Source organism: Sutcliffiella cohnii (assembly GCF_002250055.1).
In the GTDB taxonomy this organism is placed as follows: Bacteria; Bacillota; Bacilli; order Bacillales; family Bacillaceae_I; genus Sutcliffiella; species Sutcliffiella cohnii.
On sequence record NZ_CP018866.1, the window covers coordinates 1,246,888 to 1,304,558 of the forward strand.

At 37.7% G+C, this 57,671-nt stretch carries 54 protein-coding genes and 2 pseudogenes (2 of these 56 only partly in view); 46 read left to right on the forward strand and 10 right to left on the reverse strand.

The genetic code is table 11. From position 1 onward, the window contains the following. The 10 genes from BC6307_RS05980 to BC6307_RS06025 form a co-directional block, all read left to right on the forward strand. Window positions 1-782, forward strand: partial view of a DUF4127 family protein gene (locus BC6307_RS05980; protein WP_066410779.1) — the 3' end only. 790 nt of this gene lie to the left of the window's left edge; 782 of the gene's 1,572 nt are visible here — the last part of the coding sequence; its start codon lies beyond the left edge, outside the window; its stop codon occupies window positions 780-782. 19 nt (window positions 783-801) lie between these two features. Then, the gene (gene nagZ / locus BC6307_RS05985; protein ID WP_066410777.1) at window positions 802-2,415 is read left to right on the forward strand and encodes a beta-N-acetylhexosaminidase; all 1,614 of its coding nucleotides are present in this window, start codon (window positions 802-804) and stop codon (window positions 2,413-2,415) included. Next, a complete protein-coding gene (locus BC6307_RS05990) occupies window positions 2,396-3,325 on the forward strand; it encodes a GNAT family N-acetyltransferase (protein WP_066410776.1) in 930 nt (309 codons plus the stop codon). The genes nagZ and BC6307_RS05990 overlap by 20 nt, the downstream gene beginning before the upstream one ends. 13 nt (window positions 3,326-3,338) lie before the next feature. Continuing rightward, window positions 3,339-4,310 (forward strand): ROK family protein, encoded by a 972-nt coding sequence (locus BC6307_RS05995; protein WP_066410774.1) that lies wholly within the window; start codon window positions 3,339-3,341, stop codon window positions 4,308-4,310. Window positions 4,311-4,864: 554 nt separating this feature from the next. Then, window positions 4,865-5,149, forward strand: a complete 285-nt coding sequence (locus tag BC6307_RS06000; RefSeq protein WP_066410773.1) for a YhdT family protein — start codon at window positions 4,865-4,867, stop codon at window positions 5,147-5,149. After that, window positions 5,146-6,600 carry a sodium/pantothenate symporter gene (gene panF / locus BC6307_RS06005; protein WP_066410766.1) on the forward strand — a complete coding sequence of 485 codons (1,455 nt, stop codon included), beginning with the start codon at window positions 5,146-5,148 and terminating at the stop codon, window positions 6,598-6,600. Before BC6307_RS06000 ends, panF begins: the two co-directional genes overlap by 4 nt. 115 nt (window positions 6,601-6,715) lie before the next feature. Continuing rightward, window positions 6,716-7,951 carry a M20 family metallopeptidase gene (locus BC6307_RS06010; RefSeq protein WP_066410763.1) on the forward strand — a complete coding sequence of 412 codons (1,236 nt, stop codon included), beginning with the start codon at window positions 6,716-6,718 and terminating at the stop codon, window positions 7,949-7,951. An 11-nt stretch (window positions 7,952-7,962) separates the two neighbouring features. After that, the gene (locus BC6307_RS06015) at window positions 7,963-9,042 is read left to right on the forward strand and encodes a tartrate dehydrogenase (protein ID WP_066410871.1); all 1,080 of its coding nucleotides are present in this window, start codon (window positions 7,963-7,965) and stop codon (window positions 9,040-9,042) included. Window positions 9,043-9,124: 82 nt separating this feature from the next. Next, complete coding sequence (locus BC6307_RS06020; protein WP_066410870.1) at window positions 9,125-9,865, forward strand: SDR family NAD(P)-dependent oxidoreductase; 741 nt, start codon at window positions 9,125-9,127, stop codon at window positions 9,863-9,865. A 27-nt stretch (window positions 9,866-9,892) separates the two neighbouring features. Then, window positions 9,893-11,344, forward strand: a complete 1,452-nt coding sequence (locus BC6307_RS06025) for an aldehyde dehydrogenase family protein (protein WP_066410869.1) — start codon at window positions 9,893-9,895, stop codon at window positions 11,342-11,344. Between the two features lie 251 nt (window positions 11,345-11,595). Here BC6307_RS06025 and BC6307_RS06030 read toward each other — a convergent pair whose 3' ends face one another. Then, window positions 11,596-12,357 carry an MBL fold metallo-hydrolase gene (locus BC6307_RS06030; RefSeq protein ID WP_066410761.1) on the reverse strand — a complete coding sequence of 254 codons (762 nt, stop codon included), beginning with the start codon at window positions 12,355-12,357 and terminating at the stop codon, window positions 11,596-11,598. Window positions 12,358-12,490: 133 nt separating this feature from the next. On the opposite strand from BC6307_RS06030, the gene BC6307_RS06035 reads away from it, so the two are divergent. From BC6307_RS06035 to BC6307_RS06090, 13 genes and pseudogenes are all read left to right on the forward strand, one after another. Further along, window positions 12,491-12,901, forward strand: a complete 411-nt coding sequence (locus tag BC6307_RS06035; RefSeq protein ID WP_066410759.1) for an Lrp/AsnC family transcriptional regulator — start codon at window positions 12,491-12,493, stop codon at window positions 12,899-12,901. Between the two features lie 12 nt (window positions 12,902-12,913). Then, window positions 12,914-13,567, forward strand: a complete 654-nt coding sequence (locus BC6307_RS06040) for a DUF429 domain-containing protein (RefSeq protein ID WP_066410757.1) — start codon at window positions 12,914-12,916, stop codon at window positions 13,565-13,567. A gap of 197 nt (window positions 13,568-13,764) precedes the next feature. Beyond that, window positions 13,765-15,033 carry a threonine ammonia-lyase IlvA gene (gene ilvA, locus BC6307_RS06045; protein ID WP_066410756.1) on the forward strand — a complete coding sequence of 423 codons (1,269 nt, stop codon included), beginning with the start codon at window positions 13,765-13,767 and terminating at the stop codon, window positions 15,031-15,033. A gap of 229 nt (window positions 15,034-15,262) precedes the next feature. Next, window positions 15,263-16,498 (forward strand): beta-ketoacyl-ACP synthase II, encoded by a 1,236-nt coding sequence (fabF, locus tag BC6307_RS06050; protein WP_066410754.1) that lies wholly within the window; start codon window positions 15,263-15,265, stop codon window positions 16,496-16,498. 362 nt (window positions 16,499-16,860) lie between these two features. Continuing rightward, window positions 16,861-17,550 carry a response regulator transcription factor gene (locus BC6307_RS06055; protein ID WP_066410750.1) on the forward strand — a complete coding sequence of 230 codons (690 nt, stop codon included), beginning with the start codon at window positions 16,861-16,863 and terminating at the stop codon, window positions 17,548-17,550. Between the two features lie 334 nt (window positions 17,551-17,884). Beyond that, window positions 17,885-18,076: pseudogene (locus tag BC6307_RS25685) on the forward strand (histidine kinase dimerization/phospho-acceptor domain-containing protein); the annotation flags it as partial. 162 nt (window positions 18,077-18,238) lie between these two features. Continuing rightward, window positions 18,239-18,556, forward strand: a pseudogene (locus tag BC6307_RS25690) (sensor histidine kinase); the annotation flags it as partial. Window positions 18,557-18,655: 99 nt separating this feature from the next. Continuing rightward, a complete protein-coding gene (locus tag BC6307_RS06065) occupies window positions 18,656-19,339 on the forward strand; it encodes an ABC transporter ATP-binding protein (RefSeq protein WP_066410746.1) in 684 nt (227 codons plus the stop codon). Next, window positions 19,336-21,921: an ABC transporter permease gene (locus tag BC6307_RS06070; RefSeq protein ID WP_066410744.1), complete on the forward strand. Its 2,586-nt coding sequence runs from the start codon at window positions 19,336-19,338 to the stop codon at window positions 21,919-21,921. The genes BC6307_RS06065 and BC6307_RS06070 overlap by 4 nt, the downstream gene beginning before the upstream one ends. 151 nt (window positions 21,922-22,072) lie before the next feature. Then, window positions 22,073-22,777 (forward strand): response regulator transcription factor, encoded by a 705-nt coding sequence (locus tag BC6307_RS06075; protein ID WP_066410740.1) that lies wholly within the window; start codon window positions 22,073-22,075, stop codon window positions 22,775-22,777. Then, on the forward strand, window positions 22,774-23,775 hold the full coding sequence (locus BC6307_RS06080) for a sensor histidine kinase (RefSeq protein ID WP_066410738.1): 1,002 nt from the start codon (window positions 22,774-22,776) through the stop codon (window positions 23,773-23,775). Before BC6307_RS06075 ends, BC6307_RS06080 begins: the two co-directional genes overlap by 4 nt. Window positions 23,776-23,859: 84 nt before the next feature. Beyond that, a complete protein-coding gene (locus BC6307_RS06085; protein WP_066410737.1) occupies window positions 23,860-24,624 on the forward strand; it encodes an ABC transporter ATP-binding protein in 765 nt (254 codons plus the stop codon). Then, window positions 24,599-26,488 carry an FtsX-like permease family protein gene (locus BC6307_RS06090; RefSeq protein ID WP_066410735.1) on the forward strand — a complete coding sequence of 630 codons (1,890 nt, stop codon included), beginning with the start codon at window positions 24,599-24,601 and terminating at the stop codon, window positions 26,486-26,488. Before BC6307_RS06085 ends, BC6307_RS06090 begins: the two co-directional genes overlap by 26 nt. Before the next feature lie 67 nt (window positions 26,489-26,555). On the opposite strand, the gene BC6307_RS06095 is transcribed toward BC6307_RS06090, so the two are convergent. Then, window positions 26,556-27,077 (reverse strand): DUF6199 family natural product biosynthesis protein, encoded by a 522-nt coding sequence (locus BC6307_RS06095; protein WP_066410734.1) that lies wholly within the window; start codon window positions 27,075-27,077, stop codon window positions 26,556-26,558. Between the two features lie 107 nt (window positions 27,078-27,184). Further along, window positions 27,185-27,556, reverse strand: a complete 372-nt coding sequence (locus BC6307_RS06100) for a VOC family protein (RefSeq protein ID WP_066410732.1) — start codon at window positions 27,554-27,556, stop codon at window positions 27,185-27,187. Window positions 27,557-27,973: 417 nt separating this feature from the next. Here BC6307_RS06100 and nhaC point away from each other — a divergent pair, with 417 nt between their 5' ends. Continuing rightward, on the forward strand, window positions 27,974-29,392 hold the full coding sequence (gene nhaC, locus BC6307_RS06105; protein WP_066410731.1) for a Na+/H+ antiporter NhaC: 1,419 nt from the start codon (window positions 27,974-27,976) through the stop codon (window positions 29,390-29,392). Next, window positions 29,392-30,258 carry an MBL fold metallo-hydrolase gene (locus BC6307_RS06110; RefSeq protein ID WP_066410730.1) on the forward strand — a complete coding sequence of 289 codons (867 nt, stop codon included), beginning with the start codon at window positions 29,392-29,394 and terminating at the stop codon, window positions 30,256-30,258. The genes nhaC and BC6307_RS06110 overlap by 1 nt, the downstream gene beginning before the upstream one ends. Window positions 30,259-30,385: 127 nt before the next feature. Here the strand turns inward: BC6307_RS06110 and ehuA are convergent, their stop codons facing one another. From ehuA to ehuB, 4 genes are all read right to left on the reverse strand, one after another. Next, window positions 30,386-31,183, reverse strand: coding sequence for an ectoine/hydroxyectoine ABC transporter ATP-binding protein EhuA (gene ehuA, locus BC6307_RS06115; RefSeq protein WP_084380059.1), 798 nt, complete (start codon window positions 31,181-31,183; stop codon window positions 30,386-30,388). Window positions 31,184-31,201: 18 nt separating this feature from the next. Further along, the gene (gene ehuD, locus BC6307_RS06120; protein WP_066410727.1) at window positions 31,202-31,870 is read right to left on the reverse strand and encodes an ectoine/hydroxyectoine ABC transporter permease subunit EhuD; all 669 of its coding nucleotides are present in this window, start codon (window positions 31,868-31,870) and stop codon (window positions 31,202-31,204) included. Next, window positions 31,870-32,526 (reverse strand): ectoine/hydroxyectoine ABC transporter permease subunit EhuC, encoded by a 657-nt coding sequence (gene ehuC, locus BC6307_RS06125; protein WP_066410864.1) that lies wholly within the window; start codon window positions 32,524-32,526, stop codon window positions 31,870-31,872. The genes ehuD and ehuC overlap by 1 nt, the downstream gene beginning before the upstream one ends. Before the next feature lie 115 nt (window positions 32,527-32,641). After that, complete coding sequence (gene ehuB / locus BC6307_RS06130; protein ID WP_066410726.1) at window positions 32,642-33,508, reverse strand: ectoine/hydroxyectoine ABC transporter substrate-binding protein EhuB; 867 nt, start codon at window positions 33,506-33,508, stop codon at window positions 32,642-32,644. 725 nt (window positions 33,509-34,233) lie between these two features. Between ehuB and BC6307_RS06135 the strand changes: the two genes are divergently transcribed. The 11 genes from BC6307_RS06135 (at window position 34,234) to BC6307_RS06185 (ending at window position 46,055) form a co-directional block, all read left to right on the forward strand. After that, entirely contained in the window at window positions 34,234-35,784 is a 1,551-nt protein-coding gene (locus BC6307_RS06135; RefSeq protein WP_066410724.1) for a glycine betaine uptake BCCT transporter, read from the forward strand. Window positions 35,785-35,986: 202 nt separating this feature from the next. Then, window positions 35,987-36,610 carry a TetR/AcrR family transcriptional regulator gene (locus tag BC6307_RS06140; RefSeq protein ID WP_066410722.1) on the forward strand — a complete coding sequence of 208 codons (624 nt, stop codon included), beginning with the start codon at window positions 35,987-35,989 and terminating at the stop codon, window positions 36,608-36,610. A 12-nt stretch (window positions 36,611-36,622) separates the two neighbouring features. Beyond that, window positions 36,623-38,119: an o-succinylbenzoate--CoA ligase gene (locus tag BC6307_RS06145; protein ID WP_066410720.1), complete on the forward strand. Its 1,497-nt coding sequence runs from the start codon at window positions 36,623-36,625 to the stop codon at window positions 38,117-38,119. A 1-nt stretch (window position 38,120) separates the two neighbouring features. Continuing rightward, a complete protein-coding gene (locus BC6307_RS06150) occupies window positions 38,121-38,537 on the forward strand; it encodes a MaoC family dehydratase (protein WP_066410719.1) in 417 nt (138 codons plus the stop codon). Window positions 38,538-38,539: 2 nt separating this feature from the next. After that, complete coding sequence (locus BC6307_RS06155; protein ID WP_084380071.1) at window positions 38,540-39,541, forward strand: 3-oxoacyl-ACP synthase; 1,002 nt, start codon at window positions 38,540-38,542, stop codon at window positions 39,539-39,541. Window positions 39,542-39,581: 40 nt separating this feature from the next. After that, window positions 39,582-41,384, forward strand: a complete 1,803-nt coding sequence (locus tag BC6307_RS06160) for a 6-bladed beta-propeller (RefSeq protein ID WP_066410862.1) — start codon at window positions 39,582-39,584, stop codon at window positions 41,382-41,384. 28 nt (window positions 41,385-41,412) lie between these two features. Continuing rightward, entirely contained in the window at window positions 41,413-42,627 is a 1,215-nt protein-coding gene (locus BC6307_RS06165; protein WP_066410716.1) for a substrate-binding domain-containing protein, read from the forward strand. 94 nt (window positions 42,628-42,721) lie between these two features. After that, a complete protein-coding gene (locus BC6307_RS06170) occupies window positions 42,722-43,489 on the forward strand; it encodes an ABC transporter ATP-binding protein (protein ID WP_066410714.1) in 768 nt (255 codons plus the stop codon). After that, complete coding sequence (locus BC6307_RS06175; RefSeq protein ID WP_066410712.1) at window positions 43,473-44,171, forward strand: ABC transporter ATP-binding protein; 699 nt, start codon at window positions 43,473-43,475, stop codon at window positions 44,169-44,171. The genes BC6307_RS06170 and BC6307_RS06175 overlap by 17 nt, the downstream gene beginning before the upstream one ends. Window positions 44,172-44,191: 20 nt before the next feature. Further along, window positions 44,192-45,058, forward strand: a complete 867-nt coding sequence (locus BC6307_RS06180) for a branched-chain amino acid ABC transporter permease (RefSeq protein WP_066410710.1) — start codon at window positions 44,192-44,194, stop codon at window positions 45,056-45,058. Between the two features lie 55 nt (window positions 45,059-45,113). Then, a complete protein-coding gene (locus BC6307_RS06185) occupies window positions 45,114-46,055 on the forward strand; it encodes a branched-chain amino acid ABC transporter permease (RefSeq protein WP_066410859.1) in 942 nt (313 codons plus the stop codon). Between the two features lie 85 nt (window positions 46,056-46,140). On the opposite strand, the gene BC6307_RS06190 is transcribed toward BC6307_RS06185, so the two are convergent. After that, complete coding sequence (locus BC6307_RS06190) at window positions 46,141-46,770, reverse strand: lysozyme inhibitor LprI family protein (protein ID WP_066410708.1); 630 nt, start codon at window positions 46,768-46,770, stop codon at window positions 46,141-46,143. Between the two features lie 349 nt (window positions 46,771-47,119). On the opposite strand from BC6307_RS06190, the gene BC6307_RS06195 reads away from it, so the two are divergent. The 4 genes from BC6307_RS06195 to BC6307_RS06210 all read left to right on the forward strand — a co-directional run bounded on the left by BC6307_RS06195 (window position 47,120) and on the right by BC6307_RS06210 (window position 50,072). Next, window positions 47,120-47,506: a DUF302 domain-containing protein gene (locus tag BC6307_RS06195; RefSeq protein ID WP_066410707.1), complete on the forward strand. Its 387-nt coding sequence runs from the start codon at window positions 47,120-47,122 to the stop codon at window positions 47,504-47,506. A 56-nt stretch (window positions 47,507-47,562) separates the two neighbouring features. Beyond that, window positions 47,563-47,799: a glutaredoxin family protein gene (locus BC6307_RS06200; protein ID WP_094366082.1), complete on the forward strand. Its 237-nt coding sequence runs from the start codon at window positions 47,563-47,565 to the stop codon at window positions 47,797-47,799. 140 nt (window positions 47,800-47,939) lie between these two features. Beyond that, window positions 47,940-49,634, forward strand: coding sequence for an FAD-dependent oxidoreductase (locus BC6307_RS06205; RefSeq protein WP_066410704.1), 1,695 nt, complete (start codon window positions 47,940-47,942; stop codon window positions 49,632-49,634). A 75-nt stretch (window positions 49,635-49,709) separates the two neighbouring features. Continuing rightward, the gene (locus tag BC6307_RS06210) at window positions 49,710-50,072 is read left to right on the forward strand and encodes a rhodanese-like domain-containing protein (protein WP_066410699.1); all 363 of its coding nucleotides are present in this window, start codon (window positions 49,710-49,712) and stop codon (window positions 50,070-50,072) included. Window positions 50,073-50,212: 140 nt separating this feature from the next. On the opposite strand, the gene BC6307_RS06215 is transcribed toward BC6307_RS06210, so the two are convergent. Both BC6307_RS06215 and BC6307_RS06220 read right to left on the reverse strand, forming a co-directional pair. After that, entirely contained in the window at window positions 50,213-51,421 is a 1,209-nt protein-coding gene (locus tag BC6307_RS06215; RefSeq protein WP_066410697.1) for an MFS transporter, read from the reverse strand. A gap of 325 nt (window positions 51,422-51,746) precedes the next feature. Next, window positions 51,747-52,706, reverse strand: a complete 960-nt coding sequence (locus BC6307_RS06220) for an NAD(P)-dependent alcohol dehydrogenase (RefSeq protein WP_066410694.1) — start codon at window positions 52,704-52,706, stop codon at window positions 51,747-51,749. Window positions 52,707-52,953: 247 nt separating this feature from the next. Between BC6307_RS06220 and BC6307_RS06225 the strand changes: the two genes are divergently transcribed. From BC6307_RS06225 to BC6307_RS06250, 6 genes are all read left to right on the forward strand, one after another. Continuing rightward, entirely contained in the window at window positions 52,954-53,988 is a 1,035-nt protein-coding gene (locus BC6307_RS06225; RefSeq protein ID WP_066410693.1) for an ABC transporter permease, read from the forward strand. A 1-nt stretch (window position 53,989) separates the two neighbouring features. Continuing rightward, window positions 53,990-54,700: an ABC transporter ATP-binding protein gene (locus BC6307_RS06230; protein ID WP_066410691.1), complete on the forward strand. Its 711-nt coding sequence runs from the start codon at window positions 53,990-53,992 to the stop codon at window positions 54,698-54,700. Window positions 54,701-54,776: 76 nt separating this feature from the next. Beyond that, on the forward strand, window positions 54,777-55,457 hold the full coding sequence (locus tag BC6307_RS06235; protein ID WP_066410689.1) for a response regulator transcription factor: 681 nt from the start codon (window positions 54,777-54,779) through the stop codon (window positions 55,455-55,457). Then, window positions 55,454-56,833 (forward strand): HAMP domain-containing sensor histidine kinase, encoded by a 1,380-nt coding sequence (locus BC6307_RS06240; RefSeq protein ID WP_066410687.1) that lies wholly within the window; start codon window positions 55,454-55,456, stop codon window positions 56,831-56,833. Before BC6307_RS06235 ends, BC6307_RS06240 begins: the two co-directional genes overlap by 4 nt. A gap of 192 nt (window positions 56,834-57,025) precedes the next feature. Continuing rightward, window positions 57,026-57,424, forward strand: a complete 399-nt coding sequence (locus BC6307_RS06245) for a hypothetical protein (RefSeq protein WP_066410685.1) — start codon at window positions 57,026-57,028, stop codon at window positions 57,422-57,424. 220 nt (window positions 57,425-57,644) lie between these two features. After that, window positions 57,645-57,671: the 5' portion of a nuclear transport factor 2 family protein gene (locus BC6307_RS06250; protein WP_066410683.1), read on the forward strand. 348 nt of this gene lie beyond the right edge of the window; only the first 27 of its 375 coding nucleotides appear in the window; it begins with the start codon at window positions 57,645-57,647; the stop codon falls past the right edge of the window.

Here is a 57,671-nt window from a genome sequence, read left to right on the forward strand (position 1 = left end):
TTCGTTATTCTTCTACTAATGGTCCTTTCATTATTCCGAGATATGAAGATAGAAGATTAGGAGAAAGCATAAAGTCTCATATTACTTCTGCAGGTGGCGTTATTGTACACGATGAAAGAGAGAATAATGTACTCCTTATGGTCCATTCTTCTGCAGTCGGTGGTCAAGATGGAATGGCGGAATCAAGCTTTGCAATAGAAACTAGAAATCGTTCTTATTTTTCTGAAGTGAATTATCGTGAGTTTGTCCATGCGATGAAGCACTTTATTTCAAAAGGAAAGAATGTAGCGTTAGCGGATGTTGCCATTTGTAACGGTGCGGATGTTTCTTTAATGCAGTTAGTGAAAAAACAAGGTCTACTAGATGAATTAATTGCTTATGCAGCGTGGAACACAAATGGAAATACGATGGGGACAGTCGTCAGTCACGCAATTATCGCTTCCTACTATCGACAAGATAAGGTAACAAGTCCGCCACGGCATAAAGAAAATAGTAAAGCGTTTTTCTATAGTCGTTTAGTTGAAGATTGGGGCTATCAGGCGGTCGTGCGAAAGCATATATCTTATGAAGTACTACCAACGATAGGTCTAACACCGAGATATTTAGGTTCCCAATTACAAGATGTTACAAAACTAGTGAACGAAAAGCTTAACACTTTTATAGGAAAAGAATTGAAAGAGTTACAATATGATATTCAGTTAGAAAATGTTCATATGCCTTGGAGAAGAATGTTTGAAGTGGGCTTTGATGTCCAATTGCAAGAAGCGAAAGTGAAGCAATAGCTTGAATGGAGGGAAACGTATGGTGGTGAAAGATTGGACTCTAAAAGAAAAGATTGGGCAAATGTTTATTATTGCTTTTGGGGGAGAAGAAGTAACAGCTGAGCTTGAAAAGGCGATTGTGGACTGGAATGTTGGGGGAGTTATTCTTTTCCAAAGAAATTTACGAGATATAAATAAAGTAATTACGTTAATTCGAGATATACAACAAATCGCTGTTAACAACAACCGTCCGCCATTATGGATATCGATTGACCAAGAAGGCGGAGGGATTGCCTATTTATGGGATTCGATGGTTGTATCTCCTGGAAATATGCTGATCGGTGCTACGAAAAGTGAAAAAAATGCGTACGATGCTAGCTTTGTCATGGGGCAACAGTTAAAAAAGATTGGATTTAATATGAACTTTGCGCCGGATATTGATATTAATAATAATCCGAATAACCCAGTAATTGGTGCTCGATCCTTCGGCGAATCACCGGTAGAAGTGAGTCAATTAGGGAAAGCGAGTATACAAGGCTATCATGACGCTGGGGTTTTAGCGGTAGGTAAGCATTTCCCTGGACACGGAGATACGGAGTTTGATTCCCACTTAAGCTTGCCGATGGTAGATAAAACGTTAGAACAGTTAGAGTCGTTTGAACTCGTCCCTTTTATGGATAATATGAACAACAATATGGATGCGATAATGACTGCCCATATTGTTTATCCGCAATTAGATAGTGAATTTCCAGCTACATTAAGTTCGTACTTTTTACAAACGCTGTTACGAGAAAAATACGAATATGATGGATTAATCATCACAGACTCGATGGAAATGGATGCGATTGCGAAATACTTCGGAAGAGAAGAAGGGTCTGTAAAGGCGGTTCAAGCTGGTGCCGATATTATACTTGCTTGTGGGCGAGATGTTGCTTCTCAATATTCCATGGTAGAAGCGGTAGAACGTGCAGTGGTAAATGGAGTGCTACCTTTATCAACAGTCGAAGCTGCAGTTCATCGGATTTTAAATAAGAAGAAACAGTGGATTGACGATGAGAATCTCACGGATAGTTTAAATCCAACTACTATCGTCGAAGAGCAATATCATGAAGTGGTGAATCGCATTGCAGCGGAAGGAATAACGTTACAGTTTAATAGAAGTAATGTTTTACCGTTAGACCGTACAAAGACAATCAAAGTAATCGGGCAATCTTCTTACAATGATATTAGTTATATGGGAGACAGAAAGGCAATTGTCGACGTCGTCTTTGCAGAGGAACCATATGAAGTAACGTATATTAGTGGAGAAAATCCGACATTAATTGAGATAGCTGAAATAGTAACAACGGTTCAACAAGGTGATGTCGTTGTGCTACTAATTAATGAACGGAGAGAATTGCAACGAGGCTGGGTGGAGTTAGTGGACCGATTATCAGCTAAGACGGAAAGCATCATCGTTGTTTCTCTTTGGAATCCACAAATAATCGAGCGTTTACCAAAGACGGTGGGCACATATATTACTACTTTTAGTTACACAGATCATACGATTCATCAATTAAAGAAACTATTAGACGGACAATTAACTTTTCAAGGGAAGTCACCGGTGAAATTGCTAGAGCAAGGGAGCTTTTCCTATGAAAATTCAAATTCGTAGTTGGAAAGACTGGGATGGTTCTTGGCAAGAGTTCATCCCTCTATGGAATCAGAACTTAGCGGAGTCTTTTCCGATAACGGAACTATTATTCGAGCGTAATTTAGTTGCTAATGAGTGGGTGAACGAGGAAGCATCATTCGTTGCACTTGAAAACAGTAGAGTAGTAGGTTTCCTTGTTTCTAAAAGAGATACGGAGCAAGGTGGTTGTTGGATTAGTGCTATATTAGTTGATAAAGAGTTTCGCGGCTTAGGAATTGGTAGTGGCATGCTACGAGAATTTGAACAGCAGATGAGTGGAGCAGACGTACTTGTAGGGATGGACCCTTATCATTTATTTCCAGGCATACCGAGTGAGCGTACGGAAACGATTCGTTTTTTTCAATCGCAAGGCTATCAAGTGGAAGGAAGTGCCTACGATTTACGAACGAGCATTTCCGATTATGCAGGAAAATATCCTCTACAAGAAGGCTATTCGGTTCGAAGGCTTCGAGAGGGGGAACAGTCTACTTTATTGTCGCTAATTCAAGCAAATTTCAGTCAGAGATGGTACGACGATACGTTAGCTTTTTTGCGAAAAGATCGACGTGTCGACGGAACGGTTGGGCTTTTTAAAGAAGATGCATTAATTGGTTTTGCCCATGTTCACACGTTTAACGACGGTTATATTGGTCCGAGTATTTTTTGGAAAGAGCTATTAAAGGAAAAATACGGTGGACTTGGACCGATTGGTGTGGCGAAGGAATATCAAGGAAAAGGTTTAGGAACATCGTACTTTGAACAAATTGTCCTTCTTTTACAGAAGGAAGGTGTTGAAGATATGGTGGTCGATTGGACAATACTATTAAACTATTACGGGAAATTTGGATTTCAGCCTTGGAAGCAATATACTCATGCTTCAAAAAAGCAGTAGGGAGGTAATAATCGTGGACTATAACATTGGGGTAGATATTGGTGGAACGAAAATAGCAGCAGGCATTGTTCAACGGGACGGCACGATCATTCACCAAGTGAAAGTACCTACCCCAAAACTTGGGAGAGAAGCAATACTTCAAGTGTTAAAAGAAGTAATTGTGGAGCTAACACTTTTTGCTAACAAAAAGAGCATCACTTTAGGTGGAATTGGAATTGGTACCGCAGGTCAAGTACATGTACAGGAAGCGAAGATATTATCAGGAACGTCGAACATTCGTAACTGGGGAGACATTCATTTACGTGAAGAGATTAAAGCTTATTCTGAATTACCGGTTTATGTAGATAATGACGTAAACGTGTTGACGCTTGCTGAACAATATTTTGGGGCTGCGAAAGGCTATCAAGAAGTCATTTGTTTAGCACTTGGAACTGGTGTTGGTGGAGGAGTGTTAACGAAAGGTTCCTTAATACACGGTACTTGGGGTGGAGCTACGGAGCTTGGCCATATGTCGGTTGATATGAATGGCGAATTATGTAACTGTGGTCTTCCTGGCTGCTTAGAAACGTTTGCTTCCGGTACATGGATTGCTAGAAGAATGAGCAAACTGTTGACAGAGCATGGCGAGGAACACATCGATGTTGCTTCAATTACAGGGGAAGAAGTTTTTCGTTTTTATAAGGAAGGTCACCCATTAGCAAAAGAAGTTGTTCAACAAATGATTCAAGGATTATCAATAGGTATCATAAATCTTATTCATATGTTTAATCCCCAAATAGTTGTATTAGGTGGAGGTGTAATGGCAAACGAAGATTGGATAATTTACCTTTTACAGGAAAATTTAAAACATAAGGGATTAAGGGCATTAGTTAATGGTGTTGAGCTCAAATCTGCAGAACTACAGAATGAGTCTGGATTAATTGGAGCTAGTATACAACCGTGGCTATATAGTACTAATAAATTTTCGATTGAAAATGTACAATAGGGTTGGGATACAGGAATTCAACCAATATTAAGTAAACAGAATTGGATAAATGGACAGGGATATTATACACTTTTAATGATCGTTTTTCCTTTGCCACTACCCATGTGTTATTAATTATAGTAGAAAACCTTCCATTATTTTTGTATAATTTGATTCTTCGGAGTTTCAAATTTTACAATATGATAGGTAGGTTTTCTATTTTTATTCGTATTTATGTAGGTTCGTAAGATGTTGAATTCCCCATTTTTTCCCTGGATAAGAAACCCGTCCCTCTGTCCACACCTAGACAAAGTGGAAAATGTTTTGGGGTGATGATTGGATATTATGTCTAATGTGCTTGTCATTTATTTTGTTATACTATAAATTTAAAATATTCTGTAAATTGGTTTAACCGTTATCTCAGAAATGAAAGAAAAGGGGGATAGGAGGCAATAGAAAGAGAGCAACCTGCAAGCATGTTTAAAAGATTACGTTTTAAAAAGGGCGGAATAGGTGAGATTTCCTTTTGCACGTGTAAGGAATCAGTTTTTTGAGATGAAGGGAGAGAGAGAGATATGAATCATAATGAGATAGATCATAATGATCCACGATTTAAAATCGCCAATAGGGAAGCATTAATCGGTGTTGGACTCGTTATTTTTAACTTTATATGGTGGTATGGCTTCGCTTACGGGTTAGGATCAACACCTCCAGAAGAATATACGTATGTGTTCGGATTGCCAGCGTGGTTTTTTTATAGCTGTGTTGTAGGAACAATTATAATGATCGTACTCGTTATTATAGTTGTGAAAGGATTCTTAACAGAAGTTAGTTTTGAGGAAGAGGAGGAGACAAAATGAACTGGCAAGTAATATTTCCATTAATAATTTTTGTCATCTCCATTTTTGTTGTTGGCTTTTGGTCGTCTCGTCATCTGAAAAATTCTAGTAACTTCTTGCAGGAATACTTTCTCGGAAGCAGGGAGTTAGGCGGATTCATTTTAGCGATGACAATGGTAGCCACTTACGGAAGTGCGAGTAGTTTCATCGGTGGACCAGGTACTGCCTATACGCAAGGATTGGGCTGGGTACTTCTTGCGATGGCTCAAGTGGCGACAGGTTATTTTACATTACTTATTTTAGGGAAAAAATTTGCGATATACGCCCGCAAATATAAAGCAATTACCCTCATTGATTTTTTACGTAGTCGTTACAATAACAGTAAGTCTGTATCCCTTGTAGCTGCTTTCAGTATTATTATCTTTATCTTTTCCGCAATGGCAGCTCAATGGGTAGGCGGAGCAAGATTAATAGAATCATTAACAGGTCTTTCTTATACATCTGCCCTATTTATATTTGCAGTTTGTGTCATCATTTATGTTATTATCGGCGGATTCCGTGCTGTTGCAGTAACTGACTCCATTCAAGGGGTTGTCATGTTTGTTGGTACATTAATCATTTTAATTGGGACGATTATTGCAGGAGGTGGGATTTCAAATATTATCTCAGATCTTGCTAGGGAAAACCCAAATTTAGTAACACCATTTGGACATGACGGCGGACTTACTCCAGCCTATGTTTCGTCCTTCTGGATATTAGTTGGTGTTGGAGTTGTTGCCCTTCCACAAGTTACCGTTCGTGCGATGTCGTATAAAAGTTCAAAAGCAATGCACCGAGCGTTAATTACTGGAACAATCGTAGTCGGCTTTATTATGCTCGGAATGCATTTAATTGGAGTATTTGCACGTCCAATCCTTCCAGATATTGCAGTGGGAGACTCTGTTATGCCATTAATTACGATGGAAGTATTGCCACCATGGCTAGCTGGAATCGTACTAGCAGCACCGTTAGCTGCCATTATGTCGACGGTTGACTCGCTTCTTTTATTAGTAAGTTCTGCGGTTGTAAAAGATGTGTACTTAAACTTCATTAAACCATCAGCTTCAAGCAAACAAATAAAACAAGTTAGTTTCGGTGTGACGACTGTTCTTGGAATTCTCGTATTTGCGATGGCGTTAAGTCCACCAGACTTATTAATTTGGTTAAACTTATTTGCTTTCGGTGGTTTACAATCCGCTTTTATATGGCCAGTCATTATGGGACTATATTGGCAACGAGGTAATCAGCATGGGGCACTCGCTTCGATGGTTGTCGGTGTATCTTCCTATATTATTGTTCATAATTTCGCACCAAATATGATGGGAGTTCATTCTGTTGTATTTCCAATTATCTTTTCACTACTAGCCTTTGTTATCGTAAGTTTATTAACAAAAGAAACGATTATATCTAATTCAAATAAGCTACAAGCCTAACTGGCTAACTCCATAAGGTGGATGACCAAGGATTCGCGAAACGTCGCTATATCTACAGCTGTCATCCCCCTTTTATTTACAGTTTTTTGAATATTGAAAAAGAAAGGGGTATACTATGCCGTCTATCAAACAATCCCATGAAAATAGAAGTGTGAGAGATCGAGAGGAAGTTATTGAATTAACGCAAAAACTTGTCCAAATCCCTAGTGTATATCGTCCAGGTGTGGAAGGAGGAAACGAAGAAAAAGTAGCGAATTATGTTGCGCAATATTTAAGAGATTTAGGTATCGAAGTTCATGTAGAAGAAGTCGAGCCAGGCCGGCCGAATGTAATTGGTATCGTTGATTCTGGAAAACCAGGCCCAACATTGCTATTTGAAGGGCATACGGATGTAGTAACAGAGGGAGATCGAGAAGCTTGGACATACGACCCGTTTGGAGCGGTTATCGAAAACGGAAGGATGTACGGTCGCGGTACGAATGATACGAAAGGAAATCTTGCCTGCATGATCACCGCAACTCATTCAATTTTAAGGGATAAAGAAGAGTGGTCAGGAAAAATAATTCTTTGTATTCCGTGCGATGAAGAAGGAATGATGATCGGTATAAAGCATTTTATTAAGCAAGGTTGGGCTGATAATGTAGACGGCGCTATTATTTGTGAACCGGAAGAAAATCAAATATGTGTAAGTCAAAAAGGGGCAATGCGTATCGTAATTCGTGTGTATGGAAAAATGGCTCACGGAGCAATGCCTCTTAGCGGAATTAACCCAAATACGAGAATGGCTAAAATTATATGTGCATTAGACGACTACGAGCAACGAGAAAAGGAAAGACTTGGCTGCCATCCACAATTAGGCTGGCCGAGTATTACACCGACGATTCTGCAAGCACCTGTTCGTGGGGATGCTCAAATTAATGTCGTTCCAGATCAATGTATGACGACACTAGATGTAAGAACGGTTCCTGGACAAAATCATGAAGAGATAAGAAAAGAAATTCAACATATTTTTGACAGGTTTGCTCAAGATGATGAAAACTTTAGAGCGGAGTTTGAAGTGATTGAGGACCGACCTTGGACAGAAACAGATATAAACGAACCAGTCGTGCAAGCCATTGCAAAAGCATATGAAGAAGTTACTGGAAAGCCCCCTGTTTATAACGGAGTTCCTGGTGCGACAGATGGAACATTCCTCCATCTAGCTGGAGTTCCTATTGTCACAACTGGTGCAGGCGACCGCGAAGTTCCACATCAAATTGATGAATACGTAGATATCGACGAATTGGCAGAAACAACAGAAATGTACCGAACAGCAGCTTTACTGTTTTTAAATAGAGGAAAAGACGAGTGAGGGAACAAGAGATGTCACAATATAAAATTGCAGTCATTCCAGGAGATGGAATCGGTCCTGAAGTAATGAAGGAAGCCTTAAAAGTATTGGAAGGTCTAAAAGAGCAAGATTCAACCTTTCAATTTCAAGCAGATATGTTCGATTGGAATTCTGATTATTATTTAAAACACGGTAAAATGATGCCAGAAAACGGTATGGAGACACTGAAAAACTATGACGCTATTCTATTTGGAGCAATCGGTGACGAACGTGTCCCTGACGAGATAACGATTTGGGAATTAATTATGCCGATTCGTAAACAATTCCAGCAATATATTAATTTACGACCAGTAAAAAAGCTAGATGGGATGAAAACGAGATACGATGATGTGGAAATTGATTTTGTCATAGTCCGTGAAAACGCAGAAGGAGAATATTCCAATAGTGGAGGACGACTTTATCAAGGGATGGAACTGGAACTAGCGATACAAAATACGGTTATTACTAAACGTGGCACATCACTCGCTGCTCAGTTTGCCTTTGAATATGCAAAGAAAAACGGCAAAAAAAAGGTGACAAGCGGAACGAAATCGAATGCAGTTATCCATTCTATGAAGCTATGGGATGAGGCTGTCCAGTTGGTGGCTAGTAATTATCCTGAAATTACGCTTGAAGAAAATTATATTGACGCACTAGCTGCTTATTTTGTTCAGCGACCACAATCTTTTGAAGTTGTCGTTGCTTCCAACCTTTTTGGGGATATTTTATCTGATTTAGGCTCGGCTCTCGTTGGAGGTTTAGGAATTTCACCATCTGCTAACTTAAACCCAAACCGTGAATATCCATCGATGTTTGAACCTGTACACGGCTCTGCACCAGATATAGCAGGGACGGGAAAAGCCAACCCAATTGCTCAAATTTGGTCAACGGCAATGATGCTGGAGCATCTAGGTCGCAACGACCTTGCAGAAAAAATAATGATTGGTATTGAATCTGTAGTGAAACAAGGGAAAGTATTAACAGCAGATTTAGGAGGAACGGCGACAACAGAAGAAATGGGGCAAGCGATTATAGAAGCTATGTTAGCTAATACAGAAAGAACATTAGCATAATAATAGATTTTTACGAAAGAGGGAGGCGTGCAATTTGGCCTTCCTCGTTTCTAAACAGAAAGATAGAAAGGGAGATAAGATAATGAGACTTTCTGGAAAAACATATATTATAACTGGTGCTGCAGGCGGAATGGGTAAAGTTACAGTTGATCGCTTTTTAGAGGAAGGTGCGAATGTCGTTGCCTGTGATCTTTCCGTTGCTTCCCTATCCGAAAAGAGTAACAATTTTTTAACAGTAGAAGGGGATTTAACGAAAGAGGAACAGGCAGAAAATGTTGTCGCGCAAGCTATTCAAGCTTTTGGAAAACTTGATGGATTAGTACATATTGCCGGCATTGCCCAAAAATCTACACCGATTGAGGACGTAACGCTTGATGAGTGGAACCGAATTATCGCAATCAATACGACAGCTGTATTTTTAATGAACCGTGCTGTTGTAAAAGCATTATCAGATCAAGAAGGGGTTATCGTCAATGTTGCTTCCATTTCGACAGTCCGACCACGTCCTGGACTGAGTTCTTATATCGCTTCAAAAGGGGCTGCCGTTTCTTTCTCACAAGCTTTAGCGATTGAGCTCGCTCCGAAAAAGGTAAGAGTAAATGTAATACACCCAGGTCCAAGTGATACACAAATGCTCGGACAATTTGCGGCTGAAGGAGCAGATGTCGATAAAATGAAGGACTCCGTATTCAAGCAAAGTGTTCCTTTAGGCAAGTTAATCGAGCCAATTGACATTGCCAATGCAGCAGTTTATTTATGCTCCGATGAAGCGCGGATGGTAACAGGAACCGTCCTTCATGTAGATGGTGGAAGAGGACTGTAAGTAAAGCGTGAAAGGGAGCGGTGAATGATGAAAAATCTAAAAATGTATATAAATGGAGAATGGGTAGAAAGCGCTTCAGGAGAGAGCATTACTGTCATAAATCCCTCAACTGGAGACCAAGTTGCCCTAGTTCCTATGGGCAAGGCAGAGGATATAGATGCTGCAGTTCGCTCAGCGAGAAAGGCTTTTGAATCGGAAGAATGGCAGCAAACATTCCGTCCTCATGAAAGAGGCTATATTTTGCTAGAGATAGCTGCAAAAATCCGTGAGAACAAAGATGACTTGGCAAAGCTAGAGACAATCGATGTAGGAAAACCGTTGTCCCAGGCGTATGCAGACGTAGAGGCGGCTGCACGATACTTCGAATACTATGCAGGAATGGCAGATAAAATTCTTGGGGAAACAATTCCCGTCGAATATGGAATTATTGATTATACGGTAAGAGAACCTGTGGGGGTAACCGCCCATATTATTCCGTGGAATTATCCGATTCAAATTATTTCAAGAAGTGTCGCTGCGGCGATTGCAACAGGAAATGCTTGTGTTGTGAAACCTGCAGAGGATACCCCATTAACTGCCCTAAAGCTAGCTGAGTTGTTCGCGGAAACGAAGCTACCAAAAGGAATATTGAACATCGTTACTGGCTATGGGTATGACGCTGGAACTGCTTTATGCTCGCACCGTGACATTAATCATATAACATTTACAGGTTCTGTACCGACCGGCATGGCCGTCATGAAGGCAGCGGCGGAAAACATCGTTCCAGTTACACTTGAATTAGGTGGAAAATCACCGAATATCGTGTTTAGTGACTGCGACCAAGATGCAGCGTTAGAATGGGTCGTTAAATCTATTATTCAAAATGCAGGGCAAACATGTTCAGCTGGATCAAGACTTTTAGTAGAAGCAGAGATTAAAGAAGAGTTTGTAGCGAAAGTTGTCAACCGAATGAAAGAGCTGAAGGTAGGTCCTGGTATATCAGATCCGGATATTGGCCCAATTCTATCAAAAAAGCAATTTGAACGAATTGAGTCATTTATCTTTGCTGCAGAAGCTGAAGGGATTAAAGTACTTACAGGGGGAAGAGGAGTGGATGTAGAAGGTGGCGAGGGCGGTTCGTATTTTGCTCCAACCGTATTAGACCACGTGGATCCAGCCTGTAAACTAGCTCAAGAAGAAATTTTTGGCCCAGTCCTGTCTGTATTTAGTTTTGAGACCGAGGCAGAAGCACTACAACTTGCCAACAATACAGAGTTTGGCTTAGTTACTGGTATTTGGACGAACGATGTAAAACGAGCGCATCGTATCGCGAACAAAGTACGGAGCGGCCAAGTATTTATCAACAACTACGGAGCTGGCGGCGGAATCCAAATGCCATTCGGCGGATACAAAAAAAGCGGCTTCGGCCGAGAAAAAGGCCTAGAAGCATTAAGAAACTACACCCAACTAAAAAACGTCGCACTCAGATACGACGGTTAATGTGGACATAGTCCCTCATCCACACATTTTTTTCCAAATGTAGTAATTCTATCTGTCTAGAACTTTGTTAGACAAGGCAGTGGGGACTCAAATCGCTAAAAAAGTTAGGGAGGTAATAAGGAAGTATTCGCAAATAATCTCTTAAATAATATGTACTTACAAAAAGATAAAAAGACCCCCAAGGTCTTTTTATCTTTAGTATTTTAGCTTTTCCTCAAGAAAACGAGTCCGCTTTTATTTATATTAATAACTTAAAGCTCGTACGATTCTCCATCATCAGGTACTAACACACTAGACGCAATACCTTTATTCGTCAAGAAATTTTTTAATTCTTCTCTAGATAATCCCCAATGGTTTACAGCTTCCATATGGACAGTAATAATTTTTGCGTTAGGAGCAGCCTTGTATACTTCATAAACATCATCTTTACCCATAACTAGAGAACCACCTTCAAAGAATTGGTTATCTCCAGCATTAACTACGATAATTTCAGGTTTATGTGTATCGATAACTTCTTGAACTGCATCATACCAAACCGTATCGCCGGCTACATATAACGTTTTTTCATTAGCGTGTTTGAAGGCTACACCGCATACTAGCCCTGCTAATTTTAAAATTTCACCTCTTCCATGCTCGCCTTTCGTTTTAATTAATTGAATTCCATCAAATACAGTATCTTCTTGTAAAACTTCTACATTTCGAAATCCAGCATTTCGAATTTCAATTGCATCTTCTTCATTTTGAGTAAATAATTTGATATCCTTTGGTAAAGCTTTTATTGCAGCTTCATCCCAATGATCATAATGAAGATGAGTAACGATGACAACATCAATACCTTCAATAATTGTGTCAATAGTAGTTGGCAATTCCACTAACGGATTATTTTGATCTTGTCTAGGTGCGTTTGGGAAAGGTGGATATGCTCCTTTTTTCGCTAACATTGGATCAATTAAAAACTTTTTCCCAGCATAGTTTACAACGATTGTTGCATTACGAATTTGTTGTATATTCATAGCGATTAGCTCCATTTCATTTAAAAAATTGTTTTAACAATGTCTATTCTAAACTATGACCTTATCAACGATATATAGATTAAATAAAGTCTTTTAGCGATTTTACTTTATTAATGAAAGGAGTTAAAAATAAATGTTAGATAACACGGACATGCGGATTTTGGACGAACTATCTAAAAACAGTCGAATAACAATGAAAGAATTAGGGGAAAAAGTTCATCTGACTGGTCCCGCCACTTCCGCGAGAGTGGAGAAGTTAGAGGATAGTGGGGTGATTGAAGGATATACCGTAAAAGTGAACGTAGCCAAACTAGGATTTGTTATACATGCTTTTATTACAATCATTACAGAAAGTATCTTTCATCAATCTTATCTATCATTCGTTAATACAAAAAAAGAATATGTTTTAAATAATTATAAAATAAGCGGGGACGGTTGCTATATTCTCGAATGTAAATTCCGATCAAACGAAGAAATGAATCATTTTTTAGAAGAACTCAACCAACACGCAAACTACAAATTAGCAATAGTAATAAATAAATAGTGTGGTGATATTATGAGAGTCATAGGAATTGATTTATCAGGTCCTAGTAACCATAAGGATACAGTGCTTACAGTATTTGAATTACAAAAAGGGCAATTGAAATTTGTTAAGTGTAGAAGCGATATGAGTGATGAAGAAATCTTAAAAGAGGTTGTAGTACAATCTCAATTAGATGAAGTCGTAATTGGTATCGACGCTCCCTTGTCATATGAAGACGGTGGAGGGGATAGAGAATCAGATCGTGAGTTGCGAAAGTTTACTGTTGAAATCGGGATGAGGCCAGGATCTGTTATGCCTCCTACTTTAAACCGGATGGTATATTTAACATTAAGAGGAATCAAACTTAGTAGAGAAATTGCAACACAGAAATCGAAACACCCTATATCAATGGTGGAAGTGCATCCTGGTGCCATTATCGGTTCCAGAATGTCTCCAAACGAATTGCGTTATGTCCTAACGTATAAGCAAGACTTAGAAGTGAGAAGGGTATTATTAAATTGGCTTGAAGAACAACAGCTTATCGGAATACCAGCAACTGTTGCTGAACAAAGTCATTCGATTGATGCTTGTGCTGCCGCCTTAGGTGCCTGGCATTGGAAGGTAGGCACATGGAAATGGAAATCCCCAGCTAAACTGCCGTTACATCCTTATGATTATTGCTGTTAGTGGTAATTCCTTATACCAAACGGTAAAAACACTCATTCGTTAAGAAGAGTGTTTTTTTAGAGATTTTTTAATTAAATTCATTGCCATAGTTTTAGAAACTAGGTTAGAATAGAAGGAATATTTTAAATTTTGCATTATGAGTAACTTTTTAGATACTTTAAAAAGTTAAACTGACAAAGCTGGAGTGGTAAACATAAATGAGTGAAAAAACCGTAATCAATAAGAAAACTGTACAACTCGAAGATGTAATGATTGCTTATCAACAGATTAAAGATGTTGTTAGCCATACACCGTTACAAAAAAATGAACGACTATCTGAGAAATTTGGATGTAATATTTTTCTGAAAAGGGAAGACTTGCAGCATATTCGTTCTTTTAAGTTAAGAGGGGCGTACTATAAAGTGGCATCTTTAAGCCAGAAGGAGCTTGAGAATGGTGTCGTTTGTGCGAGTGCAGGTAACCATGCACAAGGGGTTGCCTTTGCATGTCATAAACTAAAAGTTCATGGAAAAATCTTTATGCCGACTACAACACCAAAGCAAAAAATTAACCAAGTAAAACTATTCGGTAAAGAGTACGTAGAAATTATTTTAACTGGTGATACTTTTGACGATTCTTATCAAGAAGCGAATCGTTGTGCAGAAGAAGAAAATCGCTCGTTCATCGATCCATTTGATGATGAAAAAGTCATTGCTGGTCAAGGTACGGTAGCGATAGAAATTATGAATGACTGTGATCAGAAAGTGGATTATGTTTTTGCTGGAATTGGTGGGGGCGGCTTAATGTCTGGTCTAAGCACCTATATTAAAAGTGTTTCACCTGATACAAAAATGATTGGTGTTGAGCCGGCTGGGGCTGCAAGTATGAAGGAATCCTTAAAAGAAAACAAGGTCATAACCCTCCATGATATTGATAACTTTGTAGACGGGTGTGCAGTAAAAACTCCAGGCAGTAAAACTTTTGAAATTTGTCGTGAGCTTGAAGACATCATTGTCGTTCCAGAAGGTAAAGTATGTACGAGTATTCTAGAGTTGTATAATGAACATGCCATTGTTGTAGAACCAGCAGGCGCTTTAACTGTAGCAGCATTAGATTTTTACAAGGATGAAATTAAAGGGAAAAATGTTGTCCTTGTCATTAGTGGGGGCAACAATGATATCGGAAGAATGCAGGAGATTAAAGAACGCTCCATGCTCTATGAGGGACTACTCTATTACTTTATCGTAAACTTCCCACAAAGAGCCGGTGCATTAAGAGAGTTTCTAATAGAAGTTTTAGATCCAACAGATGATATTACAAGATTCGAGTATACAAAAAAGAATAACAAAGAAAACGGACCAGCATTAGTAGGTATCGAGATTCAAAAGAGAGAAAACTATCAAGGATTAATCGACCGTATGAAGAAAAAAGGCTTTTCCTTCATGGAAGTCAACAAAGACCCCGACCTTTTTAATCTATTGATTTAAAGTGGACAGAGTTCTTCTTCCACATTACACCTTCCCAATTTATTTTATTTCATGGGAAGGTTTTTTGTACTCCGAGTCCCGTTTCGTCCATTTAAATCAAGCGAAATAATAATTTTACGAAATATTTAGTTTTTTAAGTCAATAAATTAGAAGGAATGATACTCATTTGTTAAAATAAACTATTATAGGTAAGTATTAGTTTAATAGTTAGTGATTAGGAGAGATATTTGTGAAAAAGAGAGTAGTCATTACAGGTGTCGGTGCGGTTACTCCAGTAGGAAATGATGCATTGATTACGTGGGAGAATATTAAAAATGGTGTTTCTGGAATCGCAGAGTCAACTACCATTGATAAAAATAGAGTGGATGTTTCCATTGTAGGAGAGGTAAAGGACTTTGAACCGGCCAACTATATGGATAAAAAAGAAGCGAAACGGATGGGACGGTTTAGTCAATTTGCTGTTGCTGCTAGTAAAATGGCAATGGAAGATGCGGGATTAAAAGTTGGTGAAAACGCAGTCGCAGAGAGAGTAGGAGTATGGATTGGCTCTGGAATTGGTGGTATTGGAACATTTGAAGAAGAGTTCCAAAAATTCCTCAATAAAGGTCAGCGGAGGGTGAGTCCGTTTACTATTCCGATGCTCATTCCAGATATGGCGGCAGGTCGAGTATCGATTGAACTCGGTGCAAAAGGAATAAATAATTGCTCTGTAACTGCTTGCGCTTCTGGAGCAAATTCAATTGGTGATGCGTTTCGTTCAGTTCAGCTCGGGGTAGCAGACGTGATTGTTGCTGGAGGAACAGAAGCAGCTATAACAGAAATGACGATCGCTGGATTTTCTAACATGACAGCCTTGTCAAAAAATCCAGACCCTAAGAAGGCGAGCCGTCCTTTTGATAAAAATCGTGATGGCTTTGTTCTTGGAGAAGGAAGTGGAATCCTCATATTAGAAGAGCTTGAACATGCACGCTCACGTGGTGCGAAAATTTATGCGGAAATTATCGGATATGGTGCTACAGGAGACGCTTACCATATTACAACACCAGCTCCAGATGCAGAAGGTGCAGCGCGGGCGATGCGCGAAGCAATTGAAGAAGCTGGAATATCTCATCAACAGATTGATTACATAAATGCACATGGAACTTCCACACCATACAATGATCTATATGAAACAAATGCAATTAAAACTGTATTTAAAGAGCATGCTTACAATCTGTCTGTAAGTTCAACTAAATCAATGACTGGCCACTTATTAGGTGGCGCTGGAGCCTTAGAAGCGGTCATCTCCATATTAGCGATGAGAGATGGAGTGATGCCACCAACTATTAATTACGAAACGCCTGACGAAAAATTAGATTTGGATTATGTACCAAATGTAGCCCGTCAAAAGAATCTACAAGTAGTAATGTCCAACTCCTTAGGCTTTGGTGGACATAATGCTACATTAATCTTCAAAAAAATATAAAGCACGAACGGAGGGGGATGTCCTTTGTTCACTCGGTAAGAGGAGCAGCTTCCTTTCCGATTCATTTTTCCCATATCTTTCTCACGGGCTAACCCGTGTACTAATTAAAATACAGCCTTTCATCTCCTTCCTAATACATTTAGGTGGGAGTTGAATGGCTTTTTATTTCTTGGAGTGGAAAAAGGATAAGACGTGGTTTCCTTTGTTTGCCGAAGAGTATTGTTAGGTACGTGTTACCTTTACGATAAAAGGACATTCTTTAACAAATTATCGCCAATATCATACAGCTTACCCTTTTGTTGCTCTCCTTTTTTCTGTAAACTAATGATAGTTTCTCAAGTAACCGAGTTAGGATGTTGAAAATGAAAATACTTATTGTAGAAGATGATAAAACAATTGCTTCTGGTTTGGAATATTCCTTACAGGATGCAGACTATCAAACAATCATTTGCCATGATGTGGAATCAGCTAGCGACGTTATCGCAACACAGTTAGATCATATCGACTTATGTTTATTTGACCTATCATTACCGGATGGAACTGGATATGAATTGTGTGAAGCGGTAAAAAAACAACAGGATAAGCCAGTTATTTTCTTAACAGCGTTAGACAATGAAGTAAATGTCGTAATGGGACTGGATATGGGAGCAGATGATTACATAACAAAACCGTTTCGTATTCGGGAATTGTTATCTCGTATTAAATCGGTACTACGAAGGTATAACAAACAAGCCAATACTCCGCCAGCAACGACGATTAATATAGAGAACATTTCTATTAATACACAAGAAGGAAAAGTATATAAACAAGGGCAAGAAGTGTTGTTAACAGCACTAGAGTATCGGTTGCTTCTCATTTTTGCCAATCATATTGGACAAGTTTTGACGAGAAATCAGTTGTTAGAGCGTATTTGGGATGTAGCTGGGGATTTTGTGAATGACAATACTTTGACCGTTTACATTAAACGTTTAAGAGAGAAGTTAGAAGATAACCCACAAAGCCCAACGATTATTAAAACAGTACGTGGTCTCGGCTATAAGGTTGGTGGTTAAGGTGTTTCGGAATCCAGAAATTCAACGTTTTATTTTACTTATAGCAGCAGTAACTGTTGTTGGGACCATTATTACTTCCATTTTTGAAGGTCTTGTAGCTAGCGCGTTCGTATTTGCTACGGCAATGTGCTTAATCGTATGTTTTCTATTTTTCACAAATTGGCGTTACAAGGAAATCGCCGAGCTTTCTAGTTATTTAAGAAGGATTAGTAATGGAGATTTTACGCTAGATGTCCGCGACAACTATGAAGGAGAGTTGAGCATTTTAAAAAATGATATCTACAAAGTGACGCTAATGTTATCGGAGCAAAGTGAATCTTTACGGAGAGACCAAATGAAGCTAACAGACGCCATCTCAGACATTTCTCATCAGTTAAAAACACCATTAACGTCGATGATGGTCATGACAGATTTACTTCAAAACCCAAATCTCCAAGAAGAAAAGCGAATCGAGTTTACCAATAATATTGAAAAGCAATTAGAGCGGATTGAATGGTTAGTATCCTCACTATTAAAGCTGTCCAAAATAGATGCGGGAACGGTAAACTTTAAAAAAGAAAAAGTTCAAGTATCTCAACTAGTTCAAAAAGCGTTACAACCAGTTCTCATTCCAATGGACATTAAGCAGTTATCATTAAACATTGATGGAGACGATTCTGTAACCTATACCGGTGATTTAAATTGGACAACAGAAGCACTCATTAACATTTTAAAGAACTGTGTCGAGCATACACCAGAACAAGGGACTATTACTATTTCTTATAAAGAAAATGCACTTTTTACAGAGATTACGATAAAAGATAGCGGCACCGGAATACCGAAAGAAGACCTACCTTACATATTTAAACGGTTCTTTAAAGGAAAACACGCGGGAGAAGATAGCGTTGGAATCGGCCTAGCAATGGCTAACAGCATTATTACGAGTCAACAGGGAGATATTGAAGTGAAAAGTGAATGGGGAGCCGGAACTGAGTTTCAAATTAAGTTTTACAAAAGAGTTATTTGAGCACAAAACGTTAAGTGACTAAATTGTCACGAAAAAAGTCACTTTATAGTCATTTTAGACAGATAAACTAAAATCATCAAAACAGTGGAGGGTTTATATATGAATATTTTACAAATTGAAAATCTGTCTAAAGTGTACGGAAAAGGAGATGCAGCAGTAACGGCGTTAGATAATGTATCATTCTCGGTCAAAAAGGGAGAATTTGTGGCGATTATCGGCCCATCAGGTTCTGGGAAATCTACATTGCTACATCTATTAGGTGGAGTAGACCGACCGACAAGCGGAAAAGTACTTGTTGATAATACAGATATCTATCAAATGGACGAAACACAACTAGCGATTTTTAGAAGAAGACAAATCGGGTTAATTTATCAGTTTTATAATTTAATTCCTGTTCTATCAGTAGAAGAAAATATGACATTACCACTTCTGCTAGATGAGCAAAAAGTAGACCAAAAACAATTTAAAGAAATTGCGAAAATACTAGGGTTAGAAGGTCGCTTAAGCCATTTACCTAATCAGCTTTCTGGTGGACAGCAACAGCGTGTGTCGATAGGAAGAGCGGTTATAAGCAATCCTGCAATTATGCTTGCGGATGAACCTACAGGTAACTTAGATAGCAAAAATAGTAAAGAAATAATCGAGCTACTAAAAATGTTCAATAAAACATTTAATCAAACACTAATCATTATTACACATGATGAAAGAATCGCCTTACAAGCAGACCGCGTAATCTCGATTGAAGACGGCAGAATCGCTAAAGACGAGGTGATTCGTCCATGAACATCGTCAATAAATTAACCGTAAGACATTTAAAAGAAAATAAACGAAGAACGCTAGTAACGATCATTGGGGTTATTATTTCTGTTGCGATGATCACTGCCGTTGCAACTTTAGGGGTTTCTTTTTTAGATTTATTAAAGCGACAATCTATCGCGGATGAAGGCCATTGGCACGTTGTGTATAAAGAAGTTCATACAGAACAAATTGAAGCGATAAAAAAGGATGAACATACAAAAGAACTCATACTATCAAGAGACTTAGGATATGCAGCTTTAAATGAGTCCCAAAATGAAAATAAACCTTATGTTTTTATTAAGCAATATAATGAACAAGGTTTTAAAAATTTCCCAATCGAATTAAAAGAAGGTAGACTACCAAAGTCTGAAAACGAAATTGTTATTTCTCATGAAATTAAAAGAAATGCGAAGGTAGATTATCAAATAGGTGATGAATTAACGTTTGATGTAGGTAATCGTTGGACGGAAGCGACTATAGAGCCTTTAACCCAAACCGATTCATTACAAAGGGGAGAAACTGGAGTTATTGAAGAAATTCGTACCGAAATAGCTCAAACCTATACGGTAGTTGGAATAATAGAGCGGCCGACATGGGAGCCGACGTGGTCGCCGGGTTATACAATTATTAATTATATTGATGAAAAAAACTTAACAGAAAACGAAACGGTAAATGCGATTGTTGTTGTGAACAAGGTGAACCGTTCTATTTATAAAAATGCCGAAAAGTTAGCCGAAAAGCTCGACATCCCTTCTAAAAGTTTTAACAATGAATTGCTTCGCTACTACGGAGTTACGAATGTAGATACGTTACATGTCACATTATATTCACTATGTGGAATTATTATGGGGATTATTATTATCGGGTCGATATCCTTAATATATAATGCTTTTGCGATAAGTGTATCAGAACGTGCGAGACATTTAGGGATGCTTGCTAGTGTGGGAGCGACGAAGAAACAAAAAAGAAATTCCGTGTTCTTTGAAGGTATCATAATTGGGGGAATTAGTATCCCAATCGGAATTGTCTCAGGTATTGCTGGAATAGGCGTTACTTTCTATTTTATAAACACTTTCATAAATGAAGCGCTAAATACTACCGAAAGTTTATCTGTAGTTGTAACTCCGATGACGATATTTGTTGCTTGCTTCGTTTCTGCTTTGACAATCTTCTTATCTACTTATATACCAGCAAGAAAGGCATCGAAAGTATCAGCCATTGATGCAATCCGTCAAACGGAAGATGTGAAGCTTACAGGTAAAAAAGTAAAAACATCTAAACTTGTTCGTAAGCTCTTTGGTATCGAAGCGGAAATCGGGTTGAAAAACTTGAAAAGAAACAAAAGACGATATCAAGCTACCGTATTTTCACTAGTCATCAGTATTGTCTTGTTTCTAACTGTAGCTTTTTTCACATCCAACTTACAAAAATCAGTAGAGCTTTCCCAAGACAATATTAATTTTGATATTCAAATTTCTGGTAGTAATACTACTGTGGAAGAGGATTTGCGACCACTAATGAATGTAGATTTTGTAACGGAGTCAACTCTTCTTGAAGAAGTTCAACTACATGCGTGGATAGAGGAAAACCAAATAGCCGAAGAATTAAAGCAAGTTGTGAAAGAAGACCCGAGTGTTCTTGAAGATGGAAAATACCCATACTATGTGGAAGTAATCGGATTAGATGAAGAAAGTTATGAAGCGTATGCGAAAGAGGTTGGGGTTAATATAGATAGCATTCATGAAGATGGAGTTTTACCAGCGATTGTCATTGACCAAGTGTCATACAAAGATTATGACCTTAATAAAGTAATTGAAACAAAGACGATCCATACAACACGAGGAGAAAGTATTGACCTATTTAACCTTAACTACGAAACTGGTGAACGAAGCTATGTAAACTCTGTTACTATTGCTGCTCTAACTGACAAAATTCCGATGGGTGTACACACAGCACATCCAGGAGGGTTAAATATTATTGTATCGGCTAGTACATTAGGACAGTTATTGAGCGATGGTTTCGAAGGTGAGTCTTATAAATATTTATATTTAAGTAGTTCTAATCCAATGGCCACTCAAGAAGCTATTGAAGAAGTGAAGTCTCCTAACCTTTACGTCTATAACATATTTAAAAATAGACAACAAAGTGAACAAGTGATTTTATTAATGTCTGTATTCACATATGGATTTATCGTCTTAATATCGGCCATTTCTGTCGCGAATATTTTTAATACGATTTCAACTAGCATTTCGCTTAGAAAGCGTGAGTTTGCAATGCTTAAATCGGTCGGAATGACACCTAGTGGCTTTAATAGAATGATGAACTATGAAAGTATTTTTTATGGACTGAAAGCCTTACTTTATGGATTACCAATAAGTATTGTCGTGATGATCCTTATGTATTTATCTTTTAATAACACATTTGAATATGGATTTAGCCTGCCTTGGCTGGAAATCATTTTCGTTATTATTGCGATATTTGTAATCGTTGGTTCTTCCATGTTGTATTCTATTAAAAAAGTGAAGAAGCAAAATATAATAGAAGGATTAAAGCAAGAGAATATATAACAAGATGGCGCCCTCCTAATTTAATAGGTGGGCGTTTTTTCATGTTGTCTATGTAAGGTGTGTTTTAAAAGTAACATAACCCCATCACATTTGCTCAAAGAAGAATCTTCCATTAAACTGGCACTATATAAAGAAGATGAGGAGTACAAAGATGGAGAAGATTTTAATTGTAGAAGACGATATAAAAATTGCAGATTATTTAAAGTCATATATTGAGAAATACGGCTATGAGGTAACGATTGCCACTGATTTTGAAAAAATAATGGATACCTTTCGTAGTGTTCAACCAAAGCTCCTATTATTAGATATTAATCTCCCAAGCTATGACGGATATTATTGGTGTAGGCAAGTCCGAAAAGAGTCGATTTGTCCTGTTATATTTATTTCTGCTCGAACTGGGGAGATGGATCAAGTAATGGCGTTAGAAAATGGAGGGGATGATTTTATAACAAAACCATTTCACCCGGACATTGTGATGGCGAAAATTCGGAGTCAACTCCGTCGTGCATATGGAGAGTATGCTACTAAATTTGAAGAAAGAATGCTCATTCAAGATGGGCTAACTTTATACCCAGAACGACTGGAACTTCATTTCAATAGTAACATGACACAACTTACGAAAAAAGAAACGGACATACTCGAGAACTTACTAGATCGTTATCCAAGAGTTGCAGGGCGTCAAGACTTGTTAGAGAAACTTTGGGATGATCAAGCATATGTCGATGAGAACACACTTAATGTGAACATTACGAGAGTTCGTAAAAAGTTACAGGAAGTTGGAATAGAAAATGCAGTAGAAACGGTTAGAGGAGCGGGCTATCGTCTTCGCATTACTTGGAAAGAGGAAGACGAATGAGGCTTTTTTTTCGTGAACATATGTTATTTATTCTCATTTACTTTAGTCAATGCGTAGTGATAGCAACTCTATTTTGGTTAGATGGCTACAGAGGTACAGGCGTCATCCTGTATGCTGTTTTTCTTTCGCTCGTCCTATTAACCTTCTTTCTACTATACCGGTACTTAAGTAGAAAGAATTTTTACAAGAGGCTAGAAACTCCTTTAAATACATTAGACGAGTCGTTTGAAACGACAGAGCGGACACCAATTTCTGAAGCACTCGACTCCTTACTCATTTCGCAATATCGTTTATATAAAGACGAACTTCAAAAAGCGGAAGATAGACAGGACGAGCATTTGTTATTCATGGACCGTTGGGTTCATCAAATGAAAACCCCACTTTCTGTTGTGGAACTAACCGCACAGGGCTTAGATGAGCCAGAGTCCTCAAACATACGGGAAGAAACAGAACGAATGAGAAACGGACTAAATACAGTTTTATACATGGCTCGTCTTCGTACAATCCAAGAAGATTTTCTCATTAAACCTGTTACGCTTACGAAGCTAATACATGAAGTGAATCAGGAGAACAAACGGTTATACATTCGTAACGAAGTGTTCCCTAAATTACAAGAAGAAAAACAAGCTATTAACGTTGAGACGGATGAAAAATGGCTTTTCTTCTTATTAACACAATTGATACATAATGCCGTGAAATATTCTGCAGGAAAATCAAATAATATCATCCTTTCTGTTTATGAAAGGTCAGGAGAAGCAGTCTTAGAAGTTAAAGATTTTGGGATAGGAATTCCGGTTGTAGACCAAAAACGAGTATTTCAAAAATTTTATACAGGAGAAAACGGACGTAAATATCGAGAGTCGACAGGAATGGGGCTTTATTTAGTTAAAGAAGTCGCTCGGAAGCTAGATCATCGTATCGAATTGGAATCAGAGCCTAACGTTGGAACTACCGTTCGAATTATCTTTTCTGAAACACAAAACATTACATCGATGTAAGAAAAGTGAAAGCATAATCGATAGTTAACATGTAAGGTATTCGGCTATACTTTTCCTAGAAACGTTTGGAGAGGAGATAAGATTATGCTTAAAGTAACAAATGTAAGTAAAGTATATGACGGGAAAGTAGCTTACCGTGCCCTTACAGATATTAATTTAGAAATAGAAAAAGGTGAGTTCGTTGCGATTATGGGTCCTTCGGGCAGTGGAAAAACAACACTATTAAACATCATTTCGACGAATGATGAACCAACTAGTGGATCTGTTGAAATTGAAGGTGAAAATCCTCATAAACTGAAGAAAAACGCACTTGCAAAGTTTCGACGAAATGAACTAGGGTTTATCTTTCAAGATTTTAATCTGTTACACACGTTAACAGTGGAGGAAAATATTGTTCTACCATTAACTTTAGAGGGTACAAAAGTAAAAGAGATGAAGGCCAAGGCAGCAGCGATTGCAGATACACTTGGGATTTCTTCACTTATGAATAAGCGCACGTACGAAATATCAGGTGGTCAGGCACAACGTGTTGCGATTGCAAGAGCGATGATTCATAAGCCTAAGCTGCTACTAGCCGATGAACCGACAGGAAACCTTGATTCGAAAGCATCCAAAGATGTAATGAAAATGCTCGTATCTATTAATGAAAAAGAAAAAACTAGTCTTTTAATGGTAACGCACGACCCACTAGCAGCTAGCTATTCGGACCGAGTAGTATTTATTCGAGACGGAAAACTTCATTCCGAAATTTACCGTGGAGATAATAGACAAGCATTTTTCCAAAAAATAATTGACATGCTTTCACTGATGGGAGGGGATGGAAATGACCTTTCGTCAATTCGCGTTTAATAATGTGTTACGCAATAAGCGACTGTATATTGCGTATTTCCTAAGTAGTATGTTTACAGTAATGGTCTTTTTCACGTTTGCCATCTTTTCGTTTCACCCTACATTTTCAGAAGGAGCTATAAATGAAAATGCACTATTTGGAATGACGGTTGCTGGTGGAATTATTTATGTATTTTCATTCTTTTTTATTCTTTACTCGATGAGTTCTTTTTTGCAATCGAGGAAAAAAGAGTTTGGTTTGTTAATCATGCTTGGAGCATCTGACAAGCAAATTCGATTAATGGTATTTTTAGAAAACATATTAATAGGTTTTGCAGCAACTATCGGTGGAATTGGGATGGGTTTGCTATTTGCGAAGGCGATTCTACTAATTGCCGAGAATGTTTTAATTATTGAAGAATCCCTTCACTTTTATATCCCAACACTCGCGATAGTAGTGACATTTATTAGCTTTTTCATTTTATTCTTCTTTATATCCATTTTTGTTTCGTTTATATTACGTACGAAAAAATTGGTAGACCTTCTAAAAGGAGATAAACAATCCAAGGGAGAACCGAAAGCTTCTATTCTTCTGTCTATTTTGGCAGCACTACTACTTATTGGAGGGTACAGTACAGCACTTTACGTTGAAGGTATAGCAGTTATGTTTGCAATGGTTCCTGTTATTATTGTCGTTACGCTTGGAACGTATCTATTTTTCACACAATTAAGTGTGTTTGTTATACGTTTATTAAAACGAAATAAATCTGTATTTTGGCGAAAAACAAATATGCTATTATTCTCAGACCTTTCCTTTCGAATGAAGGATAATGCTAGAACATTTTTTATGGTGGCGATTATTTCTACCGTAGCTTTTAGTGCAATTGGAACATTATATGGCTTTCAATCTTATTTAACGAAAGGAATAAAAGATGTTAATCCATACACGTTCTCCTATAGTCCGTTCGGAGGAGCAAATAATGAAGAGGTCGAACGTGATATTGAGGTCATGAACCGTATTATTAAAGAAGAAAAGATAGAAACAAAAATGGAAACTCTTCTTTTACAAAAATTCCAAGTGGGAGAAATGGAAGTGTTGGTGGCGAAAGCTTCTGACTATAATCGTTTTGCCGCATTAATCAATCGGGAGAAGCTTCATCCAAAGGAAAATGAGGCGTTTGTTGTTGAACAGAGCGATGCCATTGTAATGGATGGGCCAAAAGCGAGTGAGCGGTTATTGGGAACGAATATTTCACTAATTAATGGACAAGAAATTAGTCCTAGCCGCGTAGTCGAATCTGCGGTGTTAACAGAAATTAACGGTTATTATGTCGTGCATGATAACGTTTATGACCAGCTTGGAACACCGGTTTATACGGATTGGAGTGCAGTTTGGGTTGCGCAAAATGCAAATACGGATCAACTAATTGAAACAGGAAGAAAGTTAGAAGAGGAATTACAGTATAAAGCTTTTTCCGTAGATTATACGTTGTTTGATATTAACAAAGCTTTTGGACCAATTTTATTTATCGGCTTGTTTATCGGAATTGTCTTTTTCGTTTCTGCAGGCAGTTTCTTATATTTCCGCCTGTTTTCTGATTTTGATGAAGAAAAGCGCAAATTCCGTGCTATTTCTAAAATTGGGCTAACCGAATCAGAGCTGAAAAAAGTAGTAAACCGCCAAATTGCGCTATTATTTTTCTCGCCGATTGTCGTTGCCCTAATACATGGAGCAGTCGCACTTACAGCGCTATCTAACCTTTTTAATTACAATTTAACAGTAGAAGCCTCCCTAGTACTAGGTAGCTTCGCCATCATTCAAATAGCCTACTTCCTAATAGTTAGATACTTCTATATAAAACAAATCAAAAACGCCTTAAGGTGAAACGCGTGGACAGAGGGACAGGTCCCTCATCCACACATTTTTTTCCAAACTATACTTATTTCACTTCTTAAGAAAACAACATTACTACTCCAACAATTCCGATGATAATTCCAAAAAAGATGTTCATCGTAATTGCAATCGAACTTGGTTCTGCGTCTTTTAGCTTCCAACCTATCTCTAGGTACCATGCAGCTTTTGGAGCAAAGGTTAAAAACGCACCCACTCCAATTACGAATAGGCCCATCAGAACATTACCGGACCTTGACTCAATTTTTTCCAGTCGAGGTGTACCATATGTAGTTTCATAATGCTGAACAGCTTCTTCCATCCTACTCATTTCCGTGACAGTAGCATCGTCGTTCCCAACAAATCTACCGGAACAAGTAGTAACGTCTCCCGCACCATGGCACTCATAAATATAGGTAGTTCCATCCGTTGTAACAGTATAACTATATCCATTTTCATAGGCAGTGGCGTTTACTGTATACTCTTGCCCTCCTATTTTGACCACGTGGATATTATCTTCAGCCGCCACAACGCTTGGTAGTAAGAGCAGAAGTAAGAATAAAAACAGTTTATTAATTTTCATGACGATTATCCCCCTACAGGATAATACGGATACAAGTTGTGAATGTTTCAATGAGATGGAAGATGTGCTCTGAATCATTTTCCTGTAGGTTGTATTTTCCCACACATTTATCGATGTTGGTCAACTAGAATTTGATTCCCGTCTGGGTCTTCAATAGTAAAGTATGCTGGCCCTTCACTGGATTCATCCGCTTCACGCTGTATCGATATCCCATTTTCCTTAAGGTGCTTTTGAAGTTCCCGAATGTCGGTAAAAGAATCAATATTTTGGGCGTTTTGATCCCAACCAGGGTTAAAAGTAAGGATATTCTTATCAAACATACCTTGGAATAGCCCGATAACACAGTTTTCATTCTTTAAAATAAGCCAATTTTGACTAATATCCCCACCTAGCGTTTGAAACCCTAATTTTTCGTAAAATAGTTTTGATGCGTTAATATCTTTCACGTTTAAACTGACCGAAAATGCTCCTAATTTCATCATACTACCACCTTTTCCGTGGACGCGGGGACATCCCTTGTCCAAACATTTTTTTCAACTGAGAGAGGGAGTGCAATCCTTCCAGCACTGTTATTGAAAGGAGTATGTACCACACTTAAAAGTAAACTATACACTTACTACAATAAGGTTAGTAAATACAATAAAACACTAGTCACCCCTTTATAAGAATTTTCTGTTATTAATTCCTATACAGATTATACCATTGTGTTAGGTAGGTGTGGTTATAAATTTGTCTGAGTGGACGAGGGAGCTCTGACCACACTGTTGACAGATTAGTAGAAATTGTTTAATATCTCAATATCATTAACGTTACATAAAAGCATAAAAGCATAAAAGCGTAAAAGCTTTAAAGTGTTAAAGTATTTTACTTTTAGAATAGGTATTGGGGGGATAATAATGAAAAAAAATGTAACCTTCGGGAAATCACTAATTCCTTTATTAGGTTTAATCGCTGCAGCAGCCTGTTCTATTTTTATTTGGAAGGCAGGGATGAACTTTCCATTAATTGTTGGGGTGATATTAGCTTCCATCATCGCTATTAGCTGTGGATGGAGTTGGAATAATGTACAACAAATGATGGTCAATGGAGTATCAAGAGCTTTACCAGCAGTATTAATTTTATTAGCAATCGGAATGATTATTGGAACTTGGATAGCGAGTGGGGTTATTCCAACGATGATTTATTATGGGATGATGATAATTGATCCGTCTTGGTTTGTTCCACTCGTCGCTCTCGTAACGGGTATCGTTGCGATTACGTTAGGAACTTCCTTTACATCGATTGCAACGGTTGGGCTTGCATTCATGGCAATTGGAGAAGGATTAGGATTTTCACCGGCACTAGTAGCAGGTGCTGTTATTTCAGGAGCTTATTTCGGAGATAAGCTGTCCCCATTATCAGACACTACGAATGTTGCGGCAGCTATGGTTGATACGGATTTATTTAGTCATATTAAACATATGCTTTGGGATACGATTCCTGCGTTTTTGTTATCTCTATTATTATTTTGGTTGTTTGGTAGTTTTGAAGTAGCAGGTTCACAAATGGATTCAAGTACTGTTGAAGCCATGATGCAAGGATTAGGCGCAGCGTTTGTTATTCATCCGTTGCTGTTATTACTTCCGGTTTTAACGATTCTACTAATGTTAAAACGCGTACCAGCATTACCTGCCTTAATGGGTGTTAGTTTATTAGGAGCTGTGTTAGCAGTTGTTGTACAGGGTACTTCCGTAAGTTCTATCGTTCAATTTATGACGAGTGGCTTTTCTATTGAAACGGGAGTTGGTGCAGTAGATTCATTGTTAAATCGTGGTGGACTTACTTCGATGCTCGGAACGGTTGGCATTTTGATCATTGCAACGGCACTTGGTGGTATTTTAGAAGAAACTGGTTCGTTTGAAGTATTAACGAAAAGAATGATGGAAAAAGTGAAAACTACTGGAACGCTTATTGGTTCTACTCTATTAACAACGTTGGCTGTCGGACTAGCGAGCGGCGCACAGTTTTTAGCCATTATATTACCTGCAAGAACGTTTGTTCAAAAATATAAAGATATGAAAATCGATACGAAAAATTTATCAAGAGCGGTTGAGTCAATGGGGACGGTTGGAATCAATCTTATACCATGGAGTGTACCGGCTGTCTTTGCTTCTAGTATTTTTGGTATCAGTGCATGGGAGTTTATACCGTACGCATTCTTTATCTATCTTGTACCATTAATCAATCTCCTTTTCGGTTTCACGGGTTGGACGATAACACGAAAAGATTACAGCCATGAAATAAAATCGACACCTGCAAAAGAGGAGGCTTTATAGTGAGTGAAGTTATTTTAAGTGTAACGGGTACTGCTCAAGATGGCGGACTACCTCATCCAAATTGTTTTTGTGAAAATTGTAAAAGAGCAATAGCAGACCATAAATGGAAGAGAACCGCATCATCATTGGCTATTGTTCTACCAGAGGAACAGAAATGGCATTTAATTGAGGCAACACCAGATTTAAGGGAACAAATGGCACGATTGCAAATGAAATATGGAATGGAATCGAAGTTGATGAGTAGTATTTTTCTAACACATGCTCATATCGGTCATTACCCAGGATTAATGTTTTTAGGAAAAGAAGCAATAAATGCTAACAAGTTACCAGTCATGGCAGGAGCAAAAATGAAAAAATTGCTTGAAACGGATGCACCATGGAGCCAATTAACTGCCCTTGAAAACATCGTTGTCGAAGAAATTAATGATAAAGAAGCAGTTAATTTATCAAAGGACGTAACCGTTACACCAGTTCTCGTTCCACATCGCAATGAGTTTTCGGAAACTTTTTCCTATTGGATTCAAGGTCCGAATAAAAAAGTATTATTTATTCCAGATATCGATCGATGGGATGAATGGGATATGGATATTTCTGAAGCGGTGAAAGAGGCGGATATTTGTTTTCTCGATGGAACGTTTCACTCCCAGTACGATTTAGCAAAAATTAACCGCGACTTTGGGCAAATTCCTCACCCACCAATGACGGAAACGATGGATCGACTACAAGATTTAGTAGAGTCAACACAAGTTTATTTTATCCATCTGAACCATTCAAACCCTGTATTACGCGCAGATGGGGAATTACGAAAAGAAGTGGAAGCAAAAGGTTTTTATATCGCAGACGAAGAAATCGAATTCAAAATATAAAGTGTGGACGTGGGAAATCCCTCGTCCACACTTTTGGTTCCCAGGAAAAGCCCCTCTAACCTTGTCCTTTCGTCATTACATCGGAAGGGAAAGGGGCTTATCTCTAGTCCACATTCATCTGTTTACATTAACCAGTTTGTACAGCACCGGTATCACTCATAAACCTACCTAAAAATGTTTGTAGCCTCTCAGATTTAGGGTTTCCTAATACCTCTTGTGGTGCACCTTCTTCTTCTATTTGACCATCGTGTAAAAAAACAATACGGTCTGCAACGTCTCTGGCAAAGTCCATTTCATGGGTTACTAAGATCATTGCCATATCTGTTTCTTCTGCTAAATCTTTAATAACTTGTAGCACCTCTCCTACAAGTTCTGGGTCAAGAGCTGATGTTACTTCGTCAAACAGCATCACTTTTGGTCGCATCACTACAGCTCTAGCAATCGCTACTCGTTGTTGCTGACCACCAGATAGTTGAGCTGGATAGGCATTTAACTTATCTCCAAGACCAACTTTTTCTAACATATCTATCGCTCTTGCTTCCGCTTCTTCCTTTGATAATCCTTGGACACGAATAGGGGCTTCTGTTACATTTCTTAAAATCGTCATATGTGGAAATAAATTAAAATGCTGAAATACCATACCTATGTCGCTCCGCATTTTTCGCAAATGCTTTTCATCTGCTTCTATTAGCTTTCCGTCTACTTCCTTATGCCAAAGAGGCTCACCTTCCAATTCAATCACACCGGAAGTGGGCTGTTCTAACGTCATTAACATACGGATAATCGTTGTTTTTCCTGATCCACTTGGTCCTATCAACGCCACTTTTTCCCGATGCTTTATGGCTAAATCTAATTCTTTTAATACTTTTAAGTCACCAAAGCTTTTACTTACTTTACTATATCGAACGAGTGGTTGGTCACTCATATAATCACACCTTTCAATTTAGTTCGTTCTAACATGTACCTTTTTCATTTTCTTTTCTAATTTCTGTATCATGATAGAGGAGGAGTAACTTAATACTAAGAATAATAGACCAACAATGGTAAAAGGTTCTAAGTAACTGAAGGAAGCTGAACCTATATTTTTAGCTCTCGTTAAAAATTCTAAAACCCCAATAGCGCCCAATAACGGTGTTTCTTTAAATAACACTAGTAAGTAGTTTCCTAACATTGGAATAACTGGTGGTATGGATTGTGGTAATATAACGCGAAACCATGTTTGCGTTTTTGAGAAATTTAATGCTCTACTTGCCTCCCATTGACCTTTTGGGATTGATTCAATTCCGGATCGGTAAACTTCTGACACGTACGTACTGTAGTGAATGCCTAATGTTAAAATTCCAGCTACATATTTGTCCATTGTAATGCCTAATTGTGGTAATGCGAAATATACAAAAAATAATTGCACTAGCGGCGGAGTGGATCGCACGAACTCTATAAACCCGTATGTTACTAAAGCTAGAGGCTTAAATTTTGACCTTCTTCCAAATGTGAGTACTAATCCGAAAATCAATGCTACTGCATAGGCAGCGAACGTTATGCCAATTACTAGCCAAATAACATTAAATAATTCAGGAAAGATTTCTATCGCAAACTCCCAATCCCAACTCATTATTTAGCCACCCCTTTCGCTGCTCTGTTCTCTAATTTTCGTACTAAAATAATTAATGGTAATGCTATTAAGAAATAAATAACTAGTAAACTTATAAAAACATGGAATGTATAACTTAAATTAGTATTACGTATAATTAATCCTTGAAACGTTAAATCTGCTAATGTTATTAAGGAAACTAACGATGTCCCTTTTAATAGTTCGATAGATATGTTACCGAAACCAGGTAACATAATTCTAATAGCTTGAGGTAGAATAACACGTGTCATTCTGTGCCAACGACTCATATTTAAAGCGATGGCAGCTTCTGTTTGTCCTTTTGGTATTGCTTGAATAGCACCTCTTACTACTTCTGAAGCATAAGCACCGTAGTTTAATCCTAATGTGATAACACCGGCTAAAAATGGAGAAAGAGTAATACCGAAAGCGGGAAGTGCGTAAAATATCCAAAACATTTGGACAAGTAACGATGTTCCTCTAAATATTTCTACATAAAAGGTAGTTACGCCCCTTACCAACTTAAATCGTGATATCTTGCCTAGTCCGGCTATAAACGCAACACTATATGTCACTAACGCGGAGGCAATTAATATTTGTATTGTTGTATTTGCCCCTTTTAGTAACTGCGGCAAAATTTCTATGTAAGGCTGGATAATGATCACTCCTTTATTGTCATTTAACCGTAAAAGTAAAGGTGGGGTGGAAGGAAGAAAAAACAGGCACCCTGACGAAGAGCGCCTGTTGTTCTACTAATAAGCTCTAATACATTTATTAGCTTCCACAAAGTTCAGCTGCTGTCATGTCACCAGGTAGATCATCTTCTGTAAAACCAAACTCACTAATAATTTCTAGTAGTTCACCAGAATCTTTTAATTCTTGTAAAGCTTCATTGTACGCCTGAACAAATTCCTCATCCGCCAATCTAAATGCAGCTGCACCATATCCTCTTACACTTTCTCCATCAACAATAGGTTGCTCAAAGTCAGCTACACGTTCAACATTATCTGCATTTGCAGTTGCTAGCGCTGCTTCTAACGTAGGACTAGTCATCGTAATCGCGTCTACACGTCCAGATTGTAAAGCTGCAACGTTAGATGGAATATCTGACACAATTTCTATTTGGCTTTGACTAACCCCAGCCGCATCTAGATATGACAATTCAATAGCGCCTTCCATTACAGCAATTTTTACATCAGGATTTGCTGCGATGTCTTCGTAACTATGTAGATTATATGGATTTCCCGATTGAACTGCCAATGCTTCCCCAATACTATATTCTGGTTCACCGAACTGCACACGCTCACATCTATCTGGTGTTATATACATCCCAGCAGTTACTACGTCAAATCTTTCTGCCTGTAAACCGTTTATTAATGAACCAAATTCCGTTAAAACTCCATCCATTTCTTCTATTCCTAACTTTTGGAATACGGCGCGAGCAACTTCAACGGATTGACCTGTTAGTTCTCCATCAGCTGTTTGGTAGGCGTATGGATTTTCCCCCGCGAAGCCTATTGTTATTTTTCCTTCTTCCTTCGCACGTTCTAACGTGCTTAAATCTCCGCTTGATGTACTAGAACAAGCGGCTAGTACGATTGTAAATATTGTAATAGTAAATATCGTAATAAATTTCTTCAAGTAATGCTCCCCCCGAAAAGTTAGTACTCTATGATTGGCCAATCATGAAAGTCAGTAAGACATATACATATAAATCTTACATTTATTAGAATAAATGAATCAAACTCTGTATTCTTGCATTTTTCAGATAATTCCATCGTTTGTTCTCTTGTGGAAGATTTATCCTACACGTCCTTAAACATATTCCAACATCCTCTTTCATTCTCGTAAATACTCAAGGGGGAGAAAAAACACATACATGAAACTACAATTAACATTTCTAAACGAAAATAAGGTGTATTCATTGGTTGGATTTCCAAAAAATGTGTGGACGAGGGACCTGTCCCTCTGCCCCAAATTCCGAGCATCTGAGAGTTATATTAAGAATTTGTCTTGTATAATCTTTCTAAAAAGGGATTGATAGGTTTGAAGCGTAAATAAGCGTTTTTTTCGTGTGTGATTGGTTTTGCAAATTTTGTTATAGTTATAGTATTCCTCAAAATATCCTGTACAATATTCCAGAATGAATACCTCTGCTGTATTTTATCTATCTAATTTTCCTAAATCTAAACAGATGGACAATGGTATTTTTCGAGATTTAGTATGTAGTATGAACGCAATTTTTTAGGGTTAAGTTTGGTATTACTTCAAAAAAATATACTTTAGTCGTGTGAATTTTATTTTTTATGTTTCCAATCGAAGTAAAACCCTCTGCGAATTATCAAAGATGGGAGTTAAAATTTAATATGAAAAATGCATCAACTGTTTTTTATACATCAGTAGTAATATTGGCTATTTTTGTTTTTATGGGGATCGTCATGCCCTCAACGTTAGAACAAGCAACAAATAGTGCGCAAGGAGTAATAACGGACTCATTTGGGTGGTATTACCTTGTCCTAGTGACTTCGTTTGTTTTTGTGTGTTTTTATTTATTAGTAAGTCCAGTTGGCCGAATTAAGCTTGGGAAAGAGGACGACAAGCCTGAGTTTTCACGTCCAACTTGGCTTGCGATGTTATTTAGTGCAGGGATCGGGATTGGCCTAATTTTTTATGGTACATATGAACCAATTAGCCATTACATGATTAGTTCTCCAACAGGTCAAGAAGGTACAGATCAAGGAATCAAAGATGCGATGAGATTTACTTTCTTCCACTATGGAATTCATGCATGGGCAATTTACGGTTCAGTAGCGATGGCACTAGCTTATTTTACTTTTAGAAAAGGGGAACTAAGCTTAATCAGTCGTACGTTACGACCTTTAATTGGCAAACATGCGGATGGCTCGGTCGGGAAAGCCATTGATGTTATTGCAGTCGTCTCAACCGTAATGGGAGTAGCTGCTTCATTAGGATTCGGTGCAATGCAAATTAATGGAGGATTATCCTATTTATTTGGTGTACCAAGCTCAATGACAAGCCAAACGCTTATTATTCTCGTTGTCACTATCTTGTTTATGATTTCTGCCATGACGGGTTTAAGTAAAGGAATAAAAATATTAAGTAATATAAATATGAGGCTTACAGCTGTCCTTTTCTTAGCTGTTTTTATTTTTGGACCGACACTTTTTACACTGAACTTATTTACTGATACATTGGGTGCGTATATGCAAAATTTCATTAATATGAGTTTCCGTATAGCACCGCTAAACGAAGAAGCAAGAAGCTGGATCAATGGCTGGACAATCTTCTATTGGGCTTGGTGGATTGCATGGGCACCATTTGTCGGAGTGTTTATTGCCAGAGTTTCGAAAGGTCGTACGATACGAGAATTTGTGATAGGTGTACTACTCGTTCCTACCGTTATCGGTTTCCTTTGGTTTACAACATTCGGAAGTGCAGCCATTGTTACGGAAATGTCAGGGCTACTTTCTATTTCTTCATTAGCACCGGAAGAATCTCTTTTCGGCGTGTTAGAAGGGTTTCCATTGAGCATGGCATTATCCCTGTTATCGATTTTAATCATTGTTACGTTCTTTGTAACATCAGCTGACTCTGGTACATTCGTTTTAGGGATGATGACAACGAATGGATCGTTAAATCCAAGTAGAATTATAAAAGCTACTTGGGGAATCTTCCTGTCGATTACTGCAATAGCCCTCCTTTATTCTGGAGGTTTACAAGCTCTTCAAAATACGATGATTCTGGCAGCTCTACCATTTTCCATCATAATATTGTTAATGGTAGTCAGCTTACTCAAGTCTTTAAATAAAGAAGCAAAAGAACTTGGAATTGGTCAAATTATTAACATAGAGAAACCAGTTAAGAAAAGTAAAAAGAATGTTAAAAAAGCTGGGTAAACGAGTAATTTTATAGGCAACGTCTCAACTTCGGTTGGGGCGTTGTTTTGTTATATATAGCGGATTATAAACGAATTGGAGACGGCAAATTTAAGGATTTTCCAATAAATGTGTGGACGAGGGACCTGTCCCTCCGTCCCACAAAAAATGTCTTGACATGGTAGAATTGCCTGAATATAATGAAAACTGAGAGGTGATTCACATGTCAGAAATAAATACAAAAAAAGATAACGCAGCAAATGACAACCTAAATTTATCGAAGAAAGGAGCGGAAACAAGACGGAAAATATTAGATGCTGCTGAAAAGGTTTTCGGCAGGAAGGGCTATTTTGAAGCATCTATTGTGAATATTACACAAGAGGCAGAGGTTGGTCAGGGGACATTTTATAATTATTTTCAATCGAAAAAGGATGTTTATGATCAGCTTATTCAACACTATAACCGTAATTTAAGAAAAGCTATTAAAGAAAAAATGACTTCTGCTACAACACATGAAGAAGCGCAAAGAAATGGTTTTAAGGCGTTTTTTAATTGGGTTAAGGATCACCCTGAATTGTATAGCATTGTGCAGCAAGCTATTGTTGTAGATCAGGAACTTTACCGTTGGTACTACGCAAAATTAGCAGACGGTTTTCTAAAAAGTTTAACGGTTGGCGTTCAAGATGGGGAATTTAAAGATATTCATCTTGAAACAATTGCTTATTGTTTAATGTCAATTGGTCAGTTTCTAGGAATGCGTTGGGTATTTTGGGAAGGTCAAAATGTACCAGATGAAGTGTTTGATTCCGCAATGACACTAATTTTTGATGGAATTAAAAAAAGTTAAGGAGGGGATGGCATGAAAGGGATTGCTTACTGGATTAGCAAGCGGGCCCACATTAATCCAGATCGAATCGCAGTCATTACAGACCAAGAACAACTTACATACGAAAAACTTGAAAAACTCATCATCAATACTGCATCATTTTTGGTCAATGAATTGAAGGTGAAAAAGGGAGATAGAGTGGCAATACTTTCACAAAATCGTCTTGAGTATATCGTACTTTTATTTGCCATAGCGAGACTTCAATGTGTTGCCGTACCACTAAATATACGTTTAAGTGTTACAGAACTTCTTTACCAAATAACAGATAGTGGCACTACTGTTTTAGTTGTGGATAAGGATTACTATGAATTGGGGCATTCAATTGAAAAGGAAATAGGATTACAACTTGTAAATATAAATAGATTTCGAGATTACGAGAATTTCTCAGATTCTACTATTACTCCCGAAATCGATGACGAGGCCCCATTTATTATATGTTATACGTCCGGCACTACAGGAAAACCAAAAGGAGCGATTTTGACTCAAAGCAACATGCATTGGAATGCGCTCAATAATATATTGGCCATTGATTTATCGTCTCATGACCGTTCCATCGTGTTGCTGCCACTTTTCCATATTGGTGGACTTGGGTTGTTTGCATTCCCAACACTTTTTACAGGTGGAGCTATAATTATTCCAGGGAAATTTGAGCCTACTAAAGTCATTACGATGATAGAAACGTTTGAAGCTACCGTTGTAATGGGAGTCCCTACGATCCACCAAGCATTACTCGACTGTCCATCCTTTCAAAAAGAAAAAATGAAATCAGTGCGCTGGTTTTATAGTGGTGGGGCACCTTGTCCAGTGGAGCTTATCGAAGAATATTATGATAAAGGCTTCTTGTTTGGTCAAGGGTTTGGCCTTACAGAAACATCTCCAACCGTTTTTATGCTTAGTCGCGAAGATGCACCACGAAAAAAAGGTTCGATAGGGAAACCAGTTGTCTTTTCTGATTACAGGCTTATTGATGCACAGGGGAATGATGTTAAACAAGGTGACGTTGGAAATTTAATAGTACGTGGACCAAATGTAATGAAAGGTTATTGGAACAGGCCAGAAGCAACAAGTGAAGCAATCATAAATGGGTGGTTTCATACAGGGGATTTGGCTCGAGTTGATGAAGAAGGCTTCGTCTACATTGTAGGTAGAAAAAAGGAAATGATTATTTCAGGCGGCGAGAATGTGTATCCGCTTGAAGTAGAGCAGGTTATAAAACAACTTCCTGAAATTAAAGAAGTCGCTGTAGTGGGAAGTATCGACCCAAAGTGGGGAGAAATTCCAATTGCTTTTATAGCTAAAAAAGAAGGCGCTTTCATTACGGAGGAACAAATCCAACAACATTGTTTAACGAATCTAGCTAAATATAAAGTTCCGAAACAAATCATATTTTTGGAGGAACTGCCGAAAAATGCAACGGGAAAAATTCAAAAGAACCGTTTAACTATAAAGGAAAAGCAGGTGAAACAATAGAATGGCAAGATTTACAATAGGTCAAACAGCTTCCTGTAGCAAAACCTTCACGGAACAAGATATTACGCTCTTTGCAGATCTAAGTGGTGATTATAACCCGGTTCATATTGACAAAGAGTATGCAAAAAAAACAAGATTTAAGGCGCCTATCGCCCACGGATTGTTAACCTCTAGTTTATTGTCTCAATTATTAGGATATCGACTTCCAGGAATAGGGTCTGTTTATGTGGAGCAAACGATTCGTTTTACGGCACCAGTCTTTGCGGGAGATACAATCACAGCTACTGGTACAGTTCAAGAATTTATAGAAGAAAAAAATATCGTTAAGCTTTTAACGGAATGCCATAACCAAGATGGAAAATTAGTGTTAACTGGAACGGCAGCGATGATGGTACCGAAGGAAGGAGAAACAATATGACAGTGAAGGTCGGAATAGAAGAAACGAGTGTATTTTTTCCACAACAAATCGAAACGGCGGCCGATTTAGCTGTGAAGTCGGGGATACCAAAACACGTAATTATTGAAAAGTTTGGCTTGTTCGAAAAGCATGTTGCTGATCACACAATGCATGCATCTGACTTGGCCATTGCTGCTGCTAAACCGATAGTCGAAAAGGTTGATCCTTTATCAATCGATGTTGTCATTTATTTTGGAAGTCCACATAAAGACTATTACGTTTGGTCGTCGGCCCCAAAAATTAGTCATGAATTAGGAACAAAAAATGCCTACGCTTTTGAGTTGATGAATGTAAGCTCTTGCTTTCCAATTGCTCTAAAAGTAGCGAAGGATATGATTAGATCAGATGCTACCATTAATAACATTTTGCTCGTTGGTGGCTGTAAAGAATCACAAATTATTGATTATGAAAATCCTCGTTCAAGATTTATGTTTAATTTCGCTGATGGAGGTACAGCAGCCTTAGTGAAACGAAATGCGACGAAAAGTGAGATTTTAGACAGTGCAATTATAACGGATGGATCTTTTCATAATGATGTAAGAGTTCCAGCCGGAGGGTCCGCCTATTATCCAAGTTTTGAGACAGTCGAAAACCGAATGCATTACATTGATGTAACAGATCCAGCAAGTATGAAAGAAAGACTAGACCCCGTATCCATTCCAAACTTTCACCAAGTTATTCGCCAATCAGTTGAAAAAAGCGGGCTGACAATAGAAGACATTCAACTACTGCTTCCACTCCATACGAAACGTTCCATGTTTAAACAATTAATGAATGGCATCAACCTTAAAGAAGAACAGGCGGTGTATTTAGATCATCACGGACATATGTCGGCACTCGATCCATGTATCGGCCTTCATTTCGCTTCACAACAAGGTAAATTGAAAAAAGGTGATATTGCAGTTGCTGTAAGCGCCGGCACAGGCTATACATGGGCAGCTACTACTATAAGATGGGCAGGGTGATGTCGTGAAGAAAATCCCTTTATGTTTACTAGTGCTCATGATGATAATTGGTTATAAATCAATAACTGTAGAAGCCAATACTCCTGAATATACAGATTCATGGGGAAATGAAGTAGAGGACTCTAATCTGTTTCGTACACCAGTTACTCTTGCAAAAGATAATCATGGTTATATTTATATGACTGATATGGGTAACCATAGGATTGTAAAAATAGATCCCTCAGGACATATAGTAGGAACTTACGGACAGCTGGGCGATGGACCAGGTGAATTTAATATGCCTTTCGGTGTAGTGATTGATAACGAAGGGAATGTATTAGTCGCGGACACTGGAAATTATCGTATTCAAAAATTTAATCCTCAGTTTGAATATATTACTAGCTGGGGAAGTGAAGGTTTAGGTGACTACCAGTTTGGTTTTCCGCGGGAGATTGCTATTGATAGCAATAATAACTATTATATCACGGATGAGTACAACCACCGGATTCAAAAGTATAACTCAGATGGAGTGTATCTTCTTACAATTGGAGAATATGGAAAAGAAGATGGCCAGTTAGCGTTGCCTCAAGGTATTGCGATAAGTAATAATGATGAGATTTACGTGGCAGATACGTATAATAATAGAATTCAAATTTATAGTTCAACGGGTGAATTTTTGCGTAAAATTGGAGATCTCAATCCTGGAACTGGGCAATATGAGTTTTATCATCCTAGAGGTATTAATTTTGACAAAGAAACTGGATCGTTTTATGTGGCAGATACCTACAATAACCGAATCATGAAATATAGCCAGAATGACTATTTTCTATATAGTTTCGGGAATTACACTTCTTTTATTGCTCCAAATCAAGTATTGCCGGATGGAAATGGGAACCTATATATAACAGATACCGGAAATAATAGGCTAGTAGTATATCAGGAATATATTTTATCTGCAGGCTTTAAATATTCTGTAGGAAGTGCCCGTTCAGATAATAAACAATATGCAGGTCCATTTGATATTCAAAGTGATTCATATGGGAATCTCTTCGTCTCTGATTCATTTAATCACCGTATCTTAAAATACAATTCGAACGGCGAACTTATTAGCCGGTGGGGAAGCATGTATGGAATGGGTGGTCCCTATGGCTACGGACATTACTATGGTCAATTTTTCGCTCCAAGACAAATCGCTGTGGATAAGTATAACTATGTTTATATAGCCGATTCAGCAAATCATCGAATTCAAAAATTCACTAATTCAGGGATTTTTGTCGCTGCCTATGGCTCATATGGAACACTAAGTGGATATTTTCAATTTCCATCTGGGGTAGCAGTAGATAGCAAAGGTAATATATTTGTGGCTGACTCTGAAAACAATCGTATTCAAAAGTTTAATTCATTCTTTGTATTTCAGAAAAGTTGGGGATCAAAAGGTACAGGAGATGGGGAATTTTTTCAACCAATGCAGTTAGCTATTGATTCAAAAGATAACATATATGTTGTGGACCGAATTAATAATCGTGTACAGAAGTTTGATAATAATGGAAACTTTTTAGGGAAATGGGGAACTAACAACGGAAGTGGTGATTTAGATCCATTAGAGAATTGGGGAAAAGAGCCAGGAGACCTTTTCTTGCCGACAGGAATTGCTGTTGATCAGGATAATCTTGTGTATGTTACCGACACGTCAAACAATAGGATGAATGTTTATGATGAATATGGTAATTTCCTATACGAGTTTGGTAGTTTCAGTGGGGAAGATGGTGACTTCTTTTCGCCACAAGGAGTATCTATTACGAGCCAAGGAGACATTGCAATAGCAGATGGTTTATTGCATCGGATTCAATTTTTCAGAAAATAAATGATCCAAATCATAAGGAGGAAAAGCTGTGCTTAAAAAAAATAAATTTTTTAAGTTTGTATCTATTGTAAGCGTTATCACTGTATTAGTCTTTGTTGCTGCGTGTTCGAATCAAGGGGCTAGTTCTAGTGATGATGATACGATTAAAATTGGTGTTTTAGCTTCGTTAACAGGTCCGTTAGAGGCGTATGGAAAACAAACGATTCAAGGATTTGAACTTGGCCTAGACTATGCTACCGATGGAACGAGAGAGGTTGCGGGTAAAAAGATTGTCTTTATTCAAGAAGATACAGAAACAAAAACAGATGTAGCGGTTAAAAAGGCTACCAAACTATTAGAGGAAGATAACGTTGATTTTCTAGTCGGCTCATCTAGCTCCGGAGACACATTAGCGGTCCTCCCGCTAGCAGAAGAATATAAAAAAATAATGGTTGTCGAGCCAGCCGCAGCAGACAGTATAACTGGAGAACACTTTAACCCTTATATTTTTAGAACAGGAAGAAACTCCTCACAAGATGCAGTTGCGGGTGCTGCCGCTATTGCAAGTGAAGGTGTGAGAATTGCAACATTAGCTCAAGACAACACATACGGCCGTGATGGAATTGCTGCTTTTATAGAGGCTGCAGAAGCATTAGGTGCTGAAATTGTTACTGAAGTATATGCGAATCCCGATTCAACTGATTTTACACCAAACATTCAACAAGTAATAAGTGAGGACCCAGAATATTTATTTATCGTTTGGTCAGGTTCCAATGCACCATGGAAACAGCTGAAAGATATGAAGGTGGAAGAACAGGGTGTTAAAATTTCGACAGCTGTTCAAGATATTGCATCTTTGAAAACGATGGATGCGCTAGTAGGAATGGAAGGTTATTCCATCTATTATTACACGCTGCCAGATAACGAAGTAAATGATTGGTTAGTAGAAGAACATAAGAAACGTTTTAATGGGGAAGTACCAGACCTATTTACAGCTGGCGGGATGAGTGCAGCTATATCGATTGTAGAAGCGTTGAAGAAAACGGAAGGTAATGTTGATGCAGATAAGCTAATTGAAACGATGGAAGGAATGGAGTTTGACACGCCAAAAGGAACAATGAAATTCCGTGCAGACGACCATCAAGCATTACAAAGCTTATATGCTATTGTGTTGGAAAATCAAGATGGCGTCGATCATCCAATACCTGTTCTAATCCGTGAGTTAGATATGTTTGAAACGGAACCACCAATTCGTAATAAATAGAAATGTTTTAAGGGCTGTCATAATCTTGACCGGGACGTCTAGTATAACACAGCCCTTTCTCTTATCATTCTCCAATTAGAAAGGAGTGACCAACTTGGAACACATATTAGAAACGAAACAGCTTTCCGTATCTTTTGGAGAACATCACGTTATCCAAAAGGTAAATTTCAATGTTCCAAAAGGTAAATTTATATCTATTATCGGACCAAATGGGGCTGGCAAAACGACTCTATTTAACTTGTTAAGTGGTCAAATACCACCAACTGAAGGTGAAATACATTTTAAAAATAACAATATAACGAAACTATCTATAGCGGAACGGACAAGGTTGGGGATGGGAAGGTCCTTTCAACAGACGAATATTTTTCCAGAATTAACGGTTTTAGAAAATGTGAGAATGGCTGTACAATCAACCGCTAAAGATCTTTATAGTTTATTTCCAATGCCAGCTAAACTTAGAGCTCAGCAAGAGGAAGCGAAGAAACTTCTGGAAACGGTTTTTTTACAAGATAAAAGTGAATTTTTAGCGGCAAATCTAGCGCATGGTGAGAAACGAAAGCTAGAAATAGCGATGCTTTTAGCACTGAAGCCTGAGCTTTTATTACTAGATGAACCGACAGCGGGGATTTCAGTAGAAGAAGTTCCAGCGATCTTAAAGGTAATTGAAAATATTAAAAGCGATGACAAAAATACAATCGTCCTAATTGAACATAAAATGGAGATGGTTTTACATCTGTCGGATTATTTAGTCGTATTGTTTAACGGAGAATTGCTTGCAGAAGGTGAACCTGAAAAAATTATGGATGATGAGCGGGTTCAAAGCGCCTATTTAGGAGGATTTTTCCATGCTGACAGTAAATAATTTAGAAACGTATATTAATCAATTTCATATTTTACAAGGCGTTTCCTTTGATGTAAAACAAGGAGCAATTACCGTTTTATTTGGTCGGAATGGTGTAGGAAAAACAACAACACTTCGCTCTATTATGGGATATAACGAAAAAACGAGTGGTTCTATTACTTTTAATAACGAAGAATTAATTGGTCTACCTACCCACATCATTGCACAAAAAGGTATTGGCTATGTGCCAGAAGATCAAGCTATATTTAGTAGTTTAACAGTGGAAGAAACGTTTCTTTTAGCACAAACAAATAATAAAAAGTATGGTGCAGAAAAAGCGGAGTGGATGTTTGAACTTTTTCCAGACTTAAATAGATTACGACAGAAAAAAACGAGTTTGTTAAGCGGTGGTCAGAAACAAATGCTTGCCATTTCAAGAGCTTATATTAATAGTAATGATTTGTTATTAATCGATGAGCCTAGTAAAGGGTTGTCTCCGATTATGGTTGAAAAATTAATGGAGGCTTTACTCCTTATTAAAGAAAAAACGACGATTCTCTTAGTAGAACAGAATTTCTTTATGGCAAGTCATATCGGCGATTATTTTCATATTATGGATGACGGAAAAATAGTTCATGGCGGAAGGATGGAAGATTTGCGTGAAAATCCAGATATCACGAAAAAGTACTTAGGAATTTCCTAAAGTAATGGAGGTGAGCAGTCATGAATGCTATTATCAATTTGTTTGTTAACGGTTTATCTACAGGAGTTTTAATTTTTTTGTTAGCGTCAGGACTTACATTAATTTTTGGTTTGATGAGTGTGTTAAATTTTGCCCATGGTAGCTTTTTCGTATGGGGTGCTTTTGTTGGTTTATGGTTATATGATTTAACGAATCATTTTTTCGTTGCATTAATAGGAGCAGTACTAGTTGGGATGTTGATAGGTTGGCTTGTAGAAAGAATACTAATTCAGCCTGTCTACGGAAACCATATTAGACAATTACTAGTAACACTGGGTGGTATGCTAGTTTTAATAGAATGTATTCGAATCTTTTGGGGATCGAACCCCCTCCGTGCCAATATGCCCGACTGGTTAGAAGGGAGCTTTCAGTTTGGCGGCGTAATATTAATTAAATATCGCTTATTTATACTAGTAGTAGGGTTTTTGATTTACTTACTCCTATGGATAATATTAAAGAAAACAACGATTGGGATTATGATACGCGCTGGAGTGGATAATAGAGAAGCTGTTCAAGCGTTAGGGATAAATATTAAGACCGTTTTTTCCTTTGTCTTCCTATTTGGTGCAGGGATGGCGGCTTTAGGAGGGTTTTTATTAGCCCCATATTCCGGGATTATCTTTGCTGATATGGGCATGCAATATGCGATTCTCGCCTTTATTGTTGTTATTATCGGCGGGCTAGGAAGTATACCTGGTGCTGCAATTGCATCTATTATAGTAGGTTTGGCGGGAGCATTTACAGCTTTTTATATACCCGATTTATCTCTATCTATCAATATGCTATTGTTAATCTTTATTTTATTGCTCAAGCCCACAGGAATTTTAGGCGAAAAGGGGAGAGCATAAGATGACATTATTAAATTCAAAAAATAATAAAATGTACCTTTATATTGGTTTGTTACTGATTGTTGGATTATGTTTATTCCCGTTTATCAATGATTCTAGAAGTATGTTAATTTTGTATACCCAAATCTTTATTTTTGCCATTTTTGCCATGAGCTTTGATATTTTATTAGGATATACAGGAATAGTCTCTTTTGGACATTGTATGTTTTTTGGAATTGGAGCTTACAGTGCAGCAGTCACTTTAAATACAAATGAAAATTCAATGGGGTTTTTTTTACTTGGTATTTTAATAGGTGCGGTATTAGCCGTCATCGTTAGCTACATAGTAGGGATGCTCTCTTTACGACTTCAAAGTCATTTTTATGCGATGCTAACGCTTGGGTTTGCAGAACTATTTCATGTAATAGCTGAAAAATGGAGATCGTTAACAAGAGGTGGAGAAGGATTTACATTTAGGGTTCCTGAGTTTCTGAGTGACCGGTTAACTTTTTACTATGTTGCCTTAATAAGCCTTGTTCTCATTTACATTTTGCTTCGTTTATTTACAACTTCCTCCGTAGGAAAAGTATTGCGGGCAATTTCACAAAACGAGCAAAGAGTGGAGGCTTTAGGGTTTAAAGTTCTTCATTATAAACTAATTTCAAGCATAGTAGCTGGAGTAGTAGCAGCGTACAGCGGAGCTTTATATGTCATAACATTACGTTTCGTTGATCCTTCTGTATTTTCCATTGAAATCACCTTAGATGCCCTTTTAATGACAATGATTGGTGGAGTTGGTACGTTAATTGGACCAATACTTGGAAGTGCATCCGTAGAATTTTTCCAACACTATTTATCACAACTAGGTAAAACAATCCCAATCTTTGAAAGATGGACATTGTTCTTAGGACTACTCTACATCATCGTCATCCTAGGCTTCCCGAAAGGAATCGTAGGAACCATCAAATCTCGCACCCAACGCAAAATCACACCTAAAAATAAAGACTTACCAATGTAATGTGGACGGAGGGACAGGTCCCTCGTCCACACATTTTTTTCCATTTGGAACAATGGTAACCCGCCATTCCATGCTAATCCTTATGTTATCTCATATACTCTTCAACCAATTCAAAACATCTTTCTTCTGTAAGAACTGCAAGCACTGCCACGTATTCTAAATGCTCTTGTGTCCCGCCTTTATATTTAGAGGATGCTTCTAATGCAGTTTCGTCTCTATATTGAATCCAACCACGTTGTTCAGCTCTCAACTCGTCCATTTCTTCAGTAGAGAGTTGCTCTTGAAGAACACCATACACTTCATTCAACAAAGTATCCCAAGCCTCCCATTTATCATCTTCTACTTTTTTCAAAGCATATGTTGCTGATCCTTCTGCTTCCAATGCGTCCAGCTCTTTTTTTGTGTCTTGTAATTTCTCGAGGTATTCGTCCTTCGCGCTCACTAGGCTTACTGTTGAGGAGTCTTCTGTTGTAGTTGGAGTTGATTCACTTGGAGTACTTACTTCTTCACTTGAACTGTCTGCATCATTATTATTGTCGGTATCGGTGTTATTAGGTGAATCAACCTTCGGAGATTCCTCATTTATCTTTTGAGTTGGCTCGGTATTCTCGTTGTCCATATCAGCAATAGATTCTTCAGTTGCGCTATTACAAGCTGTCAGGAAAACGAATAATAAAGTTAAAATTGCTACTAAAATTCTTTTATTACTTCTCATTGTATACTTCTCCTTTGGGACAATTTTATTTTCATAAACCCTTCCTAATTTTACCTTTCATTGGGACAAAAATAAAATGAAATGCTTTAAAATCTGAGAAAACTAACATTTCATAGGACGAGAGGTAGCATAAGTATTTTTTGGTGAGCTTGTAAATATGAATTTCCAGAAAATGTGTGGACGCGGGACCTGTCCCTCCGTCCAACCCGTACACGTTGACAAATTACCTATGGGGGTATATTATAAAGCGAGTGGGAGTTTTCACGAATAGAAGTATTCAATTGGCAAAAGATAGATAAAGGAATATGGAATTCATTGTGAATATACTCGCATTAAGGAGATGGATAGCTTGTTTCATTATACCGTTGAAACATCAAAGTCAATAGAGGAAGCAATACATTCGCTGGAAGAAAACCTCAAAGCAGAACAGTTTGGAATCCAGTGGCAGTTTAATGTAAAAGAAACGCTAAACAATAAAGGATATGAACTAGAAAATCCATTTATTGTTCTAGAAGTATGTAACCCTGAAGAAGCACAAAATATTTTGTCTAAAAACCAAATTATTGGATATTTTCTACCGTGTAAAATTGTTGTATATAAAGATAATGAAGGCAAAACAAAAATCGGTATGCCGAAGCCTAGTGCTCTCATTCAAATGCTCGAAGATGAGTCTTTACAGGAACTAGCTATCGATATTGAAAAAAGATTAATTGTCTGTATTGACAAGAGTATGTAAATTAAAAAAGCAGTCCCACAATGTGACTGGACTGTTTTAAATTGAGGTTAATTAACGTGAAGAGCGATATAACATTATATACAACTACCACGTGTGCTGTATGTGCAATGGTTAGAGATCTTTTATCTCATTTGAATGTAGAACATAAGGAGGTCAATGTTGACCTTAATCCAATTGCTATGATCATTTTAATAGGAAAAACTCGACAATTAACCGTACCACAAATAAATATTAGTGGAAAATGGGTTTTTGGGTTTGACCCTGAGCGGATTGTTGAACTACTTAATAAATAGGGGAATGAAAGAATGAAGAAAATCACTAATTACCCATTGTTTTTTCATTCTTTTAATTTGGATAGTTTTATACCTATACGGGTATTTTGTTTTGTGTAAACTTTAAAATAACTATTAGAAATTGAGTGGGAGGATGTAACATGACTAAAAAAATAGTGATTGTTGGTGGAGTTGCTGGAGGGGCCTCTGTTGCAGCAAGAGTTAGAAGACTAGATGAAAGTGCCGAAGTCATCATGTTTGAAAAAGGACCTCATGTATCTTTTTCGAACTGTTCTTTACCTTATCATTTAAGTGGTATTGTTGAAGATAGTGAGAAACTAGTTTTAATGTCTCCTAAAACCTTTAAAAATCGATATAACATAGAGGCAAGAGTTCATCAAGAGGTCGTTCAAATTAATCGTGATAAAAAAACAATTACTGTAAAAGACTTGCTTACCGATAGCAATTATGAGGAATCGTATGATAAATTAGTTCTATCCCCAGGAGCATCACCTATACGACCTAATTTAGAGGGGATTAACAATTCGAATGTATTCACCGTTCGTAACGTTGTAGATATCGAGAAAATACATTCATATATTAAACACAATGGTGTTAAAGATATTGCGGTCATCGGTGGTGGCTTTATAGGCGTAGAAGTTGCAGAAAATCTTAAGTTAGCAGATTACAATGTAACTTTAGTAGAGTTTGCAAATCAAGTTATGGCACCTTTTGATTATGATATGGCTCAAATTCTCCATAAAGAAATGGTCGACCATGGAGTAAATCTCGTTTTAGATGACGGATTGGCTAAGATTGACGATGGACATATTATCACGAATTCTGGTAAGCAAGTGGATGCCCAAGCAGTGATACTTGCAATTGGTGTAAGGCCAGAGACGAGCTTAGCTAAAGATGCTGGATTAGAAATAGGTGAAACGGGTTCAATTAAGGTAGATCGCAATTATGTAACGAGTGATAAAGATATTTATGCAGTAGGAGATGCGATTGAAGTGTACCATCGATTGTTACACAAGCCAACAAGGTTAGCGTTAGCAGGTCCTGCTCAAAAGCAAGCGAGAGCAGTAGCAGACCATATTTATGGAATCCCAAATAGAAATATAGGTGTAATAGGTTCATCATCTATCCATCTGTTTGACCTTAATGCAGCGTCCACTGGATTAAATGCAAGAACAGCCGAGCAAGCTGGAATGATGCACGATTATGTTTACCTTATGCCAGGCGATAAAGTGGGACTGATGCCAAATAGTAATCCGATGCATTTTAAATTGATTTTTGAGTATCCAACTGGCAGAATTTTAGGTGCACAAGCAATTGGTAAAGGTAATGTGGATAAACGAATAGATGTTATCGCAACGATGATTACGATGAATGGTACGTTGGAAGATTTAAAAGATCTCGAACTTACCTACTCTCCAATGCTAGGAACGGCAAAAGATGTCGTCAATCATGCAGCATTGGTCGGGTTAAATGTATTACATGGAAGCTATAAAGAAGTGAAAGTTTCTCAAGTGCGAGAACTAGTCGAAAATTCCGCCTTTATCATTGATGCTCGTGAGAAAAATGAATACAATGATGGGCATTTTAATAATGCAGTTAATATCCCATTAAGTGAGTTTAGACAGAGACTTCATGAAATACCAAAAGATCGCCCTGTATATATTCATTGTCGTTCGGGACAAAGAAGTTATAATATGGTCATGGCATTGCAACATTTAGGATATAACAACGTTAATAACATTTCTGGGTCTTATTTAGGTGTAAATCTTTATGAATACTTTAATGATTACGTTACTGGTAGAGATAAAATTGTAACGAAATATAATTTTAAATAGTACCCTATGAAGAAATAAAATAATACAGAGCTGACACTGTTATGTGTGACCTCCGATAACGTAAGGTGATTAGTGATGATTTTTTATGTAATGGTTGTAGCTACCATTTTGGTGAGTTTTGAGCTGTACAAAAGGTTTTTTCCGATTAAGGGCATAACTTGTAAAGATGATGTCGTTGGTGACCAACAAGTTGTACTAGATATTAGAGATTACAACGAAAAGGATATTTTTAAGAAAGTTTCCATACACATACCATATGCTTATTTAAGAAGAAATTATAGGGAAATTCCTAAACAACCTTTACATGTTATTGCAACTAACCAAATGGAACTTAATCTTGGTCTCCGATTTTTATTAAGTAGAGGATTCGATGTTAGGAGTTATGAAATACTAGAATGTCCTTGTCGCGAAAAAAGAGGAATATTGAGTGGGACGTGAGCAATGTATATATTGCTAGTATAATAGAAGAAACCATGCAAATAAGGCTACCTCTAATTTAGACGAGAGGTAGCCTATTTTTATTTTGTCCTGTAGTCATGAATTTCCAAAAAATTCATGGGTGCTGTCCCCTCTGTCCACTATTTGCTAGCAGCTACTTCCTTCTTAGCTGAGTATGTTAGTGTATTCGTGTTTATGTGTACCATGGCCATTGCTACGAAAAAGAGGATGGCAGACATTAAAAATACTGTTTGGACGGGGAAGAATCCACCGACTACACCACCGATGATTGGACCGAACATGCCTCCGACCATATTAGCTGTCTGATTTAAACTGAATGCTCTTCCACGGAAGTCTTCTGGTGTGGACGTAACGACTAATCCATTTAACGCTGGGAAGATTGCACAATAGAAGACACCATAAACGAACCGTATCATTGAGAAACCTAATATTTGACTGAAAATAATCTGTGCTAATGTTCCAATCGCAGCTCCTAACATACCAATGAATAACACCCGGTGAAATCCAACTTTATCTGCCCATTTCCCCCAGTAAGGTGCAAAGATGGCGCTAGCGATACCAGGAAGGGAAATGACAATCCCTGTAATTAACGCTGCATATTTGGATGACCCACTCATATCGGCAATAAATAAAGGAAGAATAGGTTCAATTGTCATGACGGAACAGCTTACGAGCAAAGTTAACAACAACACGATGAGAAAAGGTCGATTGTTAAAAGCAACTATAAAATCTTTCCTAATCGAGCCTCTATCTTTACTAGGTTTGAAGTTTTCTTCTTTTACTAAAAAGATAACGAGAATGGTAGCAAAAAATACAATGATACCGGCACTAGCAAAGGACCAACGACTTCCAAGTAATGCGGCCATACCACCACCTAACAATGGGCCCATAATCGTCCCTGATGCAGTAGCGGAGGAAATGAGAGAAAGGGCATAACCGACCTTTTCCTTCGGTGTATTCGTTCCAATTAACGCAATCGCACCTGGAATATATCCACTTAACAAACCTTGCATAACCCGTAATCCTAAAATTTGATAAGGATTCGTAACAAATGCCATTAACGTATAAACGACAAATAAGGCGAACCCTGCCCGTATAATCATCGGTTTACGACCGAACTTATCGGACATATTTCCCCAAAAAGGTGTGGCAATCGCACCCGCAAAGAAAGCGGCGCTAAAAATGAGCCCGGACCATAATTCCGTATGATCATGCACGCCAATCTCCATTAAAAAAATCGGTAAAAACGGAATAACCATTGAAAAACTTGCAGCCGTAAAAAAAGCACCAATCCAAAGTATGACCAAATTTCGTTTCCATGTTGGCATGGCATTTACATCTCCAAACAAAAATGAATTTACAAAATATTTTTATATTAATATAGTAGCATAGATAGAAGTTATTTTCATTACCGAAAATTTCGGAAATAGAAATATTGTGTGGGGAGATTCTTATCCACGCAATTTTATCCTTAAACAAAAGTAATTGTTTATGAACAGCTAGAGGGGAAGGGAAGGTAAGATTAACACAGAGTTAAAAAGCCCACCCTGAGCCTGACGCTACTTAGGATGGGCTTCTATGTCAAACGCTATCTTTTGAGGGAGAAAAGTTGTACTCTCATCTAGTATTTCGTTGGGTAAAGAACACTTGTACTTACTGTATCGTCAGTATGACGTTACCTTTTTTATGGCCTTTCTCTACGTATCGATGTGCCTCAGCCGCTTGTTCTAACGGATATGTTCGGTCGATTACTGCTTTTAATGCCCCTTTTTCAATCCTTTTCTTTAAGTCTTCGATTGCTTTACTATTTTCGGCTGCCACACCTCCAATTACTTTTTTCCTTGTAGTCCCTGACGTCCAAAAGCCGTTCAACACTGTACTTACGCTAGCATCACCTAGAAGAAGAATTCCTTTATCTGTTAACGATGCAATAGTAGACTTATAATTAATTTTCGCTACTGTGTCAAAAATAACGTCATATTTTTTGCCTTCCTTTGTAAAATCTTCTCTCGTATAATCGATTACGTTTGTTGCACCGAGTGATTGGACGAGCTCCATGTTGGAAGTACTACATATACCAGTGACGTTTGCTCCCATATCTTTTGCGAGCTGAACAGCCGCTGTCCCTACTGCTCCGGATGCACCGTAAATTAACACGTTTTGTCCACGCTGCACGTTAGCTTTCTTTAAAAAGTGTAAAGCGGTCATGCCTCCAAAAGGAATAGCCGCGGCTTCTTCATACGTCATATTTTCAGGCATAATGGAAATGGAGCATTTTTCTGGTGCAATACAAATGAATTCAGCATATGCGCCAAAACTCATCCCAAGTGATCCAAAAACACGGTCTCCCACTTGAAACTGTGTTACATCTTTCCCAACTTCCTTCACTTCTCCAGCAAATACCGCACCTAAAATCTTCTTTCGAGGCTTCGTTAATCCAAAAAAGAACCGTACGGCAGAAGGTTGAGCTTTTCTCATTCGCCAGTCGGCAGAGTTTACAGCAGTCGCATAAATGTTAATTAATAGTTCATGATCTTTCGGTGTCGGTTTAGCCACTTCTTGAAACTGTAACACCTCTGGCGGCCCATACCTCGTATAAACGATTGCTTTCATATCAATTGTTACCCCCTATTTGTTCACATTACTTTCATTATATTGGAAATAGGTTAAAAATAGTGTGAAGATTCTGTAAATATTTTAACGTTAGTAGATAAGAGGGATAGTGTTCTTAACTCGAACAGAGAACGGAGGGAGAATGAACCTGTCCTCACATCCTACTAAAATGTAAAAGTTTATTCATTGTCTGTTCATATTGAGGAGATATGCTTGGAGATGAAAATAGTGATAGGAGGAAATAGCGGTGAAGCTTGCATGGAAAGAAATGAAAAGAAATAAAATACGGTTTATCATTTTAGGCTCGATTATTTTTTTAATTAGCTTTTTAACATTTATTATATCTGGATTGGCAAACGGATTGTCTCAAGATAATGCAGCTTTAATAAAAGATTTGCCACCAGGATATTTTTACATGAATGAAGAGGCAGACGAAACGTACAACCTCTCTAGAATTGATAGTAGTATTCAAGATAAAGTATTAAACGAACAAAAAGATGCTACCGCACTATCGATACAAATGGGTTTCTTACATGATAAAAATGACAAACAGCAAAGTGTGGCATTCGTTACCTCAACAGAATCAACAATATTTGAATATGTAAAACGTGGTGAAGTTCTATTAGACCGCTCCATGAAAGAAAAAGGAATCGAGATTGGTGATGTGTTAACGAACAATCAGTTGGAAGGAGAGCTGATTGTAAAAGGATTTGTAGGAGATAAGAAATTTAGTCATGCACCAGTCGCATTTATCCATAAAGACGACTACAAAGAAATGTACAGAGTGGAGGAAATGCAATTAGTATTCGTACCTGGCACTAACGAAGCTACCGTCGTAGAAGGTTTACAAATTTTCACGAAAAAACAATTTCTCAATTCGATACCAAGTTACAAAGCAGAGCAAATGTCTCTAAATATGATTATATCTTTTTTAATCGTCATTAGTGGCATGTTGTTCGCCATCTTCTTCTATATGATGAACGTTCAAAAAATTGGTTTGTACGGTATTTTAAAAGCTATCGGCTTGAAAACAACTGCCTTATTTCGCATGATGTGGACGCAAATGGTGACGATCACCTTAATCGCGCTCTGTTTAGCAGCGAGTTTAAGTCAAGGGTTTAACATGTTAGCACCTGAAGGAATGCCTTTCCATTTAACAATTGAAACTACTTTCCAATTGTCCTTCGTTTTTTTACTAATTGGTTTTATGGGAGCAACTCTATCTGGGATACAAATTAAAAAAGTGGAACCATTACAAGCTATTCAACAAGGAGAGGTGTAACATGGCATTTTTTACAGTAAAAGAAGTAAAGAAAGTGTTCACGAACGGTGAAGTGAAGGAAGAAATCTTAAAAGGAGTAAACCTTTCCCTTAATAAGGGTGAAATTACAGCGCTAGTCGGTGCTTCTGGCTCTGGAAAAAGTACACTGCTTACAATTATTGCCGGGCTACAATCGGCAACGGACGGAGAAATATTATTTGATGGAAAGGACTTAATCTTGATGAATCAAGAGCAAATCCGAAAAATAAGAGCAAGTCAGTTCGGTTTTGTTTTTCAATTTGCGCATCTCGTTCCTTTTCTTACAGTAGAAGAACAACTTTTATTAATGTTAGATGTTTCCGAAACGAAATTATCGAAACAAGCACAAAAAACCGAAGTAAATAAACTGTTAATGTTAGTAGGGATGGAACACCGGAAAAAGGCGTATCCGTCTTCGCTATCAGGTGGGGAAAAGCAACGAGTGGCCATCGCACGTGCCCTCATTCATCAACCGAAAATCTTATTCGCCGACGAGCCAACTGCAAGTTTAGATTCGAAAAGGTCAAAAGAAGTAATGGAATTAATCCGTGACTTAACGAAATCGTTAAATATTACAACCTTAATGGTCACTCATGATGAAGAAATGCTCCCCTTTACAGATCAAACCATTAAAATGAGTGACGGACTAATAGTATATAATGAAAAATTTATGATGGAACTTCAAGAAGTGTAAGGAAGATAGCCCAACATTTGTGCTGGGCTATTTTTTTGATACAGTATATTATATAAAAAAAAACAGAGGTAACTGTATGTCCAACATTTTAATTGTAGATGGCGATAGAAATATTTTAAAACTAGTAAATATACATCTAACAAAACAAGGGTATAACGTTTTGGAAGCAAAGGATGGAATGGAAGCTTTACAAATATTAAAAAGAGAAAAATGTAGTCTGGCAGTGGTCGATGTGATGATGCCGTATTTGGACGGTTTTTCTTTAACGAAAGAGATACGAAGTCAGTACAATATTCCAATCATTATTTTAACCGCGAAAAGTCAAATTGAGGATAAAGAGCAAGGGTTTCAAGCAGGAACAGATGATTATTTAGTTAAGCCATTCGAACCGAAAGAATTAACTTTTCGAATTAAAGCTTTGCTACGCAGGTATGATGATCAACAAGTAGAGCACATTATTCGTATTGGAAATACAACCATTAACAAAAATAGCTATGAAGTAAAGAGTGGCGACCGTACGATTTTGTTACCATTAAAGGAGTTTGAGTTACTTCATTTTCTCATGACCAAACCGTCTCAAGTATTTTCAAGACAACATCTAATCGAGCATATTTGGGGCTTCGACTTTGAAGGCGATGAACGAACTGTTGATGTTCATATTAAAAGGTTAAGAGAACGTTTTTCCAAAATGACCGATGACTTTCATATTAAAACAGTACGAGGAGTAGGATATTCCTTGGAGGCAAAGGGCGAATGAAAACTCTTTACGTAAAATTCGTTGTCGTGACGATCGGTATTATGCTTTTCAGTGGGATTATATCTTTTTTAATATCCAATACGTATTATCAGCATAAACTAAAGCCACAAAACGATCAAAAAATTACAAACTTTGCACAATCGATTGCCTCATTTGCAGAGGAACATCCTTATATAGATTTACGAGATTACTTGCAGAACGTTTCCTCGCTTGGGTATCAAATGTACTTAGTAGATGAATCAGGTGAAGAAAGTTTTTTCGGTGCAGCATTCCGGGACGAAGATCTTTCGGCTACTGCGAAAGAAGATGTATTAAGCGGGAATGTATATCACGGTATTCTTCATTTTCCTGGAGAAACGTTCGTCACAGGATTTTTTGCAAATGAGTTAAGAAATACAATTGGAATTCCGATTACCCATAATGGAAATAACTACGCACTTTTTATTAGGCCGGACATTAAACTTCTGTTTAATGAGATGCATCTTTTATTTGCATGGCTACTAGTGTTCACCATCGTGCTCAGCACCATTATGGTAGTAATCAGTACAAAATATTTAGTGAAGCCGATTTCTAAATTAACGAAAGCGACAAAATCTCTTTCTGAAGGGAAGTTTAATGTAGAGTTGGATGTTGCTAGTAATGACGAACTAGGCGAGCTCTCGAATAGTTTTTTAACGATGGCTACCAAATTAGAACAAATGGATGACGTGAGGAAAGAGTTCATTTCGAACATTTCTCATGATATTCAATCACCGTTGTCGAATATAAAAGGATATATTAACTTACTCGAAAATGAATCTATTACGTCAAAAGATAGAGCCCAGTACGTTTCCATTATTAATGATGAAATAAAAAGATTATCTACTTTAACGAAACAATTATTATTACTTGCCTCGCTAGATCGTAATGAAGATATTTTAAAAAGGAAGACATTTAATGTTAGTGAGCAACTAAAGGAATTAGTGCGCAACTATCAATGGCTAATGAGTGAAAAAGACATAATGCTTAGCTACTCTTTACTGGACGTCGAAATAAATGGTGACGCTTCTTTACTCCATACAGTGTGGGACAACTTATTAACGAACGCTATTAAATACAATAAGCAGAATGGTAGTATTGAAATAACGATGGAAAAAAGTGAAGACTCCATCGTAGTTACTTTTGCTGATACTGGTATAGGGCTGAACCTGAAAGAAAAAGAAAGGATATTTGATCGTTTTTACCGGGCAGACACCGCGAGAACACGAACGATTGAGGGAACAGGACTTGGCTTATCAATCGTTTGGACAATCGTTCACCTACATAATGGTGACGTACAAGTTACTAGTACAGAAGGAAAAGGATCGACTTTTATTGTAAAACTACCGATTAAATAGGGACAGGTTTTTTTATCCTTTTTTTCCTTCTTATCTTATGAAGTTGGTGAAGTTCATCTCCCTAACGTTTTTAAATATTTCTCCAACTAATAGTTCTTTCACTTGTAAACTTTTATTCATCCTCCGTTCATCTTCGTGAAGTACATTAGAGAAGTAGAAAAAACGTAAAGATTAAAACGGAGGATATTTAAAATGAATAAACATAGTCTATTATTGTTACGATTTGCCGGTGTTTTTGGAGTAATCGGTGCTATACTCGGAGCGCATATGGCTGGAGCTGGCTCTTACGCATTTCGCCCTGTTCATGCCCATATTTTAGTTGTCGGTTGGTTAAGTCTATTTGCATGGTCTGTATACTATAAAGTGTTCCAAACATCTGAAACATTGTTAACAAAAATCCATGTTTGGACTGCGATTATAGGTTCTATTGGCTTGTCAGGAGGCATGTGGTTATATATGGTCAAACCGTTTGATCTGCCAGAACCATTAACGCTAGTGCTTTACATCGGTGGTGGGGTAGCTCTGCTTGTAAGTTTTATTATCTTTTTCTTAATTACTTTGTTTTACAGAGGAGAAGAGTATAACGGGTAAACGGAGTGTGCTTAACAAGGTGAATATTTTATGAAACCTTCTCATTTTTCTAAATGGAATATATAATATAAACAACCCAGTAGTCGTTCAAGCGCATTAAGTGGACAATACTATGTTGATAGTTTTAAACTGTTTTGTACAGGAGAGTAAGCTAATACTCTCCTGTTTTTTTAGAAAAGATAGGACTAGGGACCCCATCCACAAGAAAGGATGTTTTGTAATGAATGAAACTAAAAAAGAGAAAGCA

Excerpts from the sequence above, each read along its gene's own strand:
- nagZ (WP_066410777.1), top strand. The coding sequence starts at position 802 with ATGGTGGTGAAAGATTGGACTCTAAAAGAAAAGATTGGGCAAATGTTT.
- BC6307_RS05990 (WP_066410776.1), top strand. The coding sequence starts at position 2,396 with ATGAAAATTCAAATTCGTAGTTGGAAAGACTGGGATGGTTCTTGGCAA.
- BC6307_RS06000 (WP_066410773.1), top strand. The coding sequence starts at position 4,865 with ATGAATCATAATGAGATAGATCATAATGATCCACGATTTAAAATCGCC.
- panF (WP_066410766.1), top strand. The coding sequence starts at position 5,146 with ATGAACTGGCAAGTAATATTTCCATTAATAATTTTTGTCATCTCCATT.
- BC6307_RS06010 (WP_066410763.1), top strand. The coding sequence starts at position 6,716 with ATGCCGTCTATCAAACAATCCCATGAAAATAGAAGTGTGAGAGATCGA.
- BC6307_RS06015 (WP_066410871.1), top strand. The coding sequence starts at position 7,963 with ATGTCACAATATAAAATTGCAGTCATTCCAGGAGATGGAATCGGTCCT.
- BC6307_RS06020 (WP_066410870.1), top strand. The coding sequence starts at position 9,125 with ATGAGACTTTCTGGAAAAACATATATTATAACTGGTGCTGCAGGCGGA.
- BC6307_RS06025 (WP_066410869.1), top strand. The coding sequence starts at position 9,893 with ATGAAAAATCTAAAAATGTATATAAATGGAGAATGGGTAGAAAGCGCT.
- BC6307_RS06030 (WP_066410761.1), bottom strand. The coding sequence starts at position 12,357 with ATGAATATACAACAAATTCGTAATGCAACAATCGTTGTAAACTATGCT.
- BC6307_RS06035 (WP_066410759.1), top strand. The coding sequence starts at position 12,491 with ATGTTAGATAACACGGACATGCGGATTTTGGACGAACTATCTAAAAAC.
- BC6307_RS06040 (WP_066410757.1), top strand. The coding sequence starts at position 12,914 with ATGAGAGTCATAGGAATTGATTTATCAGGTCCTAGTAACCATAAGGAT.
- ilvA (WP_066410756.1), top strand. The coding sequence starts at position 13,765 with ATGAGTGAAAAAACCGTAATCAATAAGAAAACTGTACAACTCGAAGAT.
- BC6307_RS06055 (WP_066410750.1), top strand. The coding sequence starts at position 16,861 with ATGAAAATACTTATTGTAGAAGATGATAAAACAATTGCTTCTGGTTTG.
- BC6307_RS06065 (WP_066410746.1), top strand. The coding sequence starts at position 18,656 with ATGAATATTTTACAAATTGAAAATCTGTCTAAAGTGTACGGAAAAGGA.
- BC6307_RS06070 (WP_066410744.1), top strand. The coding sequence starts at position 19,336 with ATGAACATCGTCAATAAATTAACCGTAAGACATTTAAAAGAAAATAAA.
- BC6307_RS06075 (WP_066410740.1), top strand. The coding sequence starts at position 22,073 with ATGGAGAAGATTTTAATTGTAGAAGACGATATAAAAATTGCAGATTAT.
- BC6307_RS06080 (WP_066410738.1), top strand. The coding sequence starts at position 22,774 with ATGAGGCTTTTTTTTCGTGAACATATGTTATTTATTCTCATTTACTTT.
- BC6307_RS06085 (WP_066410737.1), top strand. The coding sequence starts at position 23,860 with ATGCTTAAAGTAACAAATGTAAGTAAAGTATATGACGGGAAAGTAGCT.
- BC6307_RS06090 (WP_066410735.1), top strand. The coding sequence starts at position 24,599 with ATGACCTTTCGTCAATTCGCGTTTAATAATGTGTTACGCAATAAGCGA.
- BC6307_RS06095 (WP_066410734.1), bottom strand. The coding sequence starts at position 27,077 with ATGAAAATTAATAAACTGTTTTTATTCTTACTTCTGCTCTTACTACCA.
- BC6307_RS06100 (WP_066410732.1), bottom strand. The coding sequence starts at position 27,556 with ATGAAATTAGGAGCATTTTCGGTCAGTTTAAACGTGAAAGATATTAAC.
- nhaC (WP_066410731.1), top strand. The coding sequence starts at position 27,974 with ATGAAAAAAAATGTAACCTTCGGGAAATCACTAATTCCTTTATTAGGT.
- ehuA (WP_084380059.1), bottom strand. The coding sequence starts at position 31,183 with ATGAGTGACCAACCACTCGTTCGATATAGTAAAGTAAGTAAAAGCTTT.
- ehuD (WP_066410727.1), bottom strand. The coding sequence starts at position 31,870 with ATGAGTTGGGATTGGGAGTTTGCGATAGAAATCTTTCCTGAATTATTT.
- BC6307_RS06135 (WP_066410724.1), top strand. The coding sequence starts at position 34,234 with ATGAAAAATGCATCAACTGTTTTTTATACATCAGTAGTAATATTGGCT.
- BC6307_RS06140 (WP_066410722.1), top strand. The coding sequence starts at position 35,987 with ATGTCAGAAATAAATACAAAAAAAGATAACGCAGCAAATGACAACCTA.
- BC6307_RS06145 (WP_066410720.1), top strand. The coding sequence starts at position 36,623 with ATGAAAGGGATTGCTTACTGGATTAGCAAGCGGGCCCACATTAATCCA.
- BC6307_RS06150 (WP_066410719.1), top strand. The coding sequence starts at position 38,121 with ATGGCAAGATTTACAATAGGTCAAACAGCTTCCTGTAGCAAAACCTTC.
- BC6307_RS06160 (WP_066410862.1), top strand. The coding sequence starts at position 39,582 with ATGATAATTGGTTATAAATCAATAACTGTAGAAGCCAATACTCCTGAA.
- BC6307_RS06175 (WP_066410712.1), top strand. The coding sequence starts at position 43,473 with ATGCTGACAGTAAATAATTTAGAAACGTATATTAATCAATTTCATATT.
- BC6307_RS06180 (WP_066410710.1), top strand. The coding sequence starts at position 44,192 with ATGAATGCTATTATCAATTTGTTTGTTAACGGTTTATCTACAGGAGTT.
- BC6307_RS06190 (WP_066410708.1), bottom strand. The coding sequence starts at position 46,770 with ATGAGAAGTAATAAAAGAATTTTAGTAGCAATTTTAACTTTATTATTC.
- BC6307_RS06205 (WP_066410704.1), top strand. The coding sequence starts at position 47,940 with ATGACTAAAAAAATAGTGATTGTTGGTGGAGTTGCTGGAGGGGCCTCT.
- BC6307_RS06210 (WP_066410699.1), top strand. The coding sequence starts at position 49,710 with ATGATTTTTTATGTAATGGTTGTAGCTACCATTTTGGTGAGTTTTGAG.
- BC6307_RS06215 (WP_066410697.1), bottom strand. The coding sequence starts at position 51,421 with ATGCCAACATGGAAACGAAATTTGGTCATACTTTGGATTGGTGCTTTT.
- BC6307_RS06220 (WP_066410694.1), bottom strand. The coding sequence starts at position 52,706 with ATGAAAGCAATCGTTTATACGAGGTATGGGCCGCCAGAGGTGTTACAG.
- BC6307_RS06230 (WP_066410691.1), top strand. The coding sequence starts at position 53,990 with ATGGCATTTTTTACAGTAAAAGAAGTAAAGAAAGTGTTCACGAACGGT.
- BC6307_RS06235 (WP_066410689.1), top strand. The coding sequence starts at position 54,777 with ATGTCCAACATTTTAATTGTAGATGGCGATAGAAATATTTTAAAACTA.
- BC6307_RS06240 (WP_066410687.1), top strand. The coding sequence starts at position 55,454 with ATGAAAACTCTTTACGTAAAATTCGTTGTCGTGACGATCGGTATTATG.
- BC6307_RS06245 (WP_066410685.1), top strand. The coding sequence starts at position 57,026 with ATGAATAAACATAGTCTATTATTGTTACGATTTGCCGGTGTTTTTGGA.